The following is a 41,358-nucleotide window of genomic DNA, read 5'->3' as shown; positions in this document are numbered from 1 at the left end:
TACCAAGTGACAATGGTGTTACGTCAAGAAGGACAACGTCTTTAACATCACCAGTGATGACACCACCTTGGATAGCAGCACCCATAGCAACTACTTCATCAGGGTTTACTGATTTGTTTGGTTCTTTACCAGTTTCAGCTTTAACAGCTTCTACAACGGCTGGGATACGAGTTGAACCACCAACAAGGATAACTTCGTCGATTTCTGACAAGCTCAAACCTGCATCTGAAAGGGCTTGACGAACTGGAACTTTTGTACGTTCTACAAGGTCACGAGTCAAATCGTCAAATTTCGCACGAGTCAAAGTCATTTCCAAGTGAAGAGGTCCAGCTTCACCAGCAGTGATAAATGGCAAGCTGATTTGAGTTGAAGTTACACCAGAAAGGTCTTTCTTCGCTTTTTCAGCTGCATCTTTCAAACGTTGCATTGCCATCTTGTCAGTAGACAAGTCAATACCGTTTTCTTTCTTGAATTCTGCTACCAAGTGGTCGATGATTTTTTGGTCAAAGTCGTCACCACCAAGTTTGTTGTCCCCTGCAGTTGACAATACGTCGAAGACACCGTCACCCAATTCAAGGATAGAAACGTCGAATGTACCACCACCAAGGTCAAATACCAAGATTTTTTCTTCTTTATCAGTCTTGTCCAAACCGTAAGCAAGGGCTGCTGCAGTTGGTTCGTTGACGATACGTTCTACTTCAAGACCAGCGATTTTACCAGCGTCTTTAGTTGCTTGACGTTGAGCATCGTTAAAGTAAGCTGGAACTGTGATAACTGCTTTAGTTACTTTTTCACCAAGGTAGTCTTCAGCATAACCTTTCAAGTATTGAAGAATCATAGCTGAGATTTCTTGTGGAGTGTATTCTTTTCCGTTAGCAGAAACTTTTTCAGAAGTTCCCATTTTAGATTTGATAGAGATAACTGTATCTGGGTTTGTGACTGCTTGACGTTTTGCAGCGTCACCAACGATGATTTCGCCGTTTTTGAATGAGACTACAGATGGAGTTGTACGGTTTCCTTCTGGGTTTGCGATGATTTTGCTTTCAGTTCCTTCAAGAACTGCAACTGCTGAGTTTGTTGTACCTAAGTCAATACCAATAATTTTAGACATGTGTTTTGCTCCTTAAATTTTATATTCTATTTTCTTTTTGATACTCTTCTTTGGTTCGCTTAGCTCGTTAAAAGCAAAGCTGAACGAATGTTTTCTTCTTTCATAGTTTATTGTCGTTTCGGACAAGTTTTCTATTATGTAAGTTATGACACGAGAAGTCGAAATTATACGCAGTAGCTGATTGGCAGTTCACTTCGCAAACGCTCGTGACCAGCCTAATCACCCTTGCGGGGGTGCGTCAACGAAATCAAAGATTTCTGACTTACCTCCTAGTTATAAACAACCACCATAGCCGGTCTAAGGATACGGTCATGAAGTTTGTAGCCTTTTTGGAAGACCTGCGCTATAGTGTCAGCTGGGTGCTCATCGTCAGCTGGAACGGTTTGAATGGCCATGTGATAGTTATGGTCAAAAGCTCCGTCAGCTGAGATTTCTTCGATCCCCTCTTCTTTGAGAGCATGAATCAAGCTTTCCTGCACCATTTCCAGTCCTTTTTTGACATCGTCTGTCAGACCTTCAACTGCAAGTGCGCGCTCCAGATTATCTATCGAAGGCAAGATAGCTTTTGCCAAGTCTTGGCTGCGGTATCTTTGCAGCTGCTGGCGTTCTTCATTTGCCCGGCGCTGGATGTTCTGCATTTCTGCATGAGCACGGAGATATTTGTTTTCAAAATCTTCTGCTCGCTCATTAGCTAGTTCTAATTCTGATTTTTCAGGGCTTGCTGATTCAGCTTGCTCAGCTGCTTCTACAGCTTCCTCTTTTACTTCCACATCTTCTGGATGTTCTTCTTGTTTATGCTTTGCCACAAGGCACCTCCTTTTTAGGAATATTTATACTATATTTAGTGGACTTCGTAGTGATTACTGCTCAGATAGCGATAGAAGTCGGTCAGTTTCATGGTCAGTACGCGGTTGACGACATTCATCTGACTGACCAACCGTTGGTAGTCAAGATTGACCGGACCGACAACTGCCAACACCCCAAAGCCTCGATAAGGAATCAAGAATTTGCTGGAAATTAGCGTTAAATCAGCCAAACAGTTTTCTCTACTGTCTGCCACGCGCACGCTTTGCATCTGATCTTCAGCCAAACTATCGCGAATTTCAAAGGCTACTTTCTGCGGGTCATCAAAAAACTGATAAGCCGTCAGATCTGAAAATTCCAAAAGCTGAACCTTGCCAGACAGAATCACATTTTCCTTGAAAATATCACCAAAGATATGCTCAAAGAGCTGGATGACATTGTCCGTCGTAGTGAAATAGCGTTGGATAATCTGCGGAATTTCCGTCCGAATCTTGTAATGGATGTCCAGCACTGTCTGACCCAAGAACCGCTCCCTTACCAGGCCTTTAAGCCTATCCAGGTCTTCTTTTAGGAAGTTGCGCGGAATCATAAACTGACTGGTGATAGTATTGGACTCATCCAGGGTGAAGACTGCCAGAGCCGTATGCTGACTGAGCACAACGATATCAAAAGCTGTCAAGCGCTGCCGACTGGGTTCTACATCCAGTGCAACAACCGTGCATCCACTGAGCTTGGTCAAAAGATCCGCTGCCTGTTGAAGAATGTCCTCCAAGTTGAAAAACTCATGGTCAAAGGCTTTGATAACCTCATAGAGTTCATTCTCAGCGAGACGATCAAAGGACAGAGAATGCTTGACAAAGTATTGAAAACCAGCCACACTAGGCTTACGGCCGCTGGACGTATGCGCCTTTTCCAGAAGCCCCTGCTTTTCCAAAGCCGCCATATCATTTCGGATAGTGGCACTGCTGGAATTGATGGAATCCTGCAGGGCTTTGGAGCCGACTGGCTCGTGAGTCTTGGTAAAGATATCAATAATCAAATTCAAAATCTCATTTTGACGCTCCGTGACCACGGCATCACCTCCAATCAAGATTCTGCTGTCGATTAGCACTCAACAGCCTCGAGTGCTAACTCATGATTCTATTATACACTCTTCCACACCAAAGTCAAGACAAAAACTCAAAAAATTAGCACTCTTTTTACAAGAGTGCTAAAAATCAGTCTAGCGACCTAGATTAATCCTCCAGGATTTGCAAATGGCGCATCAAATAGAAAGAAATTCCTGCAAAAAGAAGCAACCAAACTAGCAGAGCCAAAAATTCTCTGCTCCATAAATGGAAATGAGACCAATCTTTCATATAACTACTAAAGAGGCCCATAAAGCTATAACGCAGCACCTTAAATAACTCCTCGCTCATATTTGAAAACATAGGAATAAATGCCGCCAAGAGCATGGCTGGTACACTAAGGGATTGTGCCATGACCTGATTTTTACAAAACAGACCAACCATTAAAAAGAAGAAAATTAAGACCAGCATGGTCAATAGGAGAACCAAACTATAGCTAAACAGATGATTAGAAAGCTTAGCTCCTACAAAAATTGGGGTAATGACGATATAAAAAATTCCAATAATCGCTGGCCAAATTAAAGCGGAGAGAATATATTGACCAGCTGTCACACCAGCCAAGCGCAAACTTTGCAAATTATGTTTTTCTCTTTCCTCAGCTAGGATGATGATAATGGGTGTTCCAACTGACATGGCTAGAGAGAAAGGAAGAGAGATAGTAAGCAACATAGTAGCTAGTTTATCCGCTCCAATTTCCTTACCTGCTCCATTCAGAGAAAAAATAAATTTATAGAGAAAAATGAGGAAAATCGGCATAAAAACCTGCAATAGGATACTTTTATTAGCTAGTGTCACTTGACCTCTCAGCCAAATCATACCTTTTAATTTATTAGACATTTAAGGTACCTCCTGTCAAAGTGATGAAAACATCTTCAAGAGTTGGTTCGCAGGAATGAATACTGATAACATTGGACAAATCCAAGCCTCCTTGCAGTTCCTCAAAGGCCACCGTCTTAGTCGTCAAGTCTACATATTCTAAACGAACCTTCTTATCCGTATTGTACTTCTGAATAATCTCATGCGGACTACCCACTTCGACTAGTTTCCCTTTACTTAGCAAGGCCAAGCGATCACACAAGAGGGTAGCTTCCTGCATATCATGAGTGGTTAGGAAAATAGTTGTTCCCTGCGCTTTTAGTTCCAGCAGTAATTCATGAATGGTGCGAGAGGTTGACGGATCCAAACCACTGGTCGGCTCATCCAAGAAGAGCAGTTTAGGTCGATTAATCAAGGCACGCACCAATAACATCCGCTGCTTCATACCGGTAGATAATTTTTCCGCCACCTTGTTGCGACTATCATAGAGGCCCACTTTTTGAAGAAGTTCATCAACTTCTGCCATCTTAACCCCAAAGAGCATAGCATAAGCCTTGAGATTCTTATAAAGTGACATCTTTTCATAAAAACCGCTGCCATCGCTGACAATCCCTATCTGCTCTAGGACTTCTGCCTTCAAATCCTCAACCGGTGCAGACAGCACATGAGCTGATCCAGCATCTGCAGACAACTGACCAGTCAAAATATTGATAGTCGTGGTTTTACCAGATCCAGACGGCCCTAGGAAGCCAAAAATCTCTCCCTCTCGGATGGAAAAATCAATTCCTGCTAAGGCTTCTTGTTCCTTGAACTTCTTTTTCAAGCCTTGCACTTCAATAATCGTCTTTTTCATTGTTTTCCTCGCTTTCATAACAGTATTTAACAAAACCGCAATCAATCTTTCAGTTCCTGCCTCATTTTCCAAAAACGCAAGGCAATATGGACCAGCTGACAGAACAGAATGAGCAATATAAGACAGTCTATTGCTAAGATTGATTTGAATAATAGACTTGCTTTCAAACTTTTCTGGGCAATATCTAGAATGAGATAAGTCGTGACACACAAAGCCATGATGGCTGGTAAAAACCGCCATACAAGCAGACGCTTGACCATTTCTAGCTTAGACCATGCGTCATTATAGATTTCAAGATCGCTGTCTGCATCAAGCTGAGAAACTGGCTTGCAGAAATAAGAAAACTGATTAAAGTTTGTAATATGCTCCCAGCCACAATCCTCAAACAGTTGATAATAGGATTCTTGCTCCGCCTTCTTCATGGGGCGAAAATCTAATTGATAGGCCACTTCCTGAGGAGGACAGACTTCAAAAGTATAGCGAACCGCAACAAGAAAGGGAGAATAACTTACTTTTTTTAATTTCCAGCCTTGACTATGCATTTTTTTAAAATAAGCTGCTTCTCTGTCATAGTCTGCAATGGTAAAGATTTTATAGACAATTTTCTTTTCCATCAAACTTCCTCCTTACTATTGCGGTAAAGGCGCTCAATCCGCTGGATTTCCAACTCTAAAATCTGCTTCCCAAGCTCCGTGATAGAATAGAGCTTTCTCTTTTCTTCCTCACGAACAAAGGCAATCAGACCATCTTTTTCCATCTTTGCCAAGGTCCCGTACATGGTTCCCGGGCTGATAGATAGCTGTCCTTCTGTCAGCTCCTTGACTTTTTGAGTAATACTGTAACCATGCCTCTCTCGCTGAAGACAGAAAAGAATATAAAAACCTGTCTCTGTCATTGGCACATAGACTCTCCTAAGCTTTTCTGTCAACCCGCTCATCTTTTGATCTCACTTTCACCTCGATATATCGAACCTTGATATAAAAATTATATCGCAGTCCGATATAGTTGTCAAGGATTTATAAATATTTTTACAGAAAGTGATTCATTTTTATCTTTCAATACTTGTAGTTGATTTAATCAGAAGCTAAAAGGATTAGAGACCTGCATCCTGATAAATCAGCATAAAAAAAGCCAGGAAAACCTGACTTACTTGTTTATTTCCCGGCTGCTTTAAGCAGAGCAATATATTCTTCCAGAACCAGATTATGCTTCTGCATATACTGGGCATTCTCCACACCGACATAGCGGTAATGCCAGTTCTCAAAATCAACTCCAGTAACATCACTCTTGCCATCCGGATAGCGAAGGACAAATCCATATTGCGGAGCTAGCTCAGCAATTTTGGCTGCTAGTTCATCCTCCTGACCTTCTGGGACACTCATATCAATAGCCAAGCCCGTTTGATGCTCACTTGCTCCTGGAAGCTGCACTTGCTTTAGCACGATGCTGACTGCTTCTTCATTTGACAAGCCTTTGGCGACTTCCCCAGCAACTTTTTCGTTATAGAGTTCCTCCTGCTCAGCTCGGCTGCGATAACCAGAGATTAAAGTTTCTTCAGGAGCTATCGCCTGGGCTGCTGCTAGGAATTGCCGAGTATTTTCAGCAATGCGGCTGTCGACCTGGACCTCTCCAATCTGAGTTAGATCAGGTGTCTTTTCTTCTTGCTGGTTGTCACGATTGACTAAAATCAAATTCCAGTCAGTAGAAGACACCTTGGGCAAATCAGACTGTGAACTCTCTGAGCTAGAAGAGCCCTTATTAGCAGAACTGCTAGACGAACCCGAAAACTGAATCTTTGCAAGCAGATCTTGTAACAAGGACGGACGGAAATAAACCGCCGTTCCTCCAGCTGCCAGACACAAGACGATTAACAGCAAAAGTGTCAACCCAATCTTTTTAGACTTCGATTTTCTCTTTTCTTTGCGATGTTTAGCGCGCTTCAACTTCTTCCTCCATTACTTTGGCACCGGCCTCTCGATAAGACATGTCTCCGACGCAAGCTACTGTGAATTTACCATCTTCATAGTCGACAACCGTCACACTGCCATTGTCCAAACCATGAGGCCGAGTTCGATTGATTAGATAGACAAAGGTTCCGATGGTCATGCCGTGGCTGACTACAAGAGCATTGCCGCCGCCAGCAGCTTCCAGCTCCTCAGCTATGGTTGAAAAACCTTCACAGATTCGGCCACTGAGCTTTTCCCAGTTTTCTGCCCAGCCTGCTGTATCGACTTCTACAAGACCTTCTGCTAGCTCAGCATAGCTGAGCTGATGGACATGCTCAATGTTGAAAACCCGGGGCATCACACCCATAAAGAGCTCTCCATCATAACCTCCATCAAAACTGCCAAAGCACCATTCGCGAATCCGTTTGTCAAAGGTATAAGGAATCTGTCCTGTCAATCCTAGCTCCTCTAGAATAATGCCCATGGTCTGAATAGTTCGGCCGCTGTCGCTGGAACGGGCCAATTTGAAATCAAGCCCAGCTTCTCTCAAGCCAATGCCCAACTCATGAATGCCACGTTCCCCGACTTCAGTCAAAGGGGTATCAGACCAGCCTTGAGCCCGGCCGATAGTATTAAACATGGTTTTGCCATGACGAACCAAGTATAATCTTGTTTTTGCCATTTCATTTCCTCCGTTATTCTTTTCATATTATACCATTTTATGAAGAAATTGGCGCCATCTGGCTTTCAAAGCAAAAAGCAGGAGTCTCAAAACTCCCGCTCATTCTTGATTTTCTCGGTCCAATATGGCTGCGCCGACCTGACGGTAAGACACATCTCCCAGAGCTTGAATGCTGAAGCGACCATCTTCATATTCCAACACTGTGACACTGCCATTATCAACATTAGGATTTTTCGTGATATTCTCATCAACCAGATAAGCCAAAGTACCAATGGTCATGCTATGGCTGACGACCAGAGCATTGCCGCCGCCAGAGGACTCCACCTCTCTAGCAATGGCTTCAAATCCTTCTAAAATTCGACCACTAAGCTTGTCCCAAGGTTCAGCCCAGCCAGCCGAATCCACTTCTACCAGGCCATTAGCCAAATCCGGCCAACTGAGCTCTTTGTAATTATACGTCTTAAGAACTCGTGGGATAACGCCATGAAAGAGCTCACCCCCATAGGCACCATCAAAACTTCCGAAACACCACTCCCGGATGCGCTTGTCATAGCGATAGGGAATCTGGCCAGTCAGACCCAGCTCCTCTAGGATAATCCCCATGGTCTGAATGGTCCTGCCGCTATCACTGGAAAAAGCCTTGATAAAAGGCAAGCCAGACTCTCGCAATCCGATACCCAGCTCACGAATACCGCGCTCGCCTTCGGCAGTCAGCGGGGTATCAGACCAGCCCTGAGCCCGGCCGATAGTATTGAACATGGTCTTGCCATGACGGATAACATAGAGTCTTGTTTTTGACATGCTTTACCTCTTTTATTTTTGTTTGTTATAGTAAATTTTGAAAAAGGCCTTCGAATTCTTTAGGATAAAGAAGAGGGAGAACTCAGTTCTCCGCTATGATAGACAGAGGCTCACCGTGAAATCAGCATCTAATCAACTATAGAGACTTAACATGAACTTTTACAGCACTGACACATCCAAGAACAATGAACGGATAATGGAGCCAATAATTAAGACCAAACTGTCCGGATAAAGCGGCTTTATTAATCGCGATAACGGCTTGCAAAATATTGCCTTCCCCTTGGTAAAAAGAATTGGCATAACCGATTTGAACAGCTAAAAAGCTCATTGTTAAAGTAAAAAAGAAACTTGCCACAATTCCTAAAACAGAAATCCCTTTGACAAACTTTTCATAGCAAGCAATGCTAAATAGCAGTGTAAAACTTGATATGAAGCCCATAGCCAAGGATGCACCTGTCAGAAAGAAGACAAGACATGCACCAAGCAAGCTAGTCAAGAAAGCCCCGACAATCCCCAGGAAATAATGTATTTTCTGCGGACTTTGATGAGGAAGAGAGCGCTTTGTCACCTTATCCTGTGAGATGGAAATCATCCGCTCATAGCTAGATGGCGTGAGAAAGAGCCAATCTCCTTTGAACTGATACAAGTCTACATCTCCGGTTTCACCGGTTTTTTCACAGGCGCTAACCAGCCCTTGCTCCTCAAAGTAGCGGGTGCAGTCCTCGATAGCCTCTTCCAAAATATCCGGCAGCAAATCCCGATCCTGATCAGCCAAAATCTGACAGGCCAGGCTATAGCCAGCTCTCTCAAAATCAATCAAAACTTCAGAATCGTTGATCAAAGCTTCCAAGGCATCTCGACCGATATAGCCCTGCTCACATCTGACTGAAAAGAAAATCGCAAATTCGTCGCCATCTGTTATGGTCTCTAGATAAAAAGCATAATCCCTTCTACGGCCATATATAATGCCGCTCTCTTTATCAAAATCCAAATCTAAATCAAGGGCCAGCTCAGCTAGCTCTCTTTTATTCATAACCTAAATAATCTCCTTATAATCCCCTACATTTCAAGCATTCAGCTAGATTCAATCCCACAAACTCCTATTCGGAAACTGAATAGCTGTCCTTTACGAGGCTATCTTAAAAGCTGTTTCAAATCTAGCTTTTTAATTTTTAAAGCTGTGAATGGGCGCTGGAATCTGACCGCCCCGCGCGATAAAGGCGGCTGACGAAGCTTGATTGACCTTCATGACCGGAGCTGTTCCCAAGAGCCCGCCAAATTCAATCATATCGCCTTCCTTGCCCTTCGGAATAATCCGCACAGCTGTCGTCTTTTGATTGATAACACCAATCGCCGCTTCATCCGCAATCATGGCCGCAATGGTTTCAGCAGGTGTCGCTTCTGGAATGGCAATCATATCCAAACCCACCGAGCAGATAGCTGTCATCGCTTCTAGCTTTTCTAGATTGAGCGAGCCATTCTGCACAGCTGCAATCATGCCCTCATCTTCTGACACAGGAATGAAAGCACCAGACAGACCACCAACCTGATTGCAGGCCATGACACCGCCTTTTTTGACTTGGTCATTTAGCAGGGCAAGCGCCGCTGTCGTGCCATGAGTGCCAACTGTTTCCAAGCCCATTTCTTCCAAGACACGGGCCACTGAGTCTCCGACTGCCGGTGTTGGAGCCAGACTCAAGTCAACAATCCCGAACTTGACGCCCAGACGCTCGCTGGCCATCTGACCGACTAACTGACCGATACGAGTGATTTTGAAGGCTGTTTTCTTGACCGTTTCAGCCACCACGTCAAAGCTCTCACCACGTACCTTTTCCAAGGCTCGCTTGACAACACCTGGCCCAGAAACACCGACATTGATGACCACATCTGCTTCACCGACACCATGAAAGGCGCCCGCCATGAAGGGATTATCCTCCACCGCATTGGCAAAGACGACTAGTTTGGCCGCACCCATGTCAGACAGTTGGGCTGTTTCCTTAATAATTCGTCCCATATCTGCAACTGCCGTCATATTGATACCGGTCTTGGTTGAGCCGATATTGACAGAGGAGCAGACCTTGTCCGTCTCAGCCAAAGCACGCGGAATGGAATTAATGAGGATTTCATCGCCTTTTTGATATCCCTTTTGAACCAAGGCAGAAAAACCACCGATAAAGTCAACGCCGATTTCCTTGGCTGCCTTGTCTAAAGCCATAGCCAGAGGCACGTAGTCACTGCTGTCTGTCGCTGCCCCAATCAGAGAAATCGGAGTCACGGAGACCCGCTTGTTGACGATAGGAATCCCGAGCTCTGCTGCAATTTCATCCCCAACTGCCACCAGGTCTTTGGCTTTAGTCGTGATTTTTTGGTAAATCTTATCCGCCACCCGATCAATATCTGTGTCGATACAGTCCAAGAGTGAAATGCCCATGGTGATGGTCCGAATATCAAAATTCTGCTCCTCAATCATGGCAATGGTTTCGGTTACTTGTCTAATATCCATCCTTCACTCCTTAGATATTGTACATGGCATCAAAAATGGCTGCGCTTTGAATGTTGATTTTGACGTTAAGCTCTTGGCCGAAAGCTTCAAACTCATTGCGAAGGGCCGTAAAATCTTGCTTTTCATCGCTTGACACCAAGGCCATCATGGTAAAATATTCCTCCAAAACGGTTTGGGAAATATCGTCAATATTCAGCCCCAGCTCCGCAATCTTAGTAGAAACTCCGGCTACAATCCCTGTTTTATCTTTTCCGACAACGGTAATAATTGCTTTCATGCTTGGCTCCAATCATTTTTAGTTTGTCTCATTGTAGCATAAATTCGAGGATTTTGTATACTATTTCAGAAAATAAAGGTAGAAGGTTCGGATATTGCAAATAGTACTCGGAACAAGGAAGATCCCCCTATGCTCAGCAAGCTTACTGAATTACCAGGCTTCCCTTTGCTTTAGGGTTCTTGTTTTAAGACAAACACTTAAAAATCACACCTCCCAATTGATGCAAGGTGTGATTTCAGTAATAAGTACTGCTATTTTTCCAAATAAGCATGAAGCGAACAGGTGGGAAAGACCAACTTACTCGCTATCCCTGAGGTGACCTATAGATACATCTATTATCCTTACAAAGAAAAATCAATCTTTAATAGAAGCCTCCTAAACAGAAAGCTTTTGTTTGTTTTAAATTTGTTCTGGATAGGATGCTGCCAGCTCGTTCTTTAGATATTCTGCCAGATGCTGATGAGCAAAAATTCCTGCTTTTTCTTCTGCTGTCGGATTATAGTTGGTATTGGTGTTCACATCATAGACATAAATCTGACCGCTCTCAGACTCTACCCACTCAATAGCTGCCACATCAATGCCAGCCTGAGCTAGAAAGGTTTCATAAGCCTGTCTTTGACTAGCAGGCAGTGGCTCCGTAATTTGAAACTTATCTGAGGTCTCTAGCTGAGCAGGCCTTTGCTCAATCTGACACCCATCTGCCGGGCAAAGCTGAAAGCCTTCTGATGAATCGATGGACACTGTATAAAGAAACTTCCGGTTAATGAACTCCGAACGACGAATCCGACCATCCGCAGGCTTGATATAGGCCTGAAGCAGGGTAATCCCATCCACAGAAGGTTCAAAAGCAGGACTGTCTACATAGGATTTCAACTCCGCCTCACTATTGAAGAGCTGCACTCCCAAACCTTTCCCAGCCCGATTATGCTTGGTAATCAGAGGATAAATATTAAGTTTTCTAGCTGCCTCCAGAATATTCTCCTGTCCCAAAACAGCTACCGTCTCTGGATAAGCAATTCCAACCTCAGAAAGCTTCAAATATTGTTTAATTTTGCTGATTTCTAGATTGATAGCTCCGCTGCCGTTGATGACCTTGCGACCGTGAGCTTCCAGCCAAGCTAGAACCTGCTCTGTAAATTCAGGTGCATAGCGGTGTCCACGCGTATGAGAAGAAGCGGACATCCGATTGTAGAAAATTCCTGTTGGAGGTGGACTCTGCAGATCTAGGATCCCACTTGACAAATCCCAAAGTTCATAGGGCACATCTTTTTCCTCCAGCCACTTGACCAAGTGCTGCGTCCACTCCAAATTTTCATGAATAACGTATACTTTTGCTTGACTCATAAGTCTTCTCTCCTTTAGGAATACCGAACAGCCAGCTTGCTGCTTTTCGATTCTTCTACTACATTGCCTTCCGTCTTTTCAATAACACTGACGGCCAAGACCTGGCCTAGAACATTGAGAGCAGTTCGACCAGCATTGACAAAGAAATCAACCGCAAAAATCAAGGCAACACCCTCGACTGGTAGGCCTAGCTGAGGCGCAGCTGCCAGCAAGACAACAATCGCTCCAGAAGGCACCGTTGCAGCTGTTTTACCAATCAATGTCAAAAGCAAAACAGTAAAGAAAAGTCCTGATACAGAAAAAGCTATCCCATAAGCGTGGGCAATGAAAACAGTTGCTACGGAGAAGTAGACAGCAGCACCTTCAAGATTAAAAGTATAACCCAAAGGCACAACCAAATCTATGACATGCTCATCATGCCCCTGCTTCTTTAAATCTTTCAACAGTGGCGGAAGGACAACACTGGAACTGCCAGAGACAAAAGCCAAAGTCAAAAGGCTCCAAATCCTTTGCAAACTTGTCAGATAAGGAACTCTGAAAGCAAGAGCAATCAAAGGAAAAATCAGCAAGGCCAAAACCGCATAAGCTAGATAAGTTCCTGCTACAAATTGCCCCAAACCAATCAACTTGTCAACCCCTGTTGTAGCAACATCCTTGGCAATAAAGCCAAAAATACCAATTGGCGACAGCTTCACAATCACACCGACAATTTTATAAATAGCCTCAATCCAAATCTGCAGCAACTCAACAGCTTTCTGGGTCTTTTCTTCCTTAAGGCTTCCAAGCCCAAAACCTAAAAATATAGCAAAAACAATAATAGGAAGCAGAGCTCCTTCTGAAAGCGACTTGACGATATTGGAGGGAATGAAACCAAGCAAGAACTCATCCAACTGGATACTTTGGGCAATACCATCAATGCTGGCTCCCGCCTGACCGATATTGACTCCCTGACCAAAGCCCAGATAATAAGATGCAAAGACAAAAATAAAGGTAATCGCCGTCGTGACCGCAAAGAAATAGAGCAGACTCTTTGATAAGAGCTTCCCGAAAGATTTCTTATCAATCACACCGGCCACAGCTACGACCACAACTGGAAATACCAGCGGAATAATCACCATATTAATCAAACTGATAAAAGCTTGACCCAGAAATTGGTAAAAAGCCGAAAACTGCGGCCAGATAAGAGCTACAAGAACACCCAAAATTAAAGCAATCAACAGCTGCAAGCCCAAAGAAACCTTTGACCATAAAGAAACGATTTTCATTCCAAACTCCTTTAGTCTATTTTGATAGCTATTTTACTATGATTGCTCCTGTCTGGCTAATATATATTTTCTATGAAAGTAATAGAAGAATTTTATAGGTGAGTTGAATATGGAAAAAAGACGTCCAAGAAATAACTCTTGAATGTCTATTAGTTTTATCCTATAAGACGATTCCGTTAACGAAGCATATATTATTAAAACTTTTCAAATTCCAATTAGTCAATCGGTTCACCTTCGATACTTATGTAATTACCTATAATCATTTCTTCAAGATTTACACTTTCATCATCATTAATCGGTATATCCACTCCCCACCCCGATTCTTCAATATTATTGATACGCCCAAAAACATTAATATAATACTCGGGATTTGTAAGACCGCCATCACTCCATTGCGTCTCTTCCCAATCAATCTGAACTGATTCGACTTTTGGACTTTGAGCTTTTACCAAATCTATAATTTCTTGCTCATGATTTTTTAGATAAGCGAGCTGTTTTTGCTTGATAGCTTCCTTGTCATCTGTGATATGCTTTTTTGAAGAAGTGACTTTCTTATCTTGATTATTGTTTTCTTTTTGAGTTACAGCGCATCCTCCTAGGCTTACTAGCGCCACTATTGATGCAATTGTTGCAATTATGCTTTTCGTTCGTTTTTTCATAGCTCCTCCTTGATTTTTTTGATCCCCTACTTGCTTTCTAATGCCACTGAGAGATTCACATTATTTTATAAGCAGCAACAGTTCAATATTACACATCTAGTTTACTATAACAATTTTTAAAAATCCATAAATTACTAAATCCTATCAAGCTATTTACTTAGACTTATTTTACAAATCATAGCCACCCATCTAGGGACCACATACGCAAGGCAGGTGGTTTATTTTTCTTGTACCTTGGAGAGCTAGAGAGACTGAAAACCACATAACTACTTCTCTATCTTCAAGATCTTTACAGCCTCTTCATTACAACTAATAGATCTCTGCTAACATTACTTCAATTTCTATCGAAGAATTCGTTCTAAAATCTTTAAAACAAAGAGATAAGCAAAATCATTAAATTGACTCTTTTAATTTCTTATATGATATAATTATTTAAAATATCATGTTTGTGAGAAATATTATGTCAAAGACAAAAGGTAACAAAAAAAGAAACTCCTCTAAAGTAAAATATATCTTAGGAAGTGGAGCTTTAATTTTAGCTTCTACAGTGATTCTGCCTAAAGTTTTGAAAAAAACAACAAATTATTTATATAAAAAGCAAGTAAAAATAACTAATCATCGAAAAGTAACTTTTGATTGTAAGGACAAATTAGTTAAAAAATCTGAATATAAAAAGGTAGAAGATCATGCAAATCAATACAGATAACATTGCGCAACAGTGTCTTAATGCGATTAATGATAGAATTCACAATTTAAAAAGATTAAACATCATCGTCATTGGTAAATCAGGTGTTGGCAAAAGCACACTAATCAACAGTTTGTTTAGAGGTAATTTTGCTGATACTGGACTAGGCCGACCAGTAACTCAAGAAATTCGCAAAATTGAAAAAAATGGATATCCTTTGGCTATCTATGATACACCCGGCTTTGAATTGTCATATACCCAACAGGAGAGTGTCAAAGATGAAGTCATTAAACTAATTAACAACGGTTACTCTTCTAATGATATCAATGAGGTCATTCACTGTATTTGGTATTGTATTAATGTCGGCTCAAACCGTACTTTCGATAGTTCGGAAGTGGAATGGCTCAGAGAGTTTTCTGAGAAGAATAAAACGTCTAAGGTGCCAATCATTGTTGTCCTTACTCAATCTGTACCTAAGAAGAAAGCACTAGAAATGAAAGCTCATGTTGAGCAGGAAAACTTAGATGTTTGTAAAGTTGTGCCAATTTTAGCTCAAGATATGGATTTTGATGAGGAATATGTCGCTAAAGCTTTTGGATTAGATACTTTGATTGATGTAATGTCTGAGGTATTGCCAAATGAGCTACAAGATACTCTCCAAAATATCCAAAAAGTATCTCTGGAATCTAAAAAAAAACATGCTAGGGCAGTCATTGCAACTGCAGTAGCAGCAAGTTTTGGTGAAGGTTTCGCACCAGTTCCATTTGCGGATGCCTTCATGCTTGTGCCGACCCAGATAAGCATGATTACTGGCATTACTGTAATATTTGGGCTTGATATAAATAAAACTTTTCTAACCGCCTTTGTATCCTCAACTTTAGGATCTGGGGGAGCAACATTCCTTGGAAAAACAATTGTCTCCAATATACTCAAATTTATTCCCGGAGTAGGAACAGCAGTTGGCGGAACGATTTCTGGAACTACTGCTGGATTAATTACAACTGCTTTAGGCGAGGCTTACCTATTTTTAATGGAACAAATATTTAAAGGAGAAATAAGCAAAGAAGCTCTAGGTACTGCTGCCGGACAAAAACAAATGACAAAACTTTTTAGAGAACAATTGTCTAAAAAAAGATAATACCCCAAGATTTTGAATCTTGGGGTATTTTTAGGTTAAATTCCTTTTTACATCAAAAAAGACATCCAAGAGAAAGCTTTTGAATGTTAGTAAAGTTTGATAACTCCATTGATTCTACCAGTAAACTGGGAATGATAATACTATAGATTCCTTATCTCAAATACTGCTGTATGCACCCACTCATTATTAATTTGTAAATCATTTTCTATGATCCTAATAAAAGTGAAACCATTTTTCAAAAGCACTCTCTTAGAGGCCTGATTATCCGTTGCCGTTCCCGCAATGATTCTATTTAAGCCATAAGTATGAAATGCCTTGTCTAAAACGAGTTTAACCGCTTCACTTGCATAGCCTAAATTAGTATAATTTTCTCCAATCCTATATCCAAGTTCTGCTGTTTTTCTATCACTACCTAAAACACTTAAATTGATCCTTCCGACCATAACACCTTGCACATCTCTAATAATATGCATGTAGGCGTCATGATTATCTTGTTCCATTAACAATTCCCTTGTAATTTCCTTAAAACCTTCTGGATCAAAATAGTTACCTGGTCTAGGAGGTAAATTTCGCTCAAAATACTCTTGATTTTCTTTTTCAAAAGTATATACATCTATACTATTTTCTTCAGACATCAGCTCTAAACTTATCATTGTAAAACATCTCTCACCATTATCTACATTCAAATTTTCTCAAGTTTACACAAAGTGAAATTTACAGAATTTAAACCAATTATTACTGTTCTCTTTTTTCTTTTAAAATAATTTCCTGAGCCTCTTTATATAAATAATGATAGCTAGTACGACTAATTTCTGATTCATCTATCAAATCAATAAGAAAATCAATTTCTTCCCTTGCTTCTTGACTTAATTTGAATCTTATATCAACTAGATTCTTTCGTAACTTCTTAAATAATCTGCCATACCCCTCAATTTCATCTTTCTCTTTCTTTTCTTTTTCTTTCAGTTCTATTTCTTTATTTTTTTCTCTATTGTTCTCTGCCATTGATTGGATTATTTCATAGTTGAATCCATCTCTTTCAATATCATTTTTCACTAATTCCATAAATTTTGGTGAAATACGAATGCGATTATATGCTTCTTTTACCACTGAAGTTATATTTGACCAACGAGGAACCTCTGTATACTCTTCGAAAATTAATATTTCAGAATCCGTTATAACAAGTTTCTTTTCTTCGACTATGAAGTATCCTTTTTCTTTATAATTTTTTATATCAGAAACATATTTCTCTAATCCCCATTGTCTCATAATCTTCTTACTATCATCAGATAAAACACTGTCATATACATAATTATATAACCAGTCAGGAAAACCAGCTTCACCTATAGTCCACCTTTGTTTTTCGTGAGAATATATTTGATTTCTCAATTCACGATCAGGAAATTTAACTTTATTATAAACATACTTAATGACTTCATCGCCATCTTGAACATACTCGTTCCAATATTTATCATACTTCGCGTAGGGAGTAAATTGTCTAGTTCTGTAAATAACTATACTCATCCTGTAAACTCCTTCATTTAACAAAACTCACAATTATCAATTTTTATTAGATAGTTTTATAGTACCATATTAAATTGATTAATACTGTCTATTTAATACAAATAAAATACATATTTTGAAAAATATCTATTATTAGGATTTTTTCTTTACATTTTCTACAAGGATATTTTACATTATATTAAAACAAGATGGTTTTTCTATAGCATATGGTAGACACTATTATAGTATTCTCAATAACAGCATAGCATAGTTTAAACGAAAAAGCATCCCGTATATTCGATACGAAATGCTTTCAATAAATGTAAATAAGTTTTAACGTTTACTAAATTGTGATGCTTTACGAGCTTTCTTAAGACCTGGTTGGGGCACCACTTATTTCATCTAATTTCAAAGTGCTTTAAAATCAACGTTTTCATAAGTTTTCAAAAAATAAAATTTCAACTAATTTTAATCAATTTTATCAAAATAAGGTAAACTTTCATCAAAAATAAGCAAAAATCGAACCAGAATATCAAAAGTTTCCCTTATTTGGTTTTTACAGACAGAAGTCAAGCAGACATTCACTACTCGTCAGTTATGACGAAAAATATTGATTTAAAGTTATTCTTAAAATTCTAAAATCAATTATATTGCAATATAAATCAACCGAATAACCATTTTTAAAATAATTTAGATTTTCGTATATATAAGAAACGTCCTAACAAAAGTTAGAGTGCTTTTTTGTAGTGTTCTTTTTCTTGATAATTTATAAACTTTGAAAAACTATTTCTTAGATTGTCTTAATTGTGTGTAGTATTCTAACTCATCATTGATTCTCATCACATAAAAAATGACAATCTGAAGTAACTCTAAATAATTTTGTAAATGTTCTTCTTCTTTTTTATATCCAAATTTACCATGAGAAAATTTATTTCTTATCTTTAATCCGTTACCATATTTTTTATCATCCAAAATATAAGATAAATAATTACTTTCATATTCAGAAAAAAGATTATCTGAATATTCACAATACCCTTTCTTACAAAGGTCTTCTGCAATATCTAGTATCAATTTATCTTTATAGTATAGACAATATGTACCTGACTTCCATAATTTATTCAAAATGTTAATTTCTTGGAAATTTGTAAATTTTATTACATCATTTGATAGTTTTAAAATGTTCTTTTCTATTAGAATATTTATTTGTTCTACCTGATAATCAGCAAAATCCGTAACCTTTACACCATCTATTATATGTTTAAAGAAGGTTTGGTTGTCTTTTTTTGATGAAATAAAGCCAAGTAGACTTTGTTCAGAAAAAAGCGTAGAGAACAATGCAGAATTATCAGGAGTGTTGTTCAATTTGATAAATTTTTTCTCATTGAATGATTTTAATGAAGCATAAGAGGAGGCTTTAGATTTAATTTCTAATAAATCTTGGTTAATTTCCCCATTTCTAACAAATAGTTCGTATTGGTCTAAGATACTATCCATTTCACAAATTATCGATTTTCCTCTTTCGTAATAAGAAGATTCTTTATTGGAAGCATGGAAATGAAAACCTTTTATATCTAACTCTGTTTCAAGGTAAATATTGAAATACCATTCTATAATCTCTTCGACATCAATTTCATTTTGTTTTAAGTAATCAAAATATGCCTGAAATAATAAATTGTGACAAAGTTTTAATTGAGGATGATAAGAATCATAATGAGCATTTGATTTGTGAGAAAAGTAACGAGTGAAACTGAATGTTTCTTCATTCGCAATTAGCCAAGGCAATCCCGATTCATGATTAAAGAAGCCAAGTAAATAAATATAATTATTTAGTAATGTCGGAAAATCATGATGTTCATCTAGTATAATTTTATTTAAAAGAATACCATTCTTAATAGGCTCATATAATTTATCAGAATCTAATGGCTTGATGCCAACTGATATAGAATATTGGAACCCTTCATTAGTTTCAAAATGTTTTTCCCAAAATTTATCACTTTTTCTCTTAGCTAAAAGTTTAATCTCATCATCAAACTCATATTTGCTTAATTTTTTATATTCAACAATTGATTGTAAATAATTGGGGTTAATACTATCTGTCTGACAATATTTTCTTGCTAGATTATTTATCTCCTCATTTGTGATACCTAATTTAATGTATAAACCATTAGAATCTGTATATTTTCCTGATTGATGATTCAGGAAAAATTCTATATTTCTAGACAGAGAGAGAAAATTTTCTTTGATAACTTGCGGAAATAGGTCAATCAGTTTTGTAACATTTTTAAGATTCATTGTCTGGATATTATATTTTTTAATGTATGATTCAAACTGACTAACATCATCTTTATTAATTTTTCCTAAGGATAGTACTACCTCCCAGAAGATATCTTTATAAAAAATATCAATGCTATCATAGTCTATTTCAAAAATGGTAATTGGGAAATTCTCGGATAAATCGTTATGAAATTTTCTAATTAGATGTTTGAATTTAGAAAATTCATTTTCTGTTTTTAACAATTTTAGGATTAAATGGGTTTCTATTAAATTATTAATTTCAGTTGAAGGCTTATAAGTTTCAATGTATTCCAGAGCCATATCGTATTGATATGGTTCTATTACACTATTAGGGGCATGAAATCTTTGGCTTGACATATTTTAATATTCCTTATGTTCATTTGATGATTTTTATCGCGTTAATATTATATAGTGTTTGGGCATGCCGTTATTTAGGGCTAACTTAAATCAATTTTCATCCTTAATAAATATTTACGCATAACTTGAAGATTCTAACCTCCCCTTGTCCATTGTATTGGTAAATCTTCTAAAATGCTTAGTAAGGTTATTGAATAGTCTGTTATATTTTTTTTCAAATACGATATGCAAGCTAATCGAACATCATCTTTTACTAGTGGGGCAAAATTATCAACCACTTCAATATACGAACTATGACTAGAAAGAAAATCGACTTTGCCTTGTATCTTTTTTTCCAAAGAATCAAGTATCGATTTAGCAAATTTGTCATCATCACCCTTATATATTTTCCAATTTAAATATATCAAAAATTCTTTGCTAGGAACTGGTAAATCTATAAAATTCGGTTCCAAAATGCTTTGTTCGTATAGAAATAAATAATATGCAGAAAAATAACTGAATCGTTCTAGTTCGTGAATAAAGATATCTTTCATTAATTTTATATTTGAAGAAAAGATATTTACAACAATACCCATGTGAGAATCTATCTCGTGTTTTGCGGAAAGAGTAGGTTTATCTTTAAGTAACTCATCCGAATAATTTAAAATAGTTCTTTCTCCTAACATTCTTAATAGAGTTGGCGAGGATTTTAAAATTCTGTCTATTGTCGTTATGCTTTCAAGGCAAGTATAGCGGTAAAGTTCATATTTATCAAGATTGCTATATTCTTTACGTATACTAGATTTTGCTATCTCATAGATCATATTCTTTGAAATCCCTTTCATTTCCTCCAAGGGGAAATCATTTTTCTGAACATACTCTTTTATCTCACTAATAATGCTATCTAGAGAGCGGTCTAACGATGTCTTGTTTTTGTATATTTCTTTATTAAATCTATATCTAATAGAATCGCTATGTATTGAATTTAATTTATTTAGTTTTTCTAAATTTTTATTTAACTGATAACCTTCATTATTTCGAGTATAGTACGCAAATAACGGTAGGTAGTATTCAAAAAGAAAATCTAGTGTTTCTGTTATCACTTCGTATTCTTTATTTCTTATTGATACACCTGTCTTTGAAATACTCTCTTCAGAAATATGTAGAACTTCAATTATTTTTTTTAAGGTACTTTTATGTGGTGTACTGGTTCCATTTAACCATGGACGAACTGCTCTAGTCGTTTTCCCTGTCATTTTGGCAAGTTGCTCAACTGAGATATTCTTATTTTGTAAAATGGTATTTAACTTCTTATAATCAAAATTTTTACTTTCCATAATTTAATTATATCATTTTCAGGAAGTTTCCTTTTTTAAAAAGCTACAAAACTTCCCGATCATTGATTTAATAATCTTTTTGGTAGAAAAATAAATTATTTTTTTCAGATAAAATAGAATTATCAAGAAAAATCTTGATAAATAATTAAATAGTTCTTTTTGATGGCCATCAAATTGACGGATTGAAACTCAAAATATAAACAGTTTATTAGTTATCTATATTTTATGAAGTTTCGCCGTTTATTTGGTGTGCTTTTTTGTACCATTCGGTTAAACTCTATTAAGTTTCTTTCTGTCTTAGGACGATGAGGAAGAAAATGACTTATAAGAAGATTATGACGAAATTATATTGTAAACTACTCGGAGAATCAATACACAAGCGTCTTAAAGAATTACAAATCTTACAAAATCAAATTGGTTTTGAAACACCTGAGGGAGAATTTGAACTTCTATCAGAAACAACTGTCGGGCAAATTATCAAAGGGAAAAGGAATCTTAGTTTTAATGCTTCACTAGCTTTTCAAACTAGCCTCAATTACCCAACACCAAGAAAACTATTCTTTCCAAACAAAGAGTTTATGCTCCAACTTTTTCAAAACTTGATAATTACAATTTTAACAGACCCCATTTTTGATAATAGTTTACTCAAAAAAATTTTAAAACAAAAACTTAGAAATTATTCCATTTCGTCAAACGAGCAAGTATCCGACTTTACTGACTATTATCAAGAAACTCTTATTACTTCTCTATTAAATTTTATCTCTGAGTTTCCAGAAGAAGAAACATCCTATCAAATTGCTGAAAAATTAACTGATTGGTTATCTGAATTTGCCTGCCTCATATCACAATTTTAAAGATAGACTGTCATAAAAATTGACAGTCTGCTTCATGAAATTACGTTAAACTAAAATTGTTCTTAGCTAAGACAAATAATCAAACACGAGGTAAATCTAATGAAAACACGCAATCGCAAAGGTGGCTACTCAGCTAATACTGCTAATGAATATATTGACAACAAGCAGGGAATTCTCTGCTTAAGCACCGAACTAGAAGCACTAATTAAATATGAAGACGGTCAACCAACAGGGGAAATTATCTCTTATAAAGCTTGGTTCTCACAAAAAGGACTTCCGCCCTTCACTGTCAAATTCGAAACTGAAGTGGAGCTACCATCTTATATGTCATTGGTACGGTTTGATAATCTTCAAGCCTGCGAAGTTGGCTTTAACGTCTACTTCAAAGCTGACAATGTCAAGGAGGTCAAATAATGGTATCTAAAACAGATACCGTCTTGCAATCATACTTGCTCCAGAGCCTTAATATGGCTCTTGGAGCCTTGATGCAAGGCGAAACAAGTTATACTAACAGTTTTAACATTGTCATCCAAGAAAACGGTTTCATTTTCATCCCACGACTTCCCTGCGCCTATATTTTAGATGATGAACTCTATAATAAAATTTTCTTGATTGCTAACGCATCCCTATACCCACATTATACTTTATTGAAGCAAAATGCAACATACTTTGTTCCTCTAAAAACGGATGATATCCATGTTCAGCGAGGCCTCTTCTTTCCGTGGAAGGTGGGAATTTCAAAACGATTGGTCATTCCTGACCTTGATAGATATACAACAAGTTTGCCCAAAAATCAAATTCCAATTATGGAAAATTTTACACTTAATCTTGATAAGGTCAATCACATTGCAATCTGTGGAAATAGTGGGTCGGGTAAATCTTATGCTCTCACCTATTTACTGAGTGTGCTCAAACACCAATCCGATTTAATTATCGTAGACCCAAAATTTGACACACCTAGTCGTTGGGCTCGTGAACATCAAATTGCCGTGATTCATCCCGTTGAAAATCGGTCTAAGTCTGATTTTGTATCAGAAATCAATGAGAAATTAAGTCAATGTCTGGAACTGATTCAAAAACGTCAAGCAATTCTATACGAGAATCCACGTCATGAGTTCACTCATATGACAATTGTGATTGATGAAGTTCTTGCATTATCCGAAGGAGTCAATAAGACGATTAAAGAATCCTTTTTCTCACTCTTATCTTCTATCGCACTTCTAGGACGTGCTACAAGGATTCATTTACTATTGGTTAGCCAAAGGTTCGACCATACTACCATTCCCATTTCAGTCCGTGAACAACTTAATGTCCTCATCCAAATTGGTAACATTAACAAGAAGACGACACAGTTTCTATTTCCCGACCTAGACCCAGAAGGTATTGTTATCCCTATTGGACATGGAACAGGTCTGATTCAAGTGATTGATAACGAACATCCTTATCAGGTACTTCCACTTCTATGTCCAACGTATTACACAAAGAAAGGAATTCTTTAATGGTGAAAAAATCTTACTTCATGAGGACATTCAACCTCAATATCAATCTAATTCTAGTTTCATTTCTAGCAGGATTTATAGGATGGTCTCTGGATTTTCTATCAAATCAGTTTAAACTAAATCCTCTCAGTTTTTTCGACCTCTCCCAGTTCAATAGCTACTTAGAATTAGGAAGCAAATATTCTTATTCCGCATTGTCCTTCCTTTTATTTATACTATTTGTTTCTGTAATGTTTGAAATTCTGAATCGACTTCGATTTGATAGTCTATTCAACTATTTTAAATCCGTATATTTTACATTTAAACTTCGTCAGTTTCTAACGCAACGTGAGAAATCAGAAAAAACAACAACGATTGACAATCAGAATATAACTACCTTCAATCCCATAAATAGTAGTTTTAATCAGTGTGCACATAAGAGTGTCGTAGACATACGAAAAGATGATGTGACGGTTTTTGTCAAAGTTCCTAAAGACCAGCAGGGGCAAAAAATTTTGGCTGACATGACCTCTCAACTGAAAGAAGAAGTTTCGAGTCAACATCCTGACTACTACTTTTCAGCACCTAATCGGATTCGTAATAAACTATGGTTAGTTGGTAAAAAACGACAAAAAGGGGCTATGGCTTGCGTTAAGCAGTAGCCAGATAGCCCCTTCTAGCATTTTCCAAGATAATTGGGGTTACTACGACCCCCAATTATCCTATAATCAGTAATCAGAAAGGTATATCAAAATGGGAAAAGAACAACGCTCCAGCAAGTGGACATTCCTTTTTTACAAAGAAAGTGCCCCTGCTGACTACCTTGAAGTTCTTGAAGAACTACACATCCCCTTCATCCTGAGTCCTTGGCACGATAAAGATATTAACCGACAAACTGGGGAACTGAAAAAATCTCACAAACACGGGGCTTTCTTCTTTGATTCTCTCAAAAGTTATAAACAAGTTTCTGAGCTAATCAAGGACAAGTTGAACGGCCCTGCTCATGTAGAAATCGTACAATCCCCCAAAGGACTTTTCGACTACTTCATTCATGCTGAAAATAAGGAGAAAACTCAATATGATATAGATGATATTGAAGTTGGATGTGGTTTTAATCTAGATAAATTTCTTGTAGAAAATAACTCAGATGATTTCATGCATGAAGTTGTGGATATTATTGAGCAGAATGACTTCACAGAGTTTGAAGAACTCGTCTGGTATGCACGAGCTAATCACACACCACTTCTTGGACTTATCATTGAGCGCACCTACTTTTTTGCTAAGTATTTGGATTCACGTCGATGCAATCCAATGAGGAACCAAGATAAGAAGGAGGGTAATAAATGCAAGTAATCCTACCAGATGAGCAAATTCACCAAATTCAACTATTACTATCCAATCTTATTCAAAAAGAAATTAAACAACAATTAGAAAAAAAGCCTTTAAGTTGTCCCTATTTTAACAAACAACAGACTTGTGACTATTTGGGAATTTCCAACAATACTCTTGATTCATGGATTCAAAAGGGGCTTCCAACCATCAAAATTGGAAAAACAATTCGATTCCACAAAGACTCTATTGACCGCTGGTTAAACGGTAACAACTAGAAAAATCAAGATTTTTATTTTATAATGGTCATGATATTTTCTGGTTCGATATAAAGGAGAATATCATGACTATCAGTAAGACAAAAAACGGAACTTACCGCTTAAAAGTCTATATACCAATAGAAGCACGAATGCCTCTTGGCATCGTTAATAATAACTATTATGATAAAAGATTTAAAACAAGAAAGGAGGCACGACAAGCAGAGATAGACTTACTCACGAAGCTAAACCAAATTGAAGACAATGTCTTTTCGGGACTAGGAAAAGAAGATATTCTTTTCTCAGACTTCTATAATAATATTTGGTGGGAATCCTACAAAGCAGGACAAACTACATCTACTTCAAAGCCACCAAGCAGGTCAACAATTGCTAATACCAAAACATGTTTTGAAAAGCATATACTACCACTTCTTGGTGACTATACGATTCAATTTTTAAACCAAAACAAACAGGTTATTCTAAATTTGATGACGTCAAAAGCTAATGAATATGCAAACTTCAAAACTTTACGAAGTTACGTTATTTCTATTTTTGATTGGGCGGAAGAACTTGAGTATATTGAAGCAAATAGAGTTGCAAAAACTTTAAGGCGAATTAAGGCTGTCAAAAAAATTCAACTTGCAGAATCAAAACGTGTTGAAGATTTATATTTAACTCATGAGCAACTTCAAGAGTGGTTTTCAGCCTTTAAAGAGGATTTAGAGAATGATAAAATATCACTCAAAGATTACGTCCTTTTCTATCTCACTTTTTTCCTCGGAGATAGAAAATCAGAAACATATGCTCTCCAGTGGAAACATATCGACTTTTCAAAATCTCAGATTCAGTTAATTCAGGCTTTAGATAGATACGGACAAGTAAAATCTACCAAAGGAAATAAAAAAACTATCTTTTCTATTTCTAGTGACTTACTTCAACTTCTGACTTCATGGAAAAAACAACAAAAATATGAACTAGCAAAGTTTGGTATCATCAGTAATCCAGAACAATTCATCTTCACTTACATAGATACCAGAGGGAATATCAATAAACCTTTACATGCTGACTATCTTAATAATAAGATGAAAACTATCAGAAAGCGACACCCAAAGCTTACACACGCTACGCCACACAAACTACGTCATACAGGAGCGACACTCGCTAAACAGGCAGGAATGAGCTTAGAAGCCATTTCCGAAGCTCTGACACATAGCGACACAGGTACAACACAGATTTATGTCAATACTTCTAATGTAGTCCCTATGGCCGTCGGTGAATTTGCCTTAAAGTCTCTAAAACAATGAGGTGAAAATAAGGTAAATTTTGAGGTGAACTTTTTCAAAAAACATAAAAAAAGCACCCATGAGGTAAACTCTTGAGTGCTTTGAAACGTTGATATAATCGTATTGATTAACGTTTTGAGAATTGTGATGCTTTACGAGCTTTCTTAAGACCTGGTTTCTTACGTTCAACTTTACGTGAGTCACGTGTAAGAAGTCCTGCGCGTTTCAATGAATCGCGGAAGTCTGGGTCTACTTGAAGAAGGGCACGAGCGATACCGTGACGGATAGCTCCTGATTGACCAGCGTATCCACCACCTACAACGTTAACGAAAACGTCGTATGAACCTACAGTTGAAGTAACTGCGAATGGTTGGTTGATGACAAGACGAAGGTCAGCGTGTGGGATGTACTCTTCAACATCTTTTTTGTTAACAGTGATTTTACCAGTTCCTGGAACAAGGCGAACGCGTGCAACAGCGTTTTTACGACGTCCAGTACCTGCATATTGTGCTTGTGACATACTTTATTGTTCCTTTCCTTAGATAAGTCCTGAAATATCAAGAACTTCTGGTTGTTGTGCAGCGTGAGTGTGCTCAGCGCCTACAAATACTTTCAGCTTCATACCTTGAGCGCGGCCAAGAGTATTGTGCGGAAGCATACCTTTAACAGATTTTTCGATCAAACGAACAGCATTCTTAGAGCGAAGCTCACCTGCTGAGATTTGTTTCAATCCACCTGGGTACATAGAGTGAGTGTAGTAGATCTTATCAGTCGCTTTTTTACCAGTCAATTTTACTTTTTCAGCGTTGATAACGATTACGAAGTCACCTGTATCAGTGTGTGGTGTAAAGGTTGGTTTGTTTTTTCCGCGAAGTACGCTTGCTACAACAGCAGAAAGGCGTCCAAGAGGGACATCAGTAGCGTCCACTACATACCATTTGCGTTCAACTTCACCTGGCTTAGCCATGTATGTTGTTTTGTTCATGATTTCTCCTATGAATATCGTTTTTGTTTACAGGGCGGATGTTCCGGTCCGCGAGTTATTTGAAAGGTTCCGGGGCCTTACAAATGGGGTAAACAATACCGCCTACTATCATATCAAAAATAGTAGGCAAAAGCAATAGATTTGAAGCAATTATTTATGAAATAGCGATTTCATGTTTTCTTAGTCTTGAATGTCTTGGGCGATACTAAAGAGTCCCAAAGTTCCAGGACCAGTATGGGTAGAAATGACAGGCCCCAGAGGCATGACGAGAACTTCCTCCACTTGGTCGCTTTCCAGCAGCTGAGCTTTTAGACTCTCAGCAACCTCTTTGGCACCTGCATAGGCGATGACCACTCGCGGATCAGCAACTCCTTCCAGAGTCATGCGGACAACTTCAGCCTGTGCCTTTTTCTTGCCGCGAACTTTAGCGACCGAGTCCAGAGTTCCATCTCCCTTGACAGCGATAATCGGCTTGATATTGACCAAGCTCCCCATAAGCGCAGCAGTTTTGGAAATCCGACCGCCCCGCATGAGGTGATTGAGGTCATCAACCAGAAAATATGTCTTAACCTTAGGCACCAAGCTCTCAATCAAGTCTGCTGTCTGCTCCAAGCTCTGACCTGCGGCTCTAGCTTCTGCCGCCTTCATGACTAAAAGTCCTTCACCCATAGAAGCTGCCTTGGTATCAATGATGCGAATCAGTGCAGCTGGAAAATCTTCCAAGACTATCTCCCGTGCCATGACAGCACTCTGATAAGTACCTGATAGGGCCGAAGCAAAGGCTACATAGAGAACTGGCTTCCCTTCCTTGGCATAGGTTCGAAAGACATCTTCAAACTGGCCGACATTGATCTGGCTGGTAGTTGGCTTGCTGCCGGACTCCATCTTATCCAGAAGTTCTTGGCTGGTCAGCTTGCCTGCGCCAACTGTCTCATAAGTTTGGCCATCTAGCTGAATGGTCAGGCCTAGGACCTGCACATCATTTTCCTGGGTCCAGTTTTCTGGCAAGTCTGCTGTTGAATCAGTTAAAATTTTAAAGATCATCTTTTTTCTCCATCATTTTTTGTAAGTCGCGCAAAGATTGGCTGTCCATCGGTCGCAAGGGCGGTTTTTGCAGGTTGATTTGTCCGCTCAGCTTATTGAGGTCTGATTTGGTAACAGCCACTCGCTTCTCTAGCTCTCTAGCGGATACTCTCAAAGCCCCTTGGGCAAAGACAGTCCACTGCTCATTGAGATCGCTAGTCGCAACCGACACCTGATTTTTGGGTGTATTGAGCTCAGCTGCCAAGCGCTCAATATAGTCATCCGCCGTTTCCTCCTCCTCGGTGAAAACGACCGTTATATTAAACTCCTCGTAAGTCTGCCGAACTCCCGGCATATACTGGGCATCAAAGACGCAGATAACTTCCAGTCCTTCAAAACTGGCATAATTGCTGAGTTTCTGGAGCAGAATCGTTCGTGCAGCATCTAACTCTCCGCGGTTAAAGTAAGGACGAGTCTCCCGCCAAAAGGCCGTCATATTGTAGCCGTCCACCAGTAAGATTTTTCTTTTCATAGGCGATTGCGAAAGACTTCATACATGAGAATAGCTGCTGCGACACTGGCATTGAGACTCTGGACATGGCCATTCATGGGAATGGAAATCATCTCGTCCACCTGTTTTTTAATATTGCTGGAGATTCCCTTACCTTCATTGCCGATAATGAGGGCCAGCTTGCCTGCTGTATTCCACTTATGAGAAGGCGTCCCCTGCATATCTGTACCGAAAATCCAGAAACCAGCTTCCTTGAGCTTGTCCAGTGTCTGGCTGAGGTTGGTCACACGGGCAATGGGAATATGCTCAATGGCACCCGTTGAGGTCTTGGCAACGACTGGTGTCACACCGACTGCCCGGTGCTTGGGAATGATGACTCCAGCCACATTGGTCGCGTCAGCCGTCCGCAAGATAGAGCCTAGATTATGCGGGTCAGTCAGCCCGTCCAAAATCAATAAGAGAGGATTGTCTTCCTGCTCTGCTTTTTTCAAAAGCGCTTCAAAGTCAGTATAGGCGAACTCCGCCACCCGCAGGACAAAGCCTTGGTGAACCGCTCCGTCAGTCATCTCCTGCAAGTTTTTCTTAGGTGTCCAAGAGATGGAGACCTTCTTTTCCGCTGCTAATTCTTTGATTTTATCAACCTTTTTACCACGCAGGTCGTCTTGAATGTAGAGTTTATTTCCAGTGTTAGCTGCGAGAGCCTCTGTCACCGCATGCACACCGTAGACAATATCGTTTTTTTCCATAGGACTAGTATAACATAGACAAACCTTTTTTGACTAGACAAACTGCCTCTATTACGTTTATGTCAACTACCCTTAATTATTTTTTCAAACTTACTATAAAAGAGACAATTATCGGCTTCTTTTGTCAATATTTATCTCTTTTTTAGTTAACCTATTGTGCACAAAATTAACTTCTTTCAACTTATCAATCATTTCTGTTTCCATGCTTTGAATAACAAGCGAGTAAATTGCGTCGAGTGAATTTTCATGATTATATCTTACTATTTCTATAATTGTTTTTATAGTAATTCCCAACTCAGATCATAAAGAGAAATGTAGAGAAAAACAAAACTAGGCAATCTAACAACCGCTTTTCGAATTTTTGACCTTTCATTGGATGTTTGCACTCATATAAAAAGCATAGATTACACTATGCTATATAAGGTGTTGATAGGAACTATAAAAATATCAAAAAAAATTATCTACGATTACGAATCTATAAAATTTTCAAACTTCGTATTCGTTTCAGTAACCTTATCTTTAACTGCCTGCGACCACTTTCCTTGCATATTAGAATCCATATCAGAAAGTACCAAAGCTATATCTGAACGAACTTCTTCAGAGAAAGATTTTATCTTTTGCTGGAGTAATTGGCGATTCTGAGTTTGTCTTACAATACCAGCCTGCCCTATGACCCCAACATTCCACTTTTGTAGCATCTTTTCATATTGAAGAAAAGAATCATCGTATCCTCTCGTTGAATGTTCTAATAAATCTGTTGTAACAATCATTGATTTCTCCTTTTCAAATGGCACATTTGTTCCTCATTATCGTCCAAATTTCGTTGATATTGACGCTTATGTTCTGAAAATTCTTCCATCAAATCTGACCGTTTTTGATTGATAAACCATTGAAACTGCTCACTGCTTTCTTGATATTCCTGATAAACTTGCCCTAACAAAATAGGATACGGTTCAAAAACATTCAAAGCAAAGCGAAGATGATTCATGTTTTCTTCAAACATATTACGATAAAGATAATCCACTCTTTCTATGTCTTCTTCTCGTCTATCATAATCCTGCTTATATTCCTCAAAATCTTCTTCGATCTTTGCACGTTGATTCCGCAAACTGCCCATTATCTCATCAAATCCCATTGTTTAAAATCCTTTGCCAATTCTTGATCGGTATCCAGCTGTTTCTGGACACCTGAGCGTATTTTCTGAGCGATAGTTTCAAATTCTCGCTTGAGATCGTAAGCTAGTACTTTCTTTTCACGGTAATGTTGAAAATCCGACACGCTAATGCTTTCTCTTGTCACACCGACAGCTGATAGAGCAGAGTAAATTTCAGATTCACTCAATTTAGGCCCTGCAGCATAAGCCTGGCGGACAATTAGATTCCAGAGATCTTCGGCTTCTTGAATGGCATCATCATACAGACTAATCAGCAAGTCCAATCCTTTTGTTGCAATGTTTTCAATGGCCGAAGCAGTAACTAAGGCCTGCTCACTATCCAAGTATATTTGTTCGCCTCTAGAAAGTCCATCTACTTTTAGGCGGTTCCGCAGCTCCACCAATGAAGCCAGCTCTGTATCCAAAGTCTGTAAACTATTTTTAGTCGTCTCCAAATAATTAAATCGTTGAGCAGTAATCACTACTCGACCATGCTCATCAATCACTTGCCCCTGTTCATTAAACTGCCAATCAAAAATCTGATGGCTAGATCCATAAACCCAATAGATTGTTCCAAAGCCATCTCTGCCCTTTACTCCTTCCAAGTTTCCATCTTGATATTGAACGACATCATCTTGAGCATGACGATAATTTTTAAATAGATGAGTGTTGCGCTTAAGGTATTTTTTCTCATCTTCACTCAAGGTATCGTAACTAAACCAGCCATTAAAAACGGTTGTTGGAATATGGTATTTTGCGCCTAGCTTAATCATATAAGCCCCCTGTGAATAGCCCGTCAATTGTGTTACATGATAGTTTTTTCTAACTTCCCGAAGAAATTCATCTGCAACTGCTAATTGTGGTGAACTTAATTCAGGATTGATACTGGTAATCGCACCTTTCAAATCATTCACATCCGTTGGTGTCGTACCTGCAGCTACCACTGCCACACTGTTTGTATCTACCTGACCATTAACAATAGGTGCAACTGCCATACCCTGAAAACCAGTTGCAGGGTCATTTTTGACGGAGACAACACGGAAATCTTGATTTCCAATAGCTATTGTATTTTTTTCATCATCAGCCAACTCATTATCCTTCTTAGAAGTTATAATTTCATGCCCATTGGTCTTAGCTAAATTCGGATCAACGCTATAAACATTTTTTTCTTGATTAAACTCATTTAATTCTTTATCAGAATAATTATATATCATTTCAAAATCATCTCCTCTTTTACTGAATAGATTACTTTAATTTCACCTTCTGTATGACCAACTCTAGATCGCAAATTAGCCATATTTTCATTGTAAGTAGGTCCCCCAAATGAAGCATCATGATTACTAACATCATCTAAATGATGAGCCGCCCCATATTTTAATTTTGTTCCATCAGCAAAGGTCAACTGAACATGAACATACCATCCACCAGGTTTATCAGAATAACTTGGATTACTAAACTGAATCTCTTTAATATCTTTATAGCTATTTTTTAATGCTTTCGCTAAACTCGTCTCATATTCACGATTGCGCTTTAGCTCTGTTTGATGATTAAAATAGCTAACCGCGCCAAAAATCAAGAAACCAGACAACACCACACCTAAAACACTTATCAGTATTCGCTTCTTCATTGTAGCCACCTCTCTTTTTTATTTTAAGCAAAAAATAAATCCTATATGTTTTTACCATATTTATTTTTTCCTTAAAATAAAAATTAAATCATTCACATCCGTTGGCGTCGTACCTGCAGTTACCACTGCCACACTGTTTGTATCTACCTGACCATTAACAATCGGAGCAACGGCCATACCCTGAAAAGCAGTTGCAGGATCATTTTTGACAGAAAGAATCTTAAATCTTTGACCATCAGACGTTCTATCTATGTTTATTTCCCCTGCTTTTAACTGATCATCCGATTTACTAGTTATATTTACTTTGTGCTAAATTTGGATCAACACTATAAACAGCCTCTTCTTGATTCAGTCCATTTAATTGTTCATCTGTGTAAGTATATATCATTTTAAAATCACCTCTGTTTTCATTGAATATATTACCTTAATTTGATTCTCTGTATAACCAACTCTTGATTTTAATTTATCACTCTCTTCATCTAAAGTTGGACCAGAAAAAATTGAATCATGATTAACAGTATCACCAAGACGATGTCCTGTTCTATACATCAACCTTACTCCATCTCTAAAGGTCAACTGAACTTTCACATCCCATCCACCAGGCTTATCAGAATAACTTGGATCACTAAACTGAATCTCTTTAATATCTTTATAGCTATTTTTTAGCGCTTTCGCCAGACTCGTCTCATATTCACGATTGCGCTTTAGTTCTGTTTGATGATTAAAATAGCTAACCGCACCAAAAATCAAGAAACCAGACAACACCACACCTAAAAAACTCATAAGAATTCGCTTCTTCATCACAGCTACCTTTCATTTTTACTTTAAACAAAAAATAAATTCTATATTTATTTTACATCATTGGAATGAAATATCAATACCAAGCAATTTCTCCACATTCTCAATAACTAGTTTGTAATTACATAAAAGCAGAACAGTCAATCCTCTTATCATTATTTTACAAAATTAAATATATCAAATCATATTTGAAGCACTCTTCTTTATACATATTGACTAAAAATTTAATATGCTTGGTTAATTTTTTCATTTTTTTCAATTTTTTTAATTCACAATCCATCATCGCTATAAAGCAATGTTAACATTTTCATTATTGTATAATTCTAGTATATCATAAAGCTTTCAAAGTAAAAGCAGAAGTCGTTCAGCTGAGAAAAAATCCTGAACACACAATCTCTCTATCCTGCTTTTCTATTAAGTCATGATATAATAAAGCGACTCTAAAAAAAGAAAGTTGGCTCATATGTCCCTTCTCCACAGAACGATCAAACTTATGCTCGCTACCTGTCTCGCTGCTTGGCTGGCTGACTTTTTAGGTCTGGCCTACTCAACTTCAGCTGGTATCATTGCCATCCTCAGCGTCACCGATACCCGCCGCAGCACTGCAAAGCTAGCTGGCAATCGCTTTTTATCTACCCTGCTGGCTCTGGCTATCGGAAGTCTGGCCTTTCACTTCCTAGGTTTTCATCTCGGAGCATTGGCCCTCTATATCACTGTATACGTACCTCTAGCCTTTCGGCTTGGCTGGGAAATCGGCATTACCCCCAGCACCGTCCTCGTCACCCATCTGCTCTTAGAAAAATCCACTTCCTGGTCTCTGCTTGGAAATGAGCTAGCTCTATTTCTCATCGGAACTGGCTTTGCACTCCTAGCCAATCTCTATATGCCCTCGCGTCAGCAAGAGATTGACAGCTACCACGAGCAAGTGGAGGAACAGCTGAAAAAGATTCTCCTGCGCTTTGAATATTTCTTAAAATCTGGAGACGGCCGAAATGATGCAGCTCTAATCAAGGAGCTGGATAAGATTCTGCAGCAGGCCTTGCAGCTGGTCTATCTGGACCACTCCAACCACCTCTTTCACCAGACCAACTACCATATCCACTATTTCGAAATGCGGCAGGCCCAAAACCGTATCCTGCAAGACATGGCCAGCAATATCAATAACTGCCATCTAGCAGCCAGTGAAAGCTTGATTTTAGCCCGCCTCTTCTCCCAGACCGCTAAGCAACTGAGCCAAGAAAATCCCGCCCGAGACCTCTTGGACGAGATTGAAAACTATCTAGCCGTTTTTCGCGAGCGACCACTCCCTAAGACCCGCCAAGAATTTGAAACCCGCGCCATGCTACTGCAACTCCTGCGAGACTTGGAAAACTTTATCAAGATGAAGGTGGAATTTTACGAAAATTATAAAGAAGACTAGCTGCCATGGAAAGCAGCTAGTCTTTTTTCAGTCTATTTTATAATAAAAGGAATTTGGATCTGTATTGGTTCCCAGCCCTTGACCAGCCCATATCCGATCTCGATCATGGTCTGATGCATCTTTATATGTTTCTCCTGCATTAGTGATAGTGTAATCTTTTCCTTTAGGTATAAAAGCTATTACATAACCACCTGCACCTTGCTTAGGGAGGACTCCAATACTAACAAAACCATACATATCTTTGGCACCATATTCACTCAAATGCTGAGTTTCACTCACCAAACCATTTGCGTCAAACACCAATGTATTTCCAGTACCACTTTTCCAAGTTCCTACAATGCTAGAGTAGTCTCCATTTTTTATCTCTTCTTCATTCATGGAAGATTCAGAACTTTTCGTATTCGTTTCCGTTTTACCCAAGGCTTTCCAATCCAGAGTTGATAAATCTAGAAAAGCAGGCAATTGTCCAAGTAAGTCTTGACTTGCGCCCTCCGCCACTTTTTCCAGTGCATTGCCTTTTTGATTGAATTTGTAATGAATATATTGAGCCTCAGTAGCTGAAGAGGCACCGCGATAGAGGAAAGTACCATCTTTCAGAGGCGTCAGAATCATCCGCTCTCCAATCCAAGCCAACTGATTTTCCTTATTTGTCAAACGAAGTGGTTTTTGGTCATCGATAGTATAAATATCCAGAAGATCATACTTCACATCAGCATTCACGCGCCCCATAGCAATGATCAACTCTTCTGTTCCGTTTTTATCTAGGTCATAATAACTATAGAAGACTCCACTATAAACTTGCGGATGAATATTTGCTTGAGAAACAATCCAATTAATCTCTTGGTTTTGTTGATTGGCTTTTGGATTCTGAATCGCCTGAGCATACATATCCAAAATAGAATCATAAAGTTTTATATCAGTTTTTTTAACTTTTTTGCTGGAAGAAGATTTGCTAGAGGAACTGCTAATCTTGCTACTGGAAACCTTACTTGAAGAAGATTCTGTTTGCTTCTTATTACTGCAAGCACAGAGCAAAAGCAAAGATAAGGTCGCTACCGACAGAGTAAGGTATTTTTTCACAGTTTTTCTCCTATAAATGTTTTCTACTTTGTATATTATAGCAAATAAAAGCTCTAAAGAAAAGAGCTGCCGCAGCAACTCTGTTTTAGATATCTTCAATTTATCTAGCTTGTAAACGGAGCTAGAAAATCTTTCTTTATTTGCTTTCCTCCACCCGTTTGATACACCAGCCAATCAGCTCTTCCATTCGCTCAATAGATTCGGTCATATGCAGGTAGCCCATAACCGCCTCAAAGCCAGTAGACATCCGGTAGGTGACGATGTCCGTATTCTTAGCCTTGGTGTGGCTGTTGGCATTGCGGCCACGCTTATAGATATCCTCTTCCTTATCCGTCAGAATCCCTTCTTCCAACATGAGAGAGATGAGATTAGCCTGAGCCTTGGCTGAGACATACTTGGTCGCCTCTTGGTGAAGTTTATTGGGCTTGGTCATGCCTTTGAGGATGAGATGGCGGCGAATATACATGGAATAAACCGCATCCCCCTCAAAAGCCAGCGCAATCCCATTAATGAGATTGACATCAATCACGAGTCCACCTCACTCCATCTTTTGTATCCAGTAGTTTAATCCCTTGAGCAGCTAGTTGATCACGGATTTGGTCTGCTGTCGCGAAGTCACGATTAGCACGCGCTTCTTGACGTTTTTGGATCAAGACTTCGATCTCTGCATCCAAAACTTCCTCAACAAAGACAATTCCGAAGACTTCTAACATGGCCGCAAGAGCTTGCTTGACAGCAGCATCATAGTTGCCTGAATTGATCCATTTGGCCATTTCAAAGACAACTGTGATACCATTGGCCGCATTGAAATCTTCGTCCATAGATGCGGTGAACTTGTCTAGAAAGGCTTGAAGCTGAGCCGAATCTGCCTGACCAGTGAAAGGTTGCTCATAGGTATTCTTCAAATACTTAAGATTAATCGCTGCATCATGAACGGCTTTTTCCGTGAAATTAATCGGCTTGCGATAATGCTGGGTCGCAAAGAAGAAACGCAGCACCTGACCATCAATGGTCTTGAGGGCATCGTGAACGGTGATAAAATTGCCTAGAGATTTGGACATCTTAACATCGTCGATGTTGACAAAGCCATTGTGCATCCAGTAGTTGGCAAAAGTCTGACCCGTCTTGGCCTCTGACTGGGCGATTTCATTGGTATGGTGAGGAAACTCCAAGTCTGCTCCTCCACCGTGGATATCAATGGTATCACCCAAAATCTCCGTCGACATGACCGAGCACTCGATGTGCCAGCCCGGACGACCTGCTCCCCAAGGACTGTCCCAGGAAATCTCGCCCGGCTTAGCCGCCTTCCAGAGAGCAAAATCTACCGGATTTTCCTTGCGAGCGGTCTCCTCATCTGTCCGACCAGAAGCACCCAACTCCAAGTCTGCCAAAGTTTTGTTAGCTAGTTTGGCATAATTGTAAGACTTTTCGACACGGAAGTAAACATCCCCTTGACTCTCGTAAGCATAACCTTTTTCAATCAAGTCAGCGACAAAACGAATGATATCAGCCATAAACTCTACTACACGTGGATGGCGAGTCGCAGGTTTCACGCCCAAGGCTGTCACATCCTCACGAAAGGCAGCGATGTACTTGTCCGCAACCTCTTGAGGCGTGATACCTTCTTCCTTGGCGCGATGGATAATCCTATCATCTACATCTGTAAAATTGGAAATATAGTTGACTTCAAATCCCCGATACTCAAAATAACGGCGAATGGTATCAAAAGCTATTGTTGAGCGGGCATTGCCGACATGGATATAGTTGTATACAGTTGGCCCACAGACATACATCTTAACCTTGCCGTCCTCAATAGGTACAAATTCTCGCAAATCACGAGACATGGTGTCGTAAATTTTAATCATGCGGTCCACTCCCTTCTCTATTTCTGACTTTTTCGGCTGAAAACCAGCTCTGCAAAAGGGCCAAATTGTCTGAGGCTATCCAGTTGGTAAAAGCGCTGCCCTTCCTCTTGGGTAAAGAGGGGAACCCCCTTTCCTAGGATAAGGGGCGCTATCTGAATAATGAGGTGGTCGAAAAGATCCGCATCCAAGAGCGGTCCTACCAAGGAATTACCACCAATCACAAAGACATTTTTGCCTTTGTCAATCTGGCGAACAAAGTCCACCACATCCCCAGCTACTGGCTGGTAATTGCTGACAGGCAGGTGCCTATCATGCGTAAAGACATAGTTTTCCGTAGCTTGATAAAAACTTTCTACATCTTGCAAATCTTGGATTTCCTCAAAGGTCCGCTTGCCCATGATGGTGATATCCATTTGCCTGTAAAAGTCATCATAGCCTGTATCCTCTACAGAACCAAGCTGATGCAGCCAGTCTATCCTGTGCTGGCTGTCTGCCAAGTAGCCATCCATGGTGATACAGCCGTAAAAATATACTGCCATTCTTGTAGTTACCTTTCTAGTTCCTTGGCTATTGTCAAAGCGATAGTGAAAAAAGTCATGGCATCAGCTGTCCGCTCTTCATGGCGGGCATCCCAGGTTCGGTTATGATGATCCACATAGTCAGCTGTGTAGAAGAATTGATAGACTTTACTCTTGCGAAATTGACTCCAAGCCATGATAGCCGAAGCTTCCATGTCCACCACTTTGGCTCCAGCAGCCAAGCGACGCTTGACCTTATCAGGCGTTTCCCGATAAAAGGCATCAGTCGTCCAAGACTTAGCGCGGATATGCTCGATATCGTGCTTGTCAAAGATAGCTTCCAGCTCGACCAGCAGAGACTCTTCATAGGCGACTTCATCACCCGGTGGGGCATAGTGATAGCTAGTCCCTTCATCTCGCAATGCGGCCGCAGGCAGGATGATTTTATCCGCCTCAATTGAGCGATCCAAAACGCCACAGGAACCTAAAATGATGAAATTCTTGAAGCCTCTGGCCGCTAACTCCTCCAGCTGGCCGACTATCATGGGAGCCCCAATCGGAGCCAACATAACTGCTAGCTTGCTAGGACCTTGGCGGTAAATATACCATGGATGCTGTCCGTTTATGCTTTTCAAATAGCCTCCTGGATAGACTTCTTCTGACTCAATCAAACGTTTCAGAATTTCGCCATTAAAGGACAGGATGATGGTTTCACACACTTCACCCTTGTCATGGACTGGCTTTTCAGTTGGCTCAATGACTGCAGCTACATCTTCAAATTCCTCTAATAGCATAAGTTCTCTTTCTTTAAGGCTTCAGCAAATCCGCCTTCATCTTTTCTATGCGGCGCAGCTTGGTCTCATCTTTCTTGGCTTCACTGATATAGCGAGCCCATTCGCGCTGGTGGCTGGGCGGCAGTTTGGTAAAGCGCTCCTTGGCAGGACCGTCCAAGCCTTCTTTCAGTTCAAGGACTACCTGGTTCAAAATAGCATCTGATAAATCTGACATGTCGGTTCCTCCTGTCATATTTTACTTAGATAACTTTGCCAACCTTTTCTACAGACTTGATGAATGGTGGCTGGCTTCACGGGCATGCTCTAGCTTGTCTAGATAGTATTCCCGTTTCTCCTCTACCTCGTGAATGGTTGGCTCGTCTTTCTCACCGTGAACACGGACAATCTTCGCTGGTACGCCGACCACTGTCACATCACTAGGAACATCAGCTACAACAACTGCACCGGCTCCAACCTTGGCTTTTTCTCCAATCTCAATTGGTCCAATGACTTGGGCATGGGCAGAGACCAAGGCACCCCGACGAACGGTCGGATGGCGTTTGCCTGTATCCTTGCCCGTACCGCCTAGGGTCACACCGTGGTAAAGCATGGCCCCCTTCTCCACAATGGCTGTCTCTCCAATCACCAGACCACTGCCATGGTCGATGAAGACACCCGACTCAATCTGAGCACCAGGGTGAATCTCAATCTGGGTCCAGAAACGCCAGAATTGACTGTGCATGCGCGCCAGCAGCTTGAAGCCGTGCCGCCACAAAAAATGCGAGAGGCGGTGGGCCGCCAAAGCTTTAATGCCCGGATAGGTTAGCAAGACTTCTAGCGACGTTCGTGCCGCTGGATCATTTTCCTTTACAATATCAATGGATTCCTTCCACCAACCCATGCTAGCCTCCTTCCTTCTCTAAACAAGGAGAGACGAGAACTAGGCTCGCCTCTGCCGATTTCTGATGAGGTCGCAGGGATAAGCGACCTCTTATTCTTCTGTTTTAGGGCTTTCTTGATGGTCCTTATGACCCTTGTGCTCCTTGCGCGGATGATGTCCCTTGTCATGATGATGTTTTGGCTTATCAGACTTTGGTGGACGCGGCAGCAATACTTTCATGGAAGCATCTACCCGACCTTTGGCATCAATCTTAATCACCTTGACATCCACTTCATCACCGATTTGTACAACGTCCTCTACATTATTGGTCCGAGTCCAAGCTAACTCTGAGATATGAACCAGTGCATCCGTCTTGTCAAAGAGATTGACAAAGGCACCGAATTTCTCAATCCGAACAACCTTGGCATGGTAAACTTCATCCACTTTTGCTTCGCGGACCAAGCCAGCAATGATTTCCTTGGCACGATTGATGGCATCTTGGTCGCTAGAGTAGATGGATACATTGCCCTCTTCATCAATATCAATCTTAACACCGGTCTCAGCGATAATCTTGTCGATGGTTTCTCCACCTTTACCGATGACAATCTTAATCTTGTCCACATCAATCTTGATGGTGTCAATTTTCGGAGCAGTTGGAGCCAACTCAGGACGTGGAGCTGGAATCGTCGCCTCAATCAAGTCCAGAATTTCAAAGCGGGCTTTCTTAGCCTGAGCCAGAGCTTCTGTCAGGATTTCCGCTGTAATTCCTTCAATCTTGATATCCATCTGCAAAGCTGTAATCCCTTCGCGGGTACCAGCTACCTTAAAGTCCATATCGCCAAAATGGTCTTCCAAACCTTGAATGTCCGTCAGAACTGTGTAGTTGCTGCCATCTGAAATCAAGCCCATGGCAATTCCGGCAACCGGTGCCTTAATAGGTACACCACCTGCCATCAGAGCCAAAGTGCCCGCACAGATAGAGGCTTGTGAAGAAGAACCGTTTGACTCCAAGACTTCTGCTACCAGACGGATAGCGTAAGGAAACTCTTCCAAGCTAGGCAAGACTTGCTCCAAGGCACGTTCCCCAAGAGCACCGTGTCCGATTTCACGACGACCAGGAGCCCCATAACGGCCTGTCTCACCGACAGAATATTGCGGGAAGTTATAATGGTGCATGAAGCGTTTCTTGTATTCCGGATCCAAACCGTCCACGATTTGCGTTTCGCCCATTGGTGCCAGAGTCAGAACAGACAAGGCTTGGGTTTGCCCGCGAGTAAAGAGACCAGAACCATGCAC

48 protein-coding genes (1 of these 48 running past the window's edge) are annotated in these 41,358 nt (G+C 39.7%); 10 read left to right on the top strand and 38 right to left on the bottom strand.

Going from position 1 to position 41,358, the window contains the following annotated elements; all coding sequences use genetic code 11:
* The 16 genes from dnaK to RYK49_RS03865 all read right to left on the bottom strand — a co-directional run.
* The coding region (gene dnaK, locus RYK49_RS03940) for a molecular chaperone DnaK (protein WP_314864917.1) at positions 1–1,111 on the bottom strand (1,111 nt) is incomplete at its 3' end.
* A 269-nt stretch (positions 1,112–1,380) separates the two neighbouring features.
* Complete coding sequence (grpE, locus tag RYK49_RS03935) at positions 1,381–1,917, bottom strand: nucleotide exchange factor GrpE (protein WP_314831072.1); 537 nt, start codon at positions 1,915–1,917, stop codon at positions 1,381–1,383.
* 35 nt (positions 1,918–1,952) lie between these two features.
* On the bottom strand, positions 1,953–2,987 hold the full coding sequence (gene hrcA, locus RYK49_RS03930; protein ID WP_223315062.1) for a heat-inducible transcriptional repressor HrcA: 1,035 nt from the start codon (positions 2,985–2,987) through the stop codon (positions 1,953–1,955).
* Between the two features lie 163 nt (positions 2,988–3,150).
* Entirely contained in the window at positions 3,151–3,879 is a 729-nt protein-coding gene (locus tag RYK49_RS03925) for an ABC transporter permease (RefSeq protein ID WP_314831071.1), read from the bottom strand.
* Complete coding sequence (locus RYK49_RS03920; RefSeq protein ID WP_032916319.1) at positions 3,872–4,729, bottom strand: ABC transporter ATP-binding protein; 858 nt, start codon at positions 4,727–4,729, stop codon at positions 3,872–3,874. Before RYK49_RS03920 ends, RYK49_RS03925 begins: the two co-directional genes overlap by 8 nt.
* A gap of 23 nt (positions 4,730–4,752) precedes the next feature.
* Entirely contained in the window at positions 4,753–5,325 is a 573-nt protein-coding gene (locus RYK49_RS03915; protein ID WP_314864915.1) for a DUF2812 domain-containing protein, read from the bottom strand.
* The gene (locus RYK49_RS03910) at positions 5,325–5,648 is read right to left on the bottom strand and encodes a PadR family transcriptional regulator (protein ID WP_314831068.1); all 324 of its coding nucleotides are present in this window, start codon (positions 5,646–5,648) and stop codon (positions 5,325–5,327) included. Before RYK49_RS03910 ends, RYK49_RS03915 begins: the two co-directional genes overlap by 1 nt.
* A 217-nt stretch (positions 5,649–5,865) precedes the next feature.
* Positions 5,866–6,654 carry a M15 family metallopeptidase gene (locus RYK49_RS03905; protein WP_314831067.1) on the bottom strand — a complete coding sequence of 263 codons (789 nt, stop codon included), beginning with the start codon at positions 6,652–6,654 and terminating at the stop codon, positions 5,866–5,868.
* Positions 6,641–7,339 (bottom strand): histidine phosphatase family protein, encoded by a 699-nt coding sequence (locus RYK49_RS03900; protein ID WP_314831066.1) that lies wholly within the window; start codon positions 7,337–7,339, stop codon positions 6,641–6,643. The genes RYK49_RS03905 and RYK49_RS03900 overlap by 14 nt, the downstream gene beginning before the upstream one ends.
* Before the next feature lie 99 nt (positions 7,340–7,438).
* Positions 7,439–8,140, bottom strand: coding sequence for a histidine phosphatase family protein (locus RYK49_RS03895; protein ID WP_314864913.1), 702 nt, complete (start codon positions 8,138–8,140; stop codon positions 7,439–7,441).
* 136 nt (positions 8,141–8,276) lie between these two features.
* Positions 8,277–9,173 (bottom strand): hypothetical protein, encoded by an 897-nt coding sequence (locus RYK49_RS03890; protein WP_314831064.1) that lies wholly within the window; start codon positions 9,171–9,173, stop codon positions 8,277–8,279.
* A 132-nt stretch (positions 9,174–9,305) separates the two neighbouring features.
* Complete coding sequence (locus RYK49_RS03885) at positions 9,306–10,643, bottom strand: PFL family protein (protein WP_314831063.1); 1,338 nt, start codon at positions 10,641–10,643, stop codon at positions 9,306–9,308.
* A gap of 10 nt (positions 10,644–10,653) precedes the next feature.
* Positions 10,654–10,920: an ACT domain-containing protein gene (locus RYK49_RS03880; protein ID WP_002893729.1), complete on the bottom strand. Its 267-nt coding sequence runs from the start codon at positions 10,918–10,920 to the stop codon at positions 10,654–10,656.
* A gap of 399 nt (positions 10,921–11,319) precedes the next feature.
* Positions 11,320–12,264: an alpha-L-glutamate ligase gene (locus tag RYK49_RS03875; protein WP_314831062.1), complete on the bottom strand. Its 945-nt coding sequence runs from the start codon at positions 12,262–12,264 to the stop codon at positions 11,320–11,322.
* Between the two features lie 14 nt (positions 12,265–12,278).
* Entirely contained in the window at positions 12,279–13,529 is a 1,251-nt protein-coding gene (locus RYK49_RS03870; protein ID WP_314831061.1) for a dicarboxylate/amino acid:cation symporter, read from the bottom strand.
* A gap of 215 nt (positions 13,530–13,744) precedes the next feature.
* Positions 13,745–14,188 (bottom strand): hypothetical protein, encoded by a 444-nt coding sequence (locus RYK49_RS03865; protein ID WP_314831060.1) that lies wholly within the window; start codon positions 14,186–14,188, stop codon positions 13,745–13,747.
* Between the two features lie 460 nt (positions 14,189–14,648).
* Here RYK49_RS03865 and RYK49_RS03860 point away from each other — a divergent pair, with 460 nt between their 5' ends.
* Both RYK49_RS03860 and RYK49_RS03855 read left to right on the top strand, forming a co-directional pair.
* Positions 14,649–14,894, top strand: a complete 246-nt coding sequence (locus RYK49_RS03860; protein WP_314831059.1) for a hypothetical protein — start codon at positions 14,649–14,651, stop codon at positions 14,892–14,894.
* A complete protein-coding gene (locus tag RYK49_RS03855; RefSeq protein WP_314831058.1) occupies positions 14,875–16,011 on the top strand; it encodes a GTP-binding protein in 1,137 nt (378 codons plus the stop codon). Before RYK49_RS03860 ends, RYK49_RS03855 begins: the two co-directional genes overlap by 20 nt.
* Positions 16,012–16,151: 140 nt before the next feature.
* On the opposite strand, the gene RYK49_RS03850 is transcribed toward RYK49_RS03855, so the two are convergent.
* The 4 genes from RYK49_RS03850 to RYK49_RS03835 form a co-directional block, all read right to left on the bottom strand.
* Positions 16,152–16,664 carry a GNAT family N-acetyltransferase gene (locus RYK49_RS03850; RefSeq protein WP_314831077.1) on the bottom strand — a complete coding sequence of 171 codons (513 nt, stop codon included), beginning with the start codon at positions 16,662–16,664 and terminating at the stop codon, positions 16,152–16,154.
* Between the two features lie 82 nt (positions 16,665–16,746).
* On the bottom strand, positions 16,747–17,535 hold the full coding sequence (locus RYK49_RS03845) for a hypothetical protein (RefSeq protein ID WP_314831057.1): 789 nt from the start codon (positions 17,533–17,535) through the stop codon (positions 16,747–16,749).
* 762 nt (positions 17,536–18,297) lie between these two features.
* A complete protein-coding gene (locus tag RYK49_RS03840; RefSeq protein WP_314831056.1) occupies positions 18,298–20,166 on the bottom strand; it encodes a hypothetical protein in 1,869 nt (622 codons plus the stop codon).
* Between the two features lie 134 nt (positions 20,167–20,300).
* Positions 20,301–21,482, bottom strand: coding sequence for a helix-turn-helix transcriptional regulator (locus RYK49_RS03835; protein WP_314831055.1), 1,182 nt, complete (start codon positions 21,480–21,482; stop codon positions 20,301–20,303).
* 317 nt (positions 21,483–21,799) lie between these two features.
* Here RYK49_RS03835 and RYK49_RS03830 point away from each other — a divergent pair, with 317 nt between their 5' ends.
* The 7 genes from RYK49_RS03830 (at position 21,800) to xerC (ending at position 26,704) form a co-directional block, all read left to right on the top strand.
* Positions 21,800–22,336: a hypothetical protein gene (locus RYK49_RS03830; RefSeq protein WP_314831054.1), complete on the top strand. Its 537-nt coding sequence runs from the start codon at positions 21,800–21,802 to the stop codon at positions 22,334–22,336.
* A 99-nt stretch (positions 22,337–22,435) separates the two neighbouring features.
* Positions 22,436–22,750, top strand: coding sequence for a hypothetical protein (locus RYK49_RS03825; RefSeq protein WP_314831053.1), 315 nt, complete (start codon positions 22,436–22,438; stop codon positions 22,748–22,750).
* Positions 22,750–23,835: an AAA family ATPase gene (locus tag RYK49_RS03820; protein ID WP_314831052.1), complete on the top strand. Its 1,086-nt coding sequence runs from the start codon at positions 22,750–22,752 to the stop codon at positions 23,833–23,835. Before RYK49_RS03825 ends, RYK49_RS03820 begins: the two co-directional genes overlap by 1 nt.
* Positions 23,835–24,476: a hypothetical protein gene (locus RYK49_RS03815; RefSeq protein WP_314831051.1), complete on the top strand. Its 642-nt coding sequence runs from the start codon at positions 23,835–23,837 to the stop codon at positions 24,474–24,476. The genes RYK49_RS03820 and RYK49_RS03815 overlap by 1 nt, the downstream gene beginning before the upstream one ends.
* A gap of 91 nt (positions 24,477–24,567) precedes the next feature.
* The gene (locus RYK49_RS03810; RefSeq protein ID WP_205026195.1) at positions 24,568–25,167 is read left to right on the top strand and encodes a replication protein; all 600 of its coding nucleotides are present in this window, start codon (positions 24,568–24,570) and stop codon (positions 25,165–25,167) included.
* Positions 25,158–25,421 carry a helix-turn-helix domain-containing protein gene (locus RYK49_RS03805; RefSeq protein WP_314831050.1) on the top strand — a complete coding sequence of 88 codons (264 nt, stop codon included), beginning with the start codon at positions 25,158–25,160 and terminating at the stop codon, positions 25,419–25,421. The genes RYK49_RS03810 and RYK49_RS03805 overlap by 10 nt, the downstream gene beginning before the upstream one ends.
* A 65-nt stretch (positions 25,422–25,486) precedes the next feature.
* Positions 25,487–26,704, top strand: a complete 1,218-nt coding sequence (gene xerC / locus RYK49_RS03800; protein ID WP_314831049.1) for a site-specific integrase — start codon at positions 25,487–25,489, stop codon at positions 26,702–26,704.
* A 106-nt stretch (positions 26,705–26,810) separates the two neighbouring features.
* Here the strand turns inward: xerC and rpsI are convergent, their stop codons facing one another.
* The 10 genes from rpsI to RYK49_RS03750 all read right to left on the bottom strand — a co-directional run bounded on the left by rpsI (position 26,811) and on the right by RYK49_RS03750 (position 33,529).
* Entirely contained in the window at positions 26,811–27,203 is a 393-nt protein-coding gene (gene rpsI, locus RYK49_RS03795) for a 30S ribosomal protein S9 (RefSeq protein ID WP_000075973.1), read from the bottom strand.
* An 18-nt stretch (positions 27,204–27,221) separates the two neighbouring features.
* On the bottom strand, positions 27,222–27,668 hold the full coding sequence (gene rplM / locus RYK49_RS03790) for a 50S ribosomal protein L13 (protein ID WP_002893769.1): 447 nt from the start codon (positions 27,666–27,668) through the stop codon (positions 27,222–27,224).
* A 180-nt stretch (positions 27,669–27,848) separates the two neighbouring features.
* Positions 27,849–28,712, bottom strand: a complete 864-nt coding sequence (locus RYK49_RS03785) for a DegV family protein (RefSeq protein WP_314830696.1) — start codon at positions 28,710–28,712, stop codon at positions 27,849–27,851.
* Positions 28,702–29,223 carry an NYN domain-containing protein gene (locus RYK49_RS03780; protein WP_314830697.1) on the bottom strand — a complete coding sequence of 174 codons (522 nt, stop codon included), beginning with the start codon at positions 29,221–29,223 and terminating at the stop codon, positions 28,702–28,704. The genes RYK49_RS03785 and RYK49_RS03780 overlap by 11 nt, the downstream gene beginning before the upstream one ends.
* On the bottom strand, positions 29,220–29,948 hold the full coding sequence (gene rlmB, locus RYK49_RS03775) for a 23S rRNA (guanosine(2251)-2'-O)-methyltransferase RlmB (protein ID WP_314830698.1): 729 nt from the start codon (positions 29,946–29,948) through the stop codon (positions 29,220–29,222). The genes RYK49_RS03780 and rlmB overlap by 4 nt, the downstream gene beginning before the upstream one ends.
* Positions 29,949–30,415: 467 nt before the next feature.
* The gene (locus RYK49_RS03770) at positions 30,416–30,718 is read right to left on the bottom strand and encodes a hypothetical protein (protein WP_314830699.1); all 303 of its coding nucleotides are present in this window, start codon (positions 30,716–30,718) and stop codon (positions 30,416–30,418) included.
* Entirely contained in the window at positions 30,715–31,083 is a 369-nt protein-coding gene (locus RYK49_RS03765; RefSeq protein ID WP_314830700.1) for a hypothetical protein, read from the bottom strand. The genes RYK49_RS03770 and RYK49_RS03765 overlap by 4 nt, the downstream gene beginning before the upstream one ends.
* Positions 31,065–32,315: a hypothetical protein gene (locus RYK49_RS03760; protein WP_314830701.1), complete on the bottom strand. Its 1,251-nt coding sequence runs from the start codon at positions 32,313–32,315 to the stop codon at positions 31,065–31,067. Before RYK49_RS03760 ends, RYK49_RS03765 begins: the two co-directional genes overlap by 19 nt.
* Positions 32,312–32,728, bottom strand: a complete 417-nt coding sequence (locus tag RYK49_RS03755) for a hypothetical protein (protein ID WP_314830702.1) — start codon at positions 32,726–32,728, stop codon at positions 32,312–32,314. The genes RYK49_RS03760 and RYK49_RS03755 overlap by 4 nt, the downstream gene beginning before the upstream one ends.
* 384 nt (positions 32,729–33,112) lie before the next feature.
* The gene (locus RYK49_RS03750) at positions 33,113–33,529 is read right to left on the bottom strand and encodes a hypothetical protein (RefSeq protein WP_314830703.1); all 417 of its coding nucleotides are present in this window, start codon (positions 33,527–33,529) and stop codon (positions 33,113–33,115) included.
* Positions 33,530–33,989: 460 nt separating this feature from the next.
* Between RYK49_RS03750 and RYK49_RS03745 the strand changes: the two genes are divergently transcribed.
* Positions 33,990–34,946: an aromatic acid exporter family protein gene (locus RYK49_RS03745; RefSeq protein ID WP_314830704.1), complete on the top strand. Its 957-nt coding sequence runs from the start codon at positions 33,990–33,992 to the stop codon at positions 34,944–34,946.
* Between the two features lie 27 nt (positions 34,947–34,973).
* On the opposite strand, the gene RYK49_RS03740 is transcribed toward RYK49_RS03745, so the two are convergent.
* From RYK49_RS03740 to pnp, 8 genes are all read right to left on the bottom strand, one after another.
* Positions 34,974–36,200: a DUF6287 domain-containing protein gene (locus tag RYK49_RS03740; RefSeq protein ID WP_314830705.1), complete on the bottom strand. Its 1,227-nt coding sequence runs from the start codon at positions 36,198–36,200 to the stop codon at positions 34,974–34,976.
* Complete coding sequence (locus tag RYK49_RS03735; RefSeq protein ID WP_314830706.1) at positions 36,163–36,555, bottom strand: Mini-ribonuclease 3; 393 nt, start codon at positions 36,553–36,555, stop codon at positions 36,163–36,165. The genes RYK49_RS03740 and RYK49_RS03735 overlap by 38 nt, the downstream gene beginning before the upstream one ends.
* Positions 36,548–37,891, bottom strand: coding sequence for a cysteine--tRNA ligase (gene cysS, locus RYK49_RS03730; RefSeq protein ID WP_314830707.1), 1,344 nt, complete (start codon positions 37,889–37,891; stop codon positions 36,548–36,550). Before cysS ends, RYK49_RS03735 begins: the two co-directional genes overlap by 8 nt.
* 17 nt (positions 37,892–37,908) lie before the next feature.
* Positions 37,909–38,430 carry a dihydrofolate reductase family protein gene (locus RYK49_RS03725; protein WP_000301981.1) on the bottom strand — a complete coding sequence of 174 codons (522 nt, stop codon included), beginning with the start codon at positions 38,428–38,430 and terminating at the stop codon, positions 37,909–37,911.
* Between the two features lie 8 nt (positions 38,431–38,438).
* The gene (locus tag RYK49_RS03720) at positions 38,439–39,203 is read right to left on the bottom strand and encodes a nucleoside phosphorylase (RefSeq protein ID WP_314864908.1); all 765 of its coding nucleotides are present in this window, start codon (positions 39,201–39,203) and stop codon (positions 38,439–38,441) included.
* 13 nt (positions 39,204–39,216) lie between these two features.
* On the bottom strand, positions 39,217–39,435 hold the full coding sequence (locus RYK49_RS03715) for a YdeI/OmpD-associated family protein (protein WP_314830709.1): 219 nt from the start codon (positions 39,433–39,435) through the stop codon (positions 39,217–39,219).
* Between the two features lie 30 nt (positions 39,436–39,465).
* Positions 39,466–40,083 (bottom strand): serine O-acetyltransferase, encoded by a 618-nt coding sequence (cysE, locus tag RYK49_RS03710; RefSeq protein ID WP_002899011.1) that lies wholly within the window; start codon positions 40,081–40,083, stop codon positions 39,466–39,468.
* A 90-nt stretch (positions 40,084–40,173) separates the two neighbouring features.
* Positions 40,174–41,358 carry the 3' portion of a polyribonucleotide nucleotidyltransferase gene (gene pnp, locus RYK49_RS03705; protein WP_314830710.1) on the bottom strand. 1,017 nt of this gene lie beyond the right edge of the window, so the window shows 1,185 of its 2,202 coding nt (coding positions 1,018–2,202); the start codon falls outside the window, past its right edge; the stop codon is at positions 40,174–40,176.

It is taken from the genome of uncultured Streptococcus sp., assembly GCF_963525625.1.
GTDB lineage: Bacteria > Bacillota > Bacilli > Lactobacillales > Streptococcaceae > Streptococcus.
Note: the sequence above shows the minus strand (reverse complement) of the source record. Positions and strands in the feature narration are given on the sequence as shown.

What these genes read in the sequence shown, in the direction of transcription:
- RYK49_RS03925 (WP_314831071.1), bottom strand. Translation starts at nt 3,879, where the DNA reads ATGTCTAATAAATTAAAAGGTATGATTTGGCTGAGAGGTCAAGTGACA.
- RYK49_RS03920 (WP_032916319.1), bottom strand. Translation starts at nt 4,729, where the DNA reads ATGAAAGCGAGGAAAACAATGAAAAAGACGATTATTGAAGTGCAAGGC.
- RYK49_RS03915 (WP_314864915.1), bottom strand. Translation starts at nt 5,325, where the DNA reads ATGGAAAAGAAAATTGTCTATAAAATCTTTACCATTGCAGACTATGAC.
- RYK49_RS03910 (WP_314831068.1), bottom strand. Translation starts at nt 5,648, where the DNA reads ATGAGCGGGTTGACAGAAAAGCTTAGGAGAGTCTATGTGCCAATGACA.
- RYK49_RS03900 (WP_314831066.1), bottom strand. Translation starts at nt 7,339, where the DNA reads ATGGCAAAAACAAGATTATACTTGGTTCGTCATGGCAAAACCATGTTT.
- RYK49_RS03895 (WP_314864913.1), bottom strand. Translation starts at nt 8,140, where the DNA reads ATGTCAAAAACAAGACTCTATGTTATCCGTCATGGCAAGACCATGTTC.
- RYK49_RS03890 (WP_314831064.1), bottom strand. Translation starts at nt 9,173, where the DNA reads ATGAATAAAAGAGAGCTAGCTGAGCTGGCCCTTGATTTAGATTTGGAT.
- RYK49_RS03885 (WP_314831063.1), bottom strand. Translation starts at nt 10,643, where the DNA reads ATGGATATTAGACAAGTAACCGAAACCATTGCCATGATTGAGGAGCAG.
- RYK49_RS03880 (WP_002893729.1), bottom strand. Translation starts at nt 10,920, where the DNA reads ATGAAAGCAATTATTACCGTTGTCGGAAAAGATAAAACAGGGATTGTA.
- RYK49_RS03875 (WP_314831062.1), bottom strand. Translation starts at nt 12,264, where the DNA reads ATGAGTCAAGCAAAAGTATACGTTATTCATGAAAATTTGGAGTGGACG.
- RYK49_RS03870 (WP_314831061.1), bottom strand. Translation starts at nt 13,529, where the DNA reads ATGAAAATCGTTTCTTTATGGTCAAAGGTTTCTTTGGGCTTGCAGCTG.
- RYK49_RS03865 (WP_314831060.1), bottom strand. Translation starts at nt 14,188, where the DNA reads ATGAAAAAACGAACGAAAAGCATAATTGCAACAATTGCATCAATAGTG.
- RYK49_RS03860 (WP_314831059.1), top strand. Translation starts at nt 14,649, where the DNA reads ATGTCAAAGACAAAAGGTAACAAAAAAAGAAACTCCTCTAAAGTAAAA.
- RYK49_RS03855 (WP_314831058.1), top strand. Translation starts at nt 14,875, where the DNA reads ATGCAAATCAATACAGATAACATTGCGCAACAGTGTCTTAATGCGATT.
- RYK49_RS03850 (WP_314831077.1), bottom strand. Translation starts at nt 16,664, where the DNA reads ATGATAAGTTTAGAGCTGATGTCTGAAGAAAATAGTATAGATGTATAT.
- RYK49_RS03845 (WP_314831057.1), bottom strand. Translation starts at nt 17,535, where the DNA reads ATGAGTATAGTTATTTACAGAACTAGACAATTTACTCCCTACGCGAAG.
- RYK49_RS03840 (WP_314831056.1), bottom strand. Translation starts at nt 20,166, where the DNA reads ATGTCAAGCCAAAGATTTCATGCCCCTAATAGTGTAATAGAACCATAT.
- RYK49_RS03835 (WP_314831055.1), bottom strand. Translation starts at nt 21,482, where the DNA reads ATGGAAAGTAAAAATTTTGATTATAAGAAGTTAAATACCATTTTACAA.
- RYK49_RS03830 (WP_314831054.1), top strand. Translation starts at nt 21,800, where the DNA reads ATGACTTATAAGAAGATTATGACGAAATTATATTGTAAACTACTCGGA.
- RYK49_RS03825 (WP_314831053.1), top strand. Translation starts at nt 22,436, where the DNA reads ATGAAAACACGCAATCGCAAAGGTGGCTACTCAGCTAATACTGCTAAT.
- RYK49_RS03820 (WP_314831052.1), top strand. Translation starts at nt 22,750, where the DNA reads ATGGTATCTAAAACAGATACCGTCTTGCAATCATACTTGCTCCAGAGC.
- RYK49_RS03815 (WP_314831051.1), top strand. Translation starts at nt 23,835, where the DNA reads ATGGTGAAAAAATCTTACTTCATGAGGACATTCAACCTCAATATCAAT.
- RYK49_RS03810 (WP_205026195.1), top strand. Translation starts at nt 24,568, where the DNA reads ATGGGAAAAGAACAACGCTCCAGCAAGTGGACATTCCTTTTTTACAAA.
- RYK49_RS03805 (WP_314831050.1), top strand. Translation starts at nt 25,158, where the DNA reads ATGCAAGTAATCCTACCAGATGAGCAAATTCACCAAATTCAACTATTA.
- xerC (WP_314831049.1), top strand. Translation starts at nt 25,487, where the DNA reads ATGACTATCAGTAAGACAAAAAACGGAACTTACCGCTTAAAAGTCTAT.
- rpsI (WP_000075973.1), bottom strand. Translation starts at nt 27,203, where the DNA reads ATGTCACAAGCACAATATGCAGGTACTGGACGTCGTAAAAACGCTGTT.
- rplM (WP_002893769.1), bottom strand. Translation starts at nt 27,668, where the DNA reads ATGAACAAAACAACATACATGGCTAAGCCAGGTGAAGTTGAACGCAAA.
- RYK49_RS03785 (WP_314830696.1), bottom strand. Translation starts at nt 28,712, where the DNA reads ATGATCTTTAAAATTTTAACTGATTCAACAGCAGACTTGCCAGAAAAC.
- RYK49_RS03780 (WP_314830697.1), bottom strand. Translation starts at nt 29,223, where the DNA reads ATGAAAAGAAAAATCTTACTGGTGGACGGCTACAATATGACGGCCTTT.
- rlmB (WP_314830698.1), bottom strand. Translation starts at nt 29,948, where the DNA reads ATGGAAAAAAACGATATTGTCTACGGTGTGCATGCGGTGACAGAGGCT.
- RYK49_RS03770 (WP_314830699.1), bottom strand. Translation starts at nt 30,718, where the DNA reads ATGATTGTTACAACAGATTTATTAGAACATTCAACGAGAGGATACGAT.
- RYK49_RS03765 (WP_314830700.1), bottom strand. Translation starts at nt 31,083, where the DNA reads ATGGGATTTGATGAGATAATGGGCAGTTTGCGGAATCAACGTGCAAAG.
- RYK49_RS03760 (WP_314830701.1), bottom strand. Translation starts at nt 32,315, where the DNA reads ATGATATATAATTATTCTGATAAAGAATTAAATGAGTTTAATCAAGAA.
- RYK49_RS03755 (WP_314830702.1), bottom strand. Translation starts at nt 32,728, where the DNA reads ATGAAGAAGCGAATACTGATAAGTGTTTTAGGTGTGGTGTTGTCTGGT.
- RYK49_RS03750 (WP_314830703.1), bottom strand. Translation starts at nt 33,529, where the DNA reads ATGAAGAAGCGAATTCTTATGAGTTTTTTAGGTGTGGTGTTGTCTGGT.
- RYK49_RS03745 (WP_314830704.1), top strand. Translation starts at nt 33,990, where the DNA reads ATGTCCCTTCTCCACAGAACGATCAAACTTATGCTCGCTACCTGTCTC.
- cysS (WP_314830707.1), bottom strand. Translation starts at nt 37,891, where the DNA reads ATGATTAAAATTTACGACACCATGTCTCGTGATTTGCGAGAATTTGTA.
- RYK49_RS03725 (WP_000301981.1), bottom strand. Translation starts at nt 38,430, where the DNA reads ATGGCAGTATATTTTTACGGCTGTATCACCATGGATGGCTACTTGGCA.
- RYK49_RS03720 (WP_314864908.1), bottom strand. Translation starts at nt 39,203, where the DNA reads ATGCTATTAGAGGAATTTGAAGATGTAGCTGCAGTCATTGAGCCAACT.
- RYK49_RS03715 (WP_314830709.1), bottom strand. Translation starts at nt 39,435, where the DNA reads ATGACAGGAGGAACCGACATGTCAGATTTATCAGATGCTATTTTGAAC.
- cysE (WP_002899011.1), bottom strand. Translation starts at nt 40,083, where the DNA reads ATGGGTTGGTGGAAGGAATCCATTGATATTGTAAAGGAAAATGATCCA.